Source organism: Rhodoligotrophos appendicifer (assembly GCF_007474605.1).
Taxonomy (GTDB): domain Bacteria; phylum Pseudomonadota; class Alphaproteobacteria; order Rhizobiales; family Im1; genus Rhodoligotrophos; species Rhodoligotrophos appendicifer.
Map to the genome: position 1 here is coordinate 1 of NZ_VHKL01000005.1, position 57,039 is coordinate 57,039.

Here is a 57,039-nt window from a genome sequence, read left to right on the forward strand (position 1 = left end):
ACCAGCCTAGCCAATGGACGGCTTTTACTCCGCCCGCACCGCCATCACGTCGGCGCTCCATGGCCTAATTTGTCACCGCCCTGCACACTCGGCGTTTCGCTTTGACCCCTCGATGCGTGGTTTGGGATCTGGACGAGGTTCAGGCGTGGCTCGCAGCCCGTCGCTCAAAACCGATTCTCCGTGCGCCCGGCCCCGACGTGAAGCAACGCCGAGCCCGTCCGGTCAAAGAGCAGGATCGAGCTCCAAGATCGGAATCGACGGCGCGATGAGCGTTGGCACGTACTTCTTGCCATTGACCCAGGCGTCCAGGATGTCCGACCACTCCTGCATCATATGCCGACGCTGCACCTCATATTCGGCTTTGTTATAGACGCCACGCGACGAGCGCCCGTCCTCATGCGCTAGGCACTTTTCGATCCAGTCGCTGTTGAAGCCGAGTTCGTTCAGCAGAGTCGAACCTGTCCGCCGCATGTCGTGAACCGTAAACGGCTCCAGGGGCAATCCTTCCGCCTTCGCGCGCTCAACGACTGCGTAGGTAACCCGATTGAAGGTTGCGCGCGACATCGGAGCATCGGCGTCGTACCGCGACGGCAGAAGGTATCTTGAATTTCCTGCACAGGTCTTCAGGGCGATCATGATGTCGAGCACCTGACGCGACAGGTAGACGTTGTGCGCCTTCGAGCGCTTCATCCGCTCCTTCGGGATCGTCCAGACCGCATTCTCGAAGTCGACTTCGTCCCACACTGCGTCCTGCAGTTCGCTCTTGCGCACCATCGTGAGCAGGTAGAGCCGCATTCCCAGACGGATCGTGGGAAGCGTGGCGATGTGCTCGAGCTGCTTCAGCATCACCCGAATTTCGGAAGGCGAGAGCGCGCGGTCCTTCGGCACGAAGGTGGCGATCGATGCCGGCCCAACTTCGTTGGCCGGGTTGGCGACCTTCTCACCGTGCAGGATCGCAAATCCGTAAATCTGCTTCAGGATATCTCGCACATGGATCGCGGTCGCTGGGGCACCGCGTTCAACGATTTTGCCACAGTGGGTTCTGAGATCGTCGGGCGTGATTTCCGTGAGGAGGCGATTGCGCCAGACCGGCAGAAGCTCTCGCTCGAAGATGGAACGCCGCATGGCGCGCGTGCTGTCGGCCATCGGCGCGGCGGTGAGCCACTTCTCCCCGAACTCGCCAAAACTCTTCGCTTCTTTCAGGCGCCGCTTATCGCGCTGCTTCTCTATCGCCGGCGACCGTCCTTCGCCAATGGCGCGCCTCGCGTCGATGCACTTCTCTCGGGCCCGGGCGAGCGAGATTCCGTCGCGTCCGTACCTGCCCAGATAGACGGTCTCCCGACGGCCGTTGAGCCTGTAGTCTAGGCGAAACGAGATCGCGCCACTGGGCATGACGCGCACATACATGCCGTCACGGTCCGCAATCTTGTAGATTTTCTCTTTTGGCTTCAATGCCTTGATGGCGACGTCCGTCAGCATCCTTACTGCCTCCTGAAAAGTACCGTCAGCACAATTTCGAGGGTTCGTGGCAGATAATTTCTATTATCTTCAGCGACTTAAAGAAAATTAAGTACCGTCACGAGCCTCATTGACCGTGACGGTACTTTGAAAAACTCGCCCAAGCAATATACTGGAGGTCCGTCAGGCAGGCCGCCAGAGCCAAACTCTGCGTACCGATAGCTGCCGACTGTCTTAGAAAGAATTAATTTTTGTTTTCAACGGCTTGTGTCGTATCCTAGCGTAGTTCTGGATACGTCCGGATGGGCGAAAATCATTCCCACTCGATTGTTCCGGGGGGTTTGGAGGTCACGTCATAGACGACACGATTGATTCCCCTGACTTCATTGATGATTCGTGTCGCAACCCCGGCGAGGAACTGGTGATCGAAGGCAAAGGCCTCCGCGGTCATGCCATCGACCGAGGTTACAGCACGCAGGCCGCAGACATAGTCATAGGTGCGGGCGTCGCCCATCACGCCGACGGTCTGCACCGGGAGAAGAACTGCGAATGCCTGCCAGATGTCGTCATAGAGGCCGGCTTTGCGGATTTCGTCGAGATAGATCGTATCCGCCTGACGGAGGATCTTGAGCTTTTCGCGGGTAATCTCGCCTGGAATGCGGATCGCCAAGCCGGGGCCGGGGAAGGGGTGCCGGCGGATGAAATGCTCGGGTAGGCCAAGCTCGCGGCCAAGCGCACGGACTTCGTCCTTGAACAACTCCCGCAGCGGCTCCACCAATTGCATGTTCATGCGCTCTGGAAGGCCGCCTACATTGTGGTGTGATTTGATGGTAACCGATGGACCGCCGGAATAGGAGACACTCTCGATGACATCAGGGTAAAGCGTGCCCTGGGCAAGAAAGGCGGCTCCACCTAGGGTCTTGGCCTCGGCCTCAAAAACCTCGATGAATAGTCGGCCGATAGTTTTCCGCTTCTGTTCAGGATCGCTGACGCCTGCGAGCCCACTTAGAAACATGTCGGAGGCCTCCACATGCACCAAGGGAACATTGTAGGCCCCTCGAAACAAGCTGACGACCTCCTCGGCCTCGCCCTCCCGCATCAGCCCGTGGTCGACGAAGATGCAGGTGAGTTGGTCACCGATGGCCTCATGGATCAAAACGGCAGCAACAGAACTGTCGACCCCACCGGATAATCCGCAGATGACGCGCTCTTTGCCCACCTTCGCACGGATTCGCTCGATCGCAGCCTCTTTGAACGCTGCCATGCTCCAATCACCAGGGCAACCTGCGATTCGATGAACGAAATTCGAGATCAGCTTTGCACCGTCGGGCGTATGGGCGACCTCCAGGTGGAACTGCGTCCCATAAATCTTGCGCGTTTCGTCGGCGATCACGGAAATGGGCGAACCGGGCGCTCTGGCGATCGTCTCAAAGCCTTCTGGCGGTACTGTTACGCGGTCACCATGGCTCATCCAGACGGGATAACGACCGCCGACCTCCCAAACGCCCTCGAAGAGGGGCGAGGACTTCAACACTTCCACGTCGGAGCGACCAAATTCACGATGATGTCCGCCTTCGACTTGGCCTCCCAACATCTGAGCCATCGCCTGCTCGCCATAGCAGATGCCGAGAATAGGGACCCCCTTGCTGAAAATCGCCGCTGGCGGCAGAGCGGCATTTTCCTCGAACACGGAGCCCGGGCCGCCGGAAAGGATAATTGCCTTCAAATTCGGTTTGTTGAGCGCGTCCTCTGCCTTCTCATAGGGCACGATCTCGGAATACACGCCGGCCTCTCGCACCCGGCGCGCGATCAGCTGAGTCACCTGAGAGCCAAAGTCGACAATGAGAATGCGGTCGGTCATGGGGTGGGGGCCTTTTGGTCTGGCGACTGAAGGCGACACCGCATAACCGAGATCGACGCCAGTTGCAATTGTCCCATGGACCCACCCTCCGGCCTGGGGGCGAGAGGAGGATGCGTTCAATCGACTGAGGAAGGGAGTAAACCATTCAAATCAGCAAAATCAACGCAGATGGAAGGGCGCCACCGAACGTTGCCCGATTATAGTCAAGGCCCGGCAATAGCGTTGAGACTGTTCTCAAGCTGAGAAAGCAGCGCGAAGAGAGACCATTATGGCCCTGCAACTTCTCAGTGATCAAGGCTATCCGACTGATCCTTATGATCGGCGTGCACAAATTTATCCAAGATTGACCGATGACATGGCAGAACGGGCCACAAGCTACGGAACGATCGAACAGGTCGCGAGGGGGACCCACCTTTACATTCGTGGTCAGCGCCACGCGGACTTCTTCATCGTATTGGGCGGTTCTATTGAGATCTTGGAAGCGGAGGAGGACGGAACCCTCAGGTTGCTGACGACGCATACGCTACATGAGTTTACCGGCGAGTTGGACTTGCTCAGTGAACGGGCAAACCTCGTGACAGCCACGACCGGCGAAGACAGCGCGCTGATCCGCATGGAGCGCACTGCGTTTCACAGATTTCTTTCCGCAGAGCCCGATATCGGCGAGATCATCATGCGGGCCTTTATCCTTCGTCGCATGGGCTTCGTAGCGCATAACCAGGCCGGAGTGGTTCTGGTCGGCTCCAGCAGAGAAGGCGACACGCTTCGGCTGCAGCGATTTCTCGTGCGGAACAATTATCCGCATCGGCTTGTGGATCCCGAGCTGGATGAGGATACGCGCCACATGCTTTCGGTCTTAGATGTCGCGGTGGCCGAACTTCCTGTGGTTCTAGCGCCTGGCTCCCCAGTTTTAAGGAACCCGACCACGTCAGCCTTGGCTGACGCTCTGGGCCTGACGGAGATCGTTGAACCCTCGGAAGTTTTTGATGTCGTCGTCGCGGGCGCGGGACCTGCGGGCTTGGCAGCGGCAGTCTATGCGGCGTCCGAAGGCCTCAAGACGCTCGTCATAGAAGAACTGGCCCCCGGGGGGCAGGCGGGAACGAGCTCACGGATTGAGAACTACTTGGGATTTCCCACGGGGATATCCGGTCAGGCCCTGGCTGGGCGCGCCCAGGTTCAGGCGCAGAAATTCGGTGCGAGACTGATGATATCGCGCCAAGTGACGTCGATAAAATGTGATCAACGCCCCTATCAGATTGGCTTGGATGACGGACAGGAAGTCAACGCACTCGCAGTCGTTGTCGCGACAGGCGCCCGGTATCGGAAACTCGATCTTGACAATTATGCGAGGTTCGAAGGCCAAGGGATCCACTACGCGGCAACTGCCATGGAGGCGTTGCTGTGTCAGCAGCAGGAAGTCATCGTTGTCGGAGGGGGGAACTCTGCAGGGCAAGCGGCTGTGTTTTTGTCTCGCACGGTGAAGCATGTCCACATCTTGGTTCGTGGCGCCGGTCTTTCCGAGACCATGTCTGACTACTTGATCCAAAGAATTGATTCATCTTCCAAGATAACGTTGCACCCGAGAACTGAGATCAGCGCTCTGGGAGGCGAAAAATATCTGGACAGAGTGACCTGGACCAATGTGGACACGGGAAGAAGCGAGGTCCACGCAATTAGCAACATCTTTGTCATGATCGGCGCCGTCCCCAATACGGAATGGCTGCGCGGTTGCCTCAAGATGGATGATAAAGGCTTTGTTCAGACTGGGAGCGATACCGGCTCTTCGGCTTCTCCGCTGTTTGCGACCACGACCCCGGGAGTGTTTGCAGTTGGCGATGTGCGCTCTGGGTCCGTGAAGCGGGTCGCCTCTGGAGTAGGCGAAGGATCGGTCGTTGTTCAGGCGATCCATCGTTTCCTGTCCGAGCCGACCTAGGCAATTCACCTTTGTTTTCGGACGATGAGATGGCATGAACACAGGTGTCTGGAGGACGTCAGGGGATGAGCTTGGGCGAGGAGCGGAAAGGCGGGCTGGATGCTCAAGGGGCATGAGGTGACGAGGTGAGCCGTCCTTTGGACGGCATTCTGGTGGTCTCGTTGGAACAAGCTATTGCTGCACCTTATTGCAGCCGGCAGCTGGCTGACTTGGGCGCCCGAGTCATTAAAGTTGAGCGACCTGATGGCGGCGATTTTGCACGCGCCTATGATACACGCGTCCACGGCCTATCGAGCCATTTTGTCTGGACCAATCGCTCCAAGGAGAGCTTGGCCATAGACGTAAAGCAACCTCGAGCAATCGCTGCTCTAAGGACATTGATCGACCGCGCCGATATATTCATTCAGAATCTCGCTCCGGGAGCCGCGAACCGTTTGGGTTTGGGTAGCGGGGACCTTCGTGCCGAGAACTCGCGCCTGATCACCTGCTCAATCTCTGGGTATGGGCCAGATGGTCCATGGGAAAATCGCAAAGCCTATGATCTGCTTGTCCAAGCAGAAGGGGGATTCCTGTCCGTTACCGGGACCCCTGAACAGATGGCCAAAGCGGGCATCTCCATTGCCGACATAGCCGCGGGTACCATGGCGCTTCAGGGAATTCTCGGTGCACTGTTGCACCGCGAGCGGACGGGTAGGGGAGACCATATCGAGGTTTCCATGCTTGAGGCGATGGCAGAGTGGATGGGCTTCCCTCTCAATTACTCCCTTGATGGAGCACCACCCCCTCCGCGGGCGGGTGCCGGCCATGCCACCATATTTCCCTATGGACCCTACCAAACCTCCGATGGCGCCGTGCTCTTTGGTCTGCAGAACGACAGGGAATGGGCGTCCTTCGCGCATATTGTGCTGGAACGACACGACTGGGCCGAAGACGAGCGATTTCGGGGCAATTCGGGGCGCGTGTCCCATCGCGATGAGATCGATACGGTGATCCGCAGCGTGTTTGAGGGGCTGAGCACCAGCACTGCCATCGCCAGGCTCGACCAAGCCGGCATAGGAACGGCAAGGGTCAACGACATGGCGGCCCTTTGGGCTCACCCTCAATTGAAAGCCCGGGACCGCTGGGGCTGTGTTGAGACGCCCGGCGGGTCTATTCAAGCGTTGAAGCCGATTTCCGGCGATAGCTGGACGCCGCGCCTGGACGCCGTGCCGGCTCTCGGCCAGCACAGTGAAAAAATTCTTCAGGAAATCGGGGTCTCGCCAGCTGATATCCAGGCCCTGACGGCTGGCCCTTCCTAACATCTGAGAAGCTCAGGAATGCAAAATTCAGTCGAAGGCTACGGCGATATGCGCGAGGCGCTGCGTGAGCTGTGTGGTCGATTCCCAGCGGAATATCATCGGCGTCATGATGAGAAAGCTACCTATCCAAAGGAATTCATCGACGCCCTAACGTCGGCAGGCTGGCTGGCCGCAATGATACCCGAGGAATTTGGCGGCTCGGGATTGGGGCTCACCGAAGCGACGATCGTCATGGAGGAGATCAATCGTTCAGGCGCCAATGCCGGTCACTGTCACGGGCAGATGTATAATATGAGCACGCTGCTCCGGCACGGTTCCGATGAGCAAAAGAAGCGCTACTTACCCGAAATCGCCACCGGTGCGTTACGTCTGCAGTCCATGGGAGTTACTGAGCCCAGCACGGGAACGGATACCACGAAGCTGAAGACGACAGCAGTGCGCACGGGCGATCGCTATGTCGTCAATGGCCAGAAGGTCTGGATATCCAGGATACAGCATTCTGATTTGATGATCCTTCTGGCGCGAACGACGCCCCTGGATCAAGTGAAGCGTAAATCGGATGGCCTGTCGATTTTTCTGGTGAATCTTCACGATGCCATCGGCCATGGCCTAACGGTTAAGCCAATCCGAAACATGGTCAATCACGAGACCAACGAACTCTTTTTCGATAATCTTGAGATTCCGGCAGAGAATTTGATCGGTGAGGAGGGAAGGGGATTTCGTTACATCCTCGATGGCCTCAATGCCGAGCGCACGCTGATCGCTGCGGAGTGCATCGGTGACGGATACTGGTTCATAGAAAAGGTCACGAACTACTCCAAGGAGCGGATTGTCTTTGATCGCCCTATTGGTCAGAACCAAGGGGTGCAGTTTCCCATCGCTCGGGCCTATGTGAACGTCGAGGCGGCAAATCTGATGCGGTACGAAGCGTGCCGGCGTTTCGATGCGCATCAGGACTGTGGTGCGCAGGCGAACATGGCCAAGTTGTTGGCTGCCGATGCCTCATGGGAGGCCGCCAACGCTTGTATCCAGTTTCATGGGGGCTTCGGCTTCGCGGCGGAATATGACGTGGAACGCAAGTTCCGTGAGACCCGCCTCTATCAGGTGGCTCCGATATCGACCAATCTCATCTTGTCCTACGTTGCTGAGCATATCCTAGGACTACCCAGGTCGTTCTAAGGATGTCGCCTGGACCTAGAAGTTCGATGCCTCAGTTGAAGCCGTCGTTCGGAATGGCCAGAACTCTCCCGCAATGCTTGCAATGAACCGCATCTCTGTCGTGGATCTGAAGGGCGCAATCGGGGCACTCAAATCTGACTTTGTTCGGGCGAAACAAGGCTTGCAGTAATCTGAGAAACAAGGCGACCCCGACGACCATGATGATGACGGCGAGAAGACGCCCCGCAGGGCCTATCAAGGTGATATCGCCAAAGCCGGTTGTGGTGAGGGTTGTAATTGTGAAATATAAAGCATCAATATAGGTCGATACCTGAGTATTTATGTTGTGTTGCGTTACGTATACGAATGAAGTGACGATAAAAATAAATACCCATAAATTAATTGTTCTTTGAATAACGTCTTCGTAGCGTCTGAACCATACGGAATCACTTCTTAGATCCCGCAGCAAATGGTATGACCGAAGCAGACGAAGGGCGCGAATAATCCGCAGGAAGCCGAGATTGTCAATAAAGGCAGGGAGGAAGAGGGACACGATAACAGCAACATCCGTTACTGTCGCGACGCTGAACAGGTGGCGGCGCCAATTCGTCTCTGCGTAGAGCCGAGCCGCAAATTCAATGGCAAGCAGGGTTCCGACGATGAAATCAAGAGGAATGAGCCACCACTGATTTTGCGTGGATGCGGCGATCAGGAACACGATGATGGTCACGATATCGAAGACGACCAGCCCATAGCGGAAGCGCCGAGCAGAAGTGCTGTGCCCGAAATAGAGGTCCCTTAACTTTGCACGCAAGCCTGTATCGGTGGGCAAATCTCGTCCCTTCGTCGTCTCTCGGGCCAGCGCGTCGCGGGGAAACTCGGGCAGAGACGTGGTTCACTGAGAGTCCTAGCAGCCACATCCTTGATGGCGGTCTCCAAAAGAGGCAAGACCTCATTGGAAATCCACCACCCGCGCTCTCATAGATTTTCCAAAAGGAGTTTCTAGCTTGGCGTCCGGGAAAGACGAGGTCATCATGTCTGAGATCTCTGGCGGCTGCGCGTGCAGAGCCGTGCACTACATGGCCAAGGGCAATCCGCTCTTTATGGTTAATTGTCACTGCCGCGATTGCCAAAAATCAACCGGCGCGGCCTATGCACCACTCCTTGCCTTTTCATTGCCTTTGGTTTGGTGGAGCGGACATCTGCACTTCTACGAGACGGTGGGCGGAAGCGGGAGGGTCGTTCGTAGGGGCTTCTGCCCGAACTGCGGCAATCCTGTAGCAATTGAACCAGCAGTCGGGAAATCCATCCTGGCGATCTATGCTGCGACCCTAGATGATCCGTCGCTCCATCAGCCGACCCAGGATATTTTTACCGACAGTGCCCAACCCTGGGACCATATGGACCCGGCGACGCTGAAGGCGCCAGGCCGCATGGTGCGGGAGCCTAAAATGGTTCAGCCGGAAAGCACGAATTGCGCCGAACCTTAACATTGACTCGTCGGTGGGGCTTGTTATTCTGACTAAACGGTCAGAAAAATAGTCTCATCAGATGGTGTTGGTATGCTGCGCAGGATCGACTTCATCAATCCCTTTGGCACCCGGGCCTATGACGAGATCATCCATCGGACTCTGTCCCACTATGCAGGAGATGGCACCGAGCTGACGATCACACACCTTGAGGGCTGCCCTCCCGACATCGATTATTTTTATTCCAAGCACCTCATGGAGTCGGTTCTTTTCGAGCGGATAATGAAGTCCGAGGAGGAGGGGTTTGACGCCGTGATCGTGGGGTGTTGCTATGATCCTGGCGTTCGCACCGCACGTGAACTTGTGGACATCCCTGTCGTTGGGCCCATGGAGGCTTCACTCCAAATGGCTGCATATCACGGCCATACCTACACCATCGTGACCGACCACCATAAGGCCGCACCCTACATCGAGGATGTAGTGCGCTTATCAGGACTGGGCGGCAATTGTCGCGGATTGCGGACCATCGAATGGTTCGTTCGGGACATGATCACCAATCCCGATGCTGTAGCACTCGATACGATCACCCGCTGTCGCGAGGTGACCGCGGAGACCCATGCCGATGCCATACTGATGGGCTGCACGATAGTCGCCGCCTGTTACCAGCAATACATCATGAAGGGCGGCCAACCACCCGAGATGGCGATCGTCAATCCTAATCTCATGGCGTTGAAGGTTGCGGAAACCTTGGCCGACCTAAAGCAAAAGGGCGGTTATCATATCTCCCGCTCGGGGTATTACGAAAAGCCACAGGGCCATTATGCGGAAGAATTCACGAAGGCGAGGTCCAAATTCATCAAAGCGATGGACCTCTGACTAGGCTGCGCCTGCGCCTCGTCAGTAAGTCATACGGTCTGGACGCATGCAAACGTGAAAATTCGTTTCTGAGCCGGAAAGATCGTCAAAAGTAAAAAGAGCAAAGTCCTCCAAAGCTCAGCTGGAGGATATTGCCTGTGCTCACGACTCCAGACCGCAACGATGCAAGGTTTCTCCCTAGCCCATCTTCGGATACGGCCGCCATCCCCGCTGTGGCACCGGTCGTTGCACGCGGTTTCAGCCGCCGCCTCCTGCTGGCGACCACGGCAGGCGTCATTCTTCTCGCCGCAGTCATCTGGGGTATATGGACTTATTTGACCATATGGCAGTTCGAGGTCTCGACCAACGACGCTTATGTACAGGCCGACGTCGTCAGCATCGCTCCGCAGGTCACTGGCTATATCAGCCGCGTAGCGGTGGAAGACAATCAGCATGTGAAAGCTGGCCAACTTCTGGCGATGATCGATCAGGGGCCTTACCTGGCAGCCGTTGACCAGGCCAAGGCCGGTATAGCCAGTGCTCAGGCCGACATTGCCGCCGCAAACGCCCAGCTCAAGCAGCAGTCAACCGCGATCGACCAAGCCCGTGCCGCCATTGGGGTGGACCAAGCCACTGAGGTCTATGCTCAGCAGAACAATGTTCGCTTCGGCACCTTGGCGAAACAGGGCTTTGGAACCCTACAGGATGCCCAAAGAGCCAGGTCACAGACGGAGAGTGCCCAGGCATCAGTTGCGCGAGACAAGGCTGAGCTGGACAACGCTCAGCAGCAGGTCGCGGTGCTTCGCGCGCAACTTCAAAAGTCGCAAGCAAATCTACTTCTCAACACTGCTCAGCTAAAAGCGGCGGAACTAAACCTCAATTATACCACCATCACCTCTCCTGTAGATGGTGTGGTCGGCGATAGGACGTTGAGGCTCGGGGAGTATGTTCAGGCCGGCACTCAGCTCATGGCCATTGTCCCTTTGCAGGATGCCTATATCGTAGCCAATTTCGAGGAGACACAGCTCACAAATATTCGAACCGGGCAACTGGTCGAAGTGGTGGCAGATGCATTCCCCGATGTGATCGTTCACGGCGTCGTCAACAGCATTGCGCCAGCGAGTGGCCAGGAGTTTGCTCTTCTGCCACCGGACAATGCGACCGGAAACTTCACCAAGATCGTCCAGCGGGTCCCCGTTAAGATAACCTTGGATCCGAAAAACTCCCTCAGGGGACTGCTGAGTCCGGGGATGTCGGTCACCCCCACCATAACGATCGTTCCAACTAGCACCAGAACGCTGGAAGTCGGCCAATGAGCGTGGCAGGGGTAGGCGACAGGCAACAGGCGGAAGCCGCCAATCTTCGCACCTGGGTTGCGGTGATGGGCTGCATATTGGGAGCTCTTGTCGCTGTTCTGGACATCCAGATAACCAATTCATCCCTGCCCGACATCGAGGGCGGCATCGGAACGGGGCGGGACAATGGCACCTGGATTTCTACCTCATATTTGATTGGCGAGATCATCATGATCCCGATGACGGATTATCTTGCTCGCGTCTTCTCCTTTCGGCGCGTCCTGCTCACAAACTCAGTGTTGTTCCTGATTTTCTCGGTAGGCTGCGCCTTTGCGAGCGATCTGACCGAGATGATCATCATGCGTGGCCTGCAGGGATTCAGCAGTGGTGTGATGATTCCCATGGCATTCACATTCATTCTGACGAATCTGCCCCAACGGCAGCAACCCGTCGGAATTGCCATGTTTGCCCTGACGGCTACATTCGGTCCGGCGATCGGTCCTACCATTGGAGGCTATCTCACCGATAATTTCGGCTGGCAGTATATTTTCTTCGTGAACCTCGTGCCTGGCTTGCTCATGTTGGCACTGTTGTTTCCCACTCTGGAGTCAGATCCCCTGAAGCTGTCGCTGCTGCGAGAGGGCGACTGGTTGGGGATTGCCACGATAGCTATAGGACTAGCCAGCCTTCAGACGGTACTCGACGAAGGGAACAAGGACGGATGGTTTGACTCGCCGTTGATCCTCCATCTAACCATCATCTCAGCCGTGTTCCTGGTCGCCTTCATTCTCATCGAATTGAACGTGAAGAGCCCTTTGATAAGGCTCAGACTGCTTACGCGGCGAAACTTTGGTCTGGGAACCGTGGCAAACGTCATGGTGGGTTTTGCGCTATTCGGGTCGGTCTATGTGCTTCCGACTTATCTTGGCGAGGTCCAAGGCTACGACGCTGAGCAGGTGGGTCTGGTTCTGGCTTGGGTGGGGCTGCCTCAACTTCTGATCATCCCCTTCGTGCCACTCCTCGTGAAGCGCCTGGACCCGAGAATTCTCGTCTGCATCGGCTTGGGTGTCTTCTCGGCAAGCTGCTTTATGAACACACACCTTAGCCTGGACGTTTCCGGCCCTCAGCTGATCACCTCCAATTTGGTCAGAGCCCTCGGGCAGGCAATTGTGCTCTCGCCCTTGACTGGCATAGCGATGTCGGGGATCGGCAAAGACGGTTCTGCGGCGGCCTCCGGAATCTTCAACATGATGCGAAGCCTCGGGGGAGCAGTGGGGACGGCAATACTGGCGACGATCATCACGCGTCGTGAGCAGTTTCACTCCAACATCATTGGTCAGTCTGTCACTGCTTCTGCACCTGCGGTGAAGGAGGAGCTTCACTCCATGCAGCAATACTTCATGTCGCGAGGTGTTACAGATCCGGCTCTCGCATTTCACCAGGCGGAAGTGATGCTTGGCAATCTCGTGCATCAGCAATCGCTGATTATCGCGTTCTCGGAAACGTTTGCCGTGTTGGGGATGGTTTTGTTGATTGCCGCACTGGCCGTCATGTTTACGCGCCGTGCGGCTTGATTATTTTTCGTAACTCCGGGACGGCGACGAAAGACCGCTCATGCTTCTGAACGTGATAGAATAGTGCAGGCGCTCCACGCCCGGAATACTATGCTCCCACGAGCTGCGTGCGGAGTTTCTCAAGAGATAGACCGATCGGGGCTCAAGCATCACTGATCGCCTTATCCAGCCGCTTCCTTCCCGCTGCCTAAAGCGAAACTGACAGGAAGATGCGAGCGACACCCCGATGATGTCTTTGAAATAACCTTTGTCGCGCTGCCAGCTTATTCCTGCACCGGGCCGATATTCGGTGATGAGGACATGCTTGAGCGCGAATGGTGACAGCCCTGCAAAATGCGCGGCCTTCTCGCGTAGGGGGAGGAGGAAACTGGGCAGGTCTCCCGCCTGGAGAGGTTCCCCCGGGCTCTTCACCCTGAAGGTGACGATGCGGCGGTGACCCCGGAAGCCACGAAGCTCAAAATCATGGAAACTCAAGGTTTGAAGATTGTTGAGAAGATCAGTTTCCGCTGACGGTGTAATGAGGTTTGGGGAGTAACGAAATCCTTCGGGCAGGTCTGGCAGGTCATCGAAGAGGCCCATCTGGTTTGCGTTCATCTGCAGACCCCTGACATCCGAACTGTTTATGAGAGCCTCAAACTCCTACGTGCCGCAGAAAGTGCGGTAAGCGATTGTGCTGGGTTGAGGAGGCCGAGCATAAGCTTCGAACTCAGAAAAGCTTTCATATGGTCTCGCGAGTACGTCCAGTAGCATTCGAAATGGCTTGAGGTCGTTCTCTTGTACTGCGGCTTTCAACGCAGCTTCTACAAGATGATTTCGTGGGATATAGGCTGGATTCACGCGCCGCATCGCAGTCTGACGCTCCGATATGCCTCGGGCCTCCCGCCTTAACCTTACAAGCCAGCGGCCATACCAGCTGTCGAAGGCAGAGGGTTCGTCGAAGAGCGTGCGGGTAGTTTCGTCAGTCTCTACCTCGTCGTCGACATCGCACAACGACCGGAAGGTCGCTGTGAAGTCTGCTTTCCCATCGGCCATGATGTTCAGCAGATCTTGAGCGAGCGCGAGGTCCCCTTCCTGTTCTGTGAAGAGCCCAAGTTTACGCCGCAATCCACTGAGATAGGCCGTGTTGAACTGTTCAACGAACTGCTGGAGTGTCTCTTGGGCGTGAGCAAGGGCGAGTTCCTTGTTGGCATCGAGCGGCAGGAGGCACTCTGCAAGCCGGGTGAGGTTCCACTGTGCAATCGCCGGCTGGTTCGCATAGGCGTATCGCCCATATTCATCTATCGAACTGAAGACGGTGCCAGGATTATAGATGTCCATAAAGGCACAAGGACCGTAGTCGATAGTCTCGCCCGATATCGACATATTGTCGGTATTCATGACTCCATGAACGAAACCGAGAAGCAGCCACTTTGCGACGAGCTCTGCCTGATGGCTGACAACAGCTTCAAGAAAGAGCCGATACTTGTAAGCCTCGTCTTTCAGCTCCGGATAATGTCGAGCAATAGCATAATCGGCGAGGCGCTGAACGCCTTCAAAATCGTGACGAGCTGCGAAGAACTGAAAAGTACCGACCCTTATGTGGCTCTTGGCCACTCTGACCAGAACAGCGCCGGGAAGCGCCTCTTCACGATAGACGGTCTCTCCCGTTCTCACAGCAGCGAGCGCCCGCGTCGTGGGCACCCCCAGGGCAGCCATGGCCTCACTGACGATATACTCCCGAAGGACAGGTCCCAAAGCCGCCTTTCCATCGCCTCGGCGAGAGAAGGGCGTGGGGCCCGATCCTTTGAGTTGAATGTCCCGCCGCTCGCCGGCAAGGTTGATGACCTCGCCAAGCAGGATGGCGCGTCCATCGCCGAGTTGTGGAACAAAATGGCCGAATTGATGCCCTGCATAGGCCATCGCGATCGGCTCGGCTCCCGACGGTAACGGGTTTCCTGCGAGAGCTTTCACACCCTCTCGGGTGCTCAACCAGACGGGATCCAATCCCAGTTCGACGGCAAGGTCCTGGTTCAGCTGGACAAGTCCGGGCTCCGTGGACTGCGGCGGTTCTACCTGCGCAAAGAACCGGTCCGGTAGCTGCCTATACGTATTGTCAAAGGGAAAATGCCCCGTCATGTGAGCTCTCTGCTTCGTTTACGGTAGGTCAACGCTGAGCCTCCGGAACGGTTCAGAGCGAGGTGCGCTGACAAGCTCAAGAGTGTCTAACCTTCTCCCGAGATGGGGTTTCCAGCGAAGCTTTACAGCCGCAGAGCCAAGCTGAAGGCTGTCGAAGAGACCAAGCAGAGGACGGTGCGGAGATGATTCCAGCGTGTCCATGGCTGTCGATAACCTATCCAGTCCGTAATGCTGACATTTACTCCACCAGGAAGCGAAGCGAGACGCCGGTTTAAAGGAACGTTGCAGATCATGGTGATGCCGATAGATCCTACCCAGTAGGCCACCACTCCGATAGCAACGCAAAGGAAACTCGCGAACGATATTTGGGAGAAACTCAGAGGAACAAGGGCCAGGCCGACAATTCCGGTGCCGAAGAAAGCAAAGAAGAACAGGGGATGCAATATGGTGGTGTTCACCATCTTCATTGCATCGATGGCGGCCGCGGGCGGCAATCGATCAAGAGCAGACATCACGCAGACCGAGAATACGAAGAAAAGCCCTGCCATCATCCCTGCGCCAAGCGCTGAGGAAAGCAAAAGGAGAGTTATTGTTGCGGCCATCAGAGGCGTTCAATGAGAGCCATTGCGGCAGCTGGATTGCTGACTTTGTGTCCGCTGATCACATAAAGAAAGACGTCGCGAGGACTTGAGGGCTGATCCGAGGTGACCATTTCCAATCCGGATGGCAAATCTCCAGCGGCAATGGCTTTCGCACGACGGCTCCAGCGATCGAGGGCCTCGGTGGAATACCCGGTCTCTTCTTGCTCGCTGGTGCCCATGATCCTCAGATAGGCAAATGATGCCGTTCTGTCGGCGATTTGCGGGAAGTCAGAATCCCCTGCGGTCACGATCGCGACGTTATGGTGGCGGGTGAGCTCTATGAAGGCGGCACATTTGAAACTGGGATTGCGGACCTCCACCGCATGGGAGATGGCTTGGCCTTGAACCACCTTCGGCAGCAACTTCAGGAAAGCTTCAAAGTCGTCTGCATCGAAAATTTTAGTCGCCATGAACTGCCAGTTGATCGGCCCGAGCTTCGGGCCCAGTTCCATGACCCCGCTGGAGAAGAATCTTTCGATCGAATCCGCCGCCTCACTCAGGACCCGGCGATTTGTGGCGAACCGTGGTCCTTTCACCGCAAAGACGAAACTGTCCGGCGTTTCGGCCCGCCATTTGGCGAAGCTGGCAGCCTTTTGTGATCCGTAATAGGTGCTGTTGATCTCGATAGAGGTGAGCTTGCGGCTGGCATATTCTAGCTCGCGCTTTTGCGGCAATTTTGGAGGGTAGAATGTCTCGCGCCAGGGCTCATAGCTCCACCCGCCGATGCCGACCCGGATTTCTGGGCTTTTGTCGATCGTCACTGAAACCACTCCCATCAAATCTGCGACGGCATGGCGAGAGGTGCCACTAAACGTAAGGGTTCTCTCCCTTGCGAAGATGCAGACGAATAGGAACACCCCACATGTCGAACGCTTCGCGCAAGCCGTTGATCAAGTAGCGAGAATAGGAGTCCGGTAGATCTTCCGGCGTAGAACAGAAAACCACGAAAGTGGGCGGCCGTCCTTTTACCTGAGTCATATATCGCAACCGTATCCGCCGACCGCCCGGCGCTGGCGGGGGATGCTTGTCCACAGCCTCGATGAGCCAGCGATTGAGCTTTGCAGTCGAGATCCGCTTTTGCCAAGTCTCATAGGCATTGAAGACGGCAGGCATAAGCTGGTCGAGCCCTTCGCCGGTCAGGCCCGAGAGGGGGACGACAGCAAGGCCGGCCAACTGTGGCAGGAAACGCTCTATGCCTTCGTCGAACTTCGCGAGGGTGGCTTTGCGGTTGGTAATTTCGTCCCATTTGTTAAGGGCGATGACGATCGCGCGCCCCTCCCTCCCCACGAGGTCAATGATATGCAGGTCCTGCTTGTCAAAGGGCTGGGTCGCATCGACGACGGCAACGACGGCTTCGGCAAACTTGATGGCGCGCAAAGCATCCGCTACGGAGAGCTTCTCCAACTTTTCCTCGATGCGAGCCTTTCTACGGAGGCCCGCCGTGTCGAATAGGCGAACGGGTCTCCCTTGCCATTCCCATTCGACAGAGATCGAATCCCTGGTGATCCCTGCCTCCGGTCCTGTCAGCAGACGCTGGTGCCCAAGGAGCCTGTTGATCAGGGTCGATTTGCCGGTGTTGGGGCGGCCGGTTAGCGCGAGCCTGAGGGGGCCGTGAGAAGCATCCTCGGCATCGTCGAACGTGTCCGAAGTTGGTGCGATCGCGGAAATCGCTTCATAGAGGTCGGAGGTACCAAGTCCATGCTCCGCAGAAAGCGCAAGCGGGTCGCCGAGGCCCAGTGAGAAGGCGTCATAAAGGCCGGCATCTCCGGCAGTGCCCTCCGACTTGTTGGCAATTGGAATCACTGGCTTTCCGGATCGTCTGAGAAGATCGGCAAAATGCAGATCATGAGGCGTGATTCCCGCCCGAGCATCGATTAAGAACAGGCAAATATCTGCCTCCGCGATGGCAGCTTCGGTTTGGGCCTGCATGCGGGCTTCGAGGGACTCCGCGGCAACCTCGTCCAGCCCCGCAGTGTCGATGACGGTAAAACTCAGATCGCCAAGATGTGCTTCACCCGAGCGCCGGTCTCGCGTGACTCCCGGTTGATCATCAACTAGGGCGAGCCGCTTCCCAACGAGGCGATTGAACAGTGTTGACTTGCCAACATTGGGTCGGCCGATGATGGCAACCGTAAAGGTCATGAAGAATCCTGCGCTTAGCGCATCGCTATCAGAGTGCCGTCATCTGCCAGGAGATAGATCGTGTTGTTTGCAATGACCGGAGAGATGAAGAATTTCTTCTCGAGGCTGGACTGATTGAGAATTTGCCCGTTCTGCGGATTGATGAACGCAAGCACTCCAGTCGACGAGATCGCGATCAATCGGCCTCCTCCGAGCACAGGGCCTGCCCAACGCTGTCCAGCTGGCAATGTTGATGTCCAGCGGACGGAGCCGTCCGAGCGTGACAATGCAACAATGTTGTTACGGCCGGAAATGACGAACACAGTGTCCCCGGCCACCCAAGGTGTCTCGATCCCGGAAATATCTTGGACCCAGAGACGCTTCCCATCCTTGAGTGAGAAGGAGGCCATCCGGCCGGAATGCGCCACGGCCAGGACCTGATTTCCGTCGATGACGGGGCGCCCACCGATATTGTTCAGGCTTGCGACGGAGCTGAGCCCGCCAGGCGTGGTAAGCGCGTCGCCCCACATCGGAATACCGTCATCCTCGCGAAATGCGATGAGTTCGCCAGAGGTGTAGGGCGCGATGACTGTCCCACCCCCGACGGCTGGGCTCGTGTTTGAAATGATGGCAGCCTGTTCACCGACACCTTCGAACTTCCACTGTTCTGCACCGCTCTCGGCGGAGTAGGCATAAAGCTGATTATTGACATTGATGGCAAAAACTCGGCCATTCGCTACGGTTGGTGCAGCGCGGATCGGCACGTCAACCTTCTTCCGCCAGGCAATGCTTCCATTCGATATGTCCACAGCGACCACTTCGCCAAGGCCGGTCGCCGCAAAGATGCGTCTGCCGTTGGATGCGATGCCACCGCCATACGCTCCCTCTGGATCGGCGCCCTGTGGAACGAGCGAGGTCGTCCAGACCTTTGCCCCCGACGAAGTATCGAAGGCGCTCAGCGTGGCATAGGTGTCGAGAGCATAGACGCGGCTACCGACAACGATTGGGGGGGCGCTGAGCTGTCCGTCAGTATCGGACCCTTCGCCGATAGAGGCCGACCAGATAGTCTGTGGATTACCGCCCAGCGACAGGTTGTGAAACGCGTTCGTAGCAACGCCACCAGGTTGCGCCCAGTCCGTATTTGTCTGAGCCGCTGGGAGAACCAATGGCGCAGAGGCCAGCGCTGGATTTGGGGTCAGCACGGTGTTATCCGGAACGACGGCCTCGCGTTTACCAGGGAGCACCGTGTCATCATTGCCGCCGCCCAGCATGTCCTTGACCGATGAGCAACCGGACAGAATTAGCAATGGCAGCAAAGCTCCGACCAGCAGTGAATTTCTTCTTTTCCAGCGCGAATCAGACGGTCGCCGGCCAGACGGGATTGCTTGCATGGGAAGATCCATCACTGTGTGCTCTGCTTCGGTGCTGCGGGCGTCGGTTCAGCTTCTCCGGCGCTTGTCTCGGCGGGTGCCGCCGCAGCAGGCGCTGCAGCAGCCGGCGCCCCCGCCGCGGGTATAGCTGGGTTTTGTGAGCCTGCCGACTTTCCAGCAAGCGTCGCTTCCACCAGGGATAACACGATTTGAGCCCTCTGGCGCGAACCCATTGGGGCCTGCGGGTCGGAAATGATTGCGCTGAACAGCTGCTTCGCCCTGTCGAGGTCTCCGGTCCGATAGGCTGTAAGAGCCATCATTTCGCGCGCCGAATTACGCCACGGATTTTCGTCCGTATCGAGCTCACCCACCCGAGCCTGCATCTCGGCGAGCGGCGCGCTGTCAACAAGCAGGAAAGCGGCACGGACACGTGCGAGGTCTCGAAGGACCGGCGGGGCGCTGTTGTCCGCGGTGACGGCGTCATAGGTCGAGACCGCACCTGGGATGTCATTCTGGGCGATCTTGGTTGCAGCTTCTTGAAGTTGCGCCAGGGTGCGTGGTCCTATCTTTGATTCAGCTGCAATTTTATTGAACGCGCTCTGTGCCTGCTGGTGTTCGCCGTCGTCAGCAAGTTGCATGGCTTCAATATATTGTTGCCCGGCATTGAGAGCTTGGCGACCCTCATAGTAATTCCACAGCTTTACGCCGCCCACCCCAACGATGACTAACACGCAAATTCCAAGGACGTAGACGCCAAAACGGTCCCAAAGTCGTCCGAGTTGCTCTCGGCGAACCTCGTCCTCGACTTCGCGAATAAGCGAGTCTTCACTCAAAGTCTTCCCCTTCACGGCTGTAAGCGCATACGCAAGGATGCGCCAATTCGTCGGCGCTGCTTGTACAGCCCGCGAGCGCCGTAAACTACATGGGTGACCGAATGAAGGCAATGCGGCCGACAATGACTCCTATGCAGCCAAAGGTGCCGATCTGCTTGGCGCTGCATCGGATGTCCCTGATGATCGACCGTTTACAATTTCAAACTTAAAAATTGAAGAATTGCTTAGTTGATGCGACTTCCCAACGGAACCCATTTTGAGCCCTGAGGCACTTGCGTCCGGACGGCACGGATTGTTTGCATCCCGGGTCCCGATCAAGGCAGATAGGGAAGATGAGGGCAAACGGACGGCCTAAACAGGGGATAGTGATGTTGAAATTACCCGTCATGGCTGTAACGAAGGAGGTCTATGGATTTGTCTTTCGGGAGTTCATAAATCTACTGAGGGTCGCTTGGGCACCTGTCATATTTGTGATTGTCCTCACGGCATTTTCACATCAGCAGGGCACGGGGCCTACCGAGAGCGCGGTGGGTGCTCTGTTGATCATAGCGGCTAGCCTCATCAATATTTTGGCGTTCGTCCGGTGGATACGTTTCGTGGTGTTAGGCGAGGATGAGACTTCCCGCTCAATTTTTGCTGTCGGGCGTTATGAGGGGCAGGTTCTGCTCGCCTATTTGATCGTTTTCGGCCTGTTTTTTGCCGTAGTGATGTTCTTCGGTTTGATTGCTCTTGGGCTGCATTTGGCTTCGACGCAGCCCTCCGGTCAGCCCACTTCCGCCTCGCTCGCCTCCTTGGCGATTTTAGCATTGCTGGCTCTCTTCTGTGTTTTTTACGTCTCCATTAGAATGTCACTGGCCTTTCCATCGAGTGCAGTCTCTGGCCAAATGCAGCTGAAACAGACGATTGCCGCAACGAAAGGCAACGTAACCCGGTTGTTTTCGGTGATGATACTGACGGCATTCCCGCTGATTGCGATCCTGGCCTTTGTGATATTTCTTCTGTCGGGCGACGCTGAAGTGCAAACTGCCATGTCGCCCTTGCAAGCATGGATTGCCTCAGCCTTTGGAATGGTAATTCAGATTTTTGGAGCGGTGGCGCTTGGAATTTCTTACATCAAGCTTGTGGACCTGCCCGCGGCGCGACATCAGTCCTTGACCTCATAAGTGTGCTCCGGCCCAGGAAAACTTCGACCGCGGACGGCGTCTGCATAGTCGCTAATGGCGCTCTCGATGGCATCGCCGACGGTCCCAAATTTTTTCACGAACTTCGGGACGCGAGGGGACAGGCCGAGCATGTCTTCCATGACCAATACCTGACCATCGCATTGGGCAGATGCGCCGATGCCGATCGTAGGAATGGCGACGGCCTGGGTGATCTTGGCGGCCAAGGGCTCAGCCATCGCCTCCAGAACAATGGCAAAAGCGCCGGCCTCCGCGACCAGACGCGCATCCTCTTCGATGGCTGCCCAAGCGTCCCGCGTGCGCCCCTGTGTCTTGAAGCCGCCGAGAACATTGATGGACTGTGGCGTTAGCCCGATATGCGCCATGACCGGTATCCCTCGATCCGTCAGGAATCGGATGGTCTCTGCCATTCGACGTCCACCTTCCAGCTTGATGGCGCCGCAGCCGGTTTCCTTCATGATCTGAGCAGCATTGCGGAAAGCAATCGATGGGCTCTCCTCATAGGAACCGAAAGGCATGTCGATGACAATAAGGGCTCTTTTCGAGCCTCGCACAACGGCGCGCCCATGCATGATCATGAGTTCGAGCGGCACGGGCAGGGTGGTCTCGTAACCATGCATCACCATCCCGAGCGAATCACCGACCAGCAGAAAATCGACGAACGGATCCGCAAGTGCCGCTGTATGGGCGTGGTAGCAGGTAAGGGAGACGATGGGGGCGGTCCCTTTGCGGGCGGTGATTTCTGGTGCGGACAGCCGCTTTACGGGACGATGGACAGACATGGATAGCGATGCCTCCTTACATGGAGAGGACGGGGACGCCGATCACATAAGGGTGCAGGAACAGCATGGCTACATACATGATGACCCCGGCCACCGGCGCGATGATATCGTGTTTCGGCTTCGGCACAAATCTGGGGCGCGTGCCACGAGCCGTCTCGACGACGATGTCGAGCAGGGCGTAAATCAGAAACGACCCGAAGACAAGGAAACCTGGCAGGTCTCCATTTGAAATCAAGTGCCCGATGCTCCAAAGGGCGATAGCGATGGACATGGGGTGCCGTAGCCAAGCCTTCAGCCGACCCTTATGTAAATAGATAGCAAAGCAGATGAACGCCACCAGCATCAGCGTCATGTTGAGATGCCGCCCCCATGCGGGCGGAGTATAAAGCGTATCGGCGGCGACCGGTGTTCCGCGGGTGGAAGCAAAACCCCAGATGATGAGGATCAGGCCGATTAAGGAGACGATCGAGAAGATACCCTTATAGGCTCCCTCGCCGAACTTTATCTGAAACGGCGCCTTGAGTGGCGTTAGGGGGACCAGGTGAATGCCGAAGAACAGGATTAGACCGATTGTCAGGAGAGTCATATGGTGCATGCTTTCGGCGGTACGGCGACGACGGTAGCGGTACAGGTGCAACAGTATTAGAATAGTTCTGGCTTGATGGCCACCATGACGCTTGCCCGACGACCGAAGGTGTTGATTACCGGCTTCCCCGCCTTTCCAGGGGCACCGGTTAACACCACGGAATGGCTCGTCTCAACATTGAACCATGAGGATGTGGAGACGGCGGTCATCCCTTGCGTCTATGCCGAAGTGGGCTCAGTCTTGGAGGGTCTGGGCCGGAAGTTTGATCCCGATATTGTGATTCACTTCGGTCTCAGTCGACAGGCTGAGGGATTTGTCCTTGAGGCAAGGGCGCGCAATGCGTGCCGAGCAGATCTATTGGACAATAGTGGCTTGAGCTTCGGAACCGGTCCGATCAGCGCGTTTAGTCCGGAGTTCGTTCCGGCCAGCCTACCGAACGCTGAGATCTGTCTGCAGCTGAAGAAAGCAGGTTATCCTGCTGACATCTCTGATGATGCCGGTGGTTACCTGTGCAATTTTGCTTTTTATCATTCGGCAGGCAGATTGATCCCTGTCCTCAGATCGAAAATGATCGGGTTTGTCCATGTGCCGCCATTCACCCGCATGCCGAAGATCGATTTGCTGAACGGGACAGGAGTGATCATCAAGGTCTGCTGTGACGTCTGGGGAGAAACCGGGTTGCAGCAACCTTGTGATCCAAGCTGTGAAAGTCCACATTTGGATCCTCTGTTGCGTTGAAACGTTCTAATAATTATGTCAATATTGCTTACCTAATGACCCCGGTATCGGAGCAAAGATGAGCTTGAGAACTGTATCTCTCGACGACCGCTACGATCTATCAAAGTCTCTCGTTCTGTTGTCGGGCGTGCAGGCGCTCGTGCGATTGACATTGATGCAGAGGGCGCGAGATGAACAGGCTGGCCATAATGTGGCCGGTTACGTCACGGGTTATCGTGGCTCTCCGCTCGGGGGACTCGACCAGGAGTTTGGGCGGCGGGAGAAGCTACTGAAGAAGAACCACGTGGTATTCCAGCCAGGTCTCAACGAGGATCTTGCCGCAACTGCCGTTTGGGGCGCCCAGCAAGCGGAGATGCGCCAAGAGGGAGCCTATGACGGCGTCTTTGGGATCTGGTACGGCAAGGGTCCCGGTGTCGACAGATGTGGCGATGTTTTCCGGCATGCCAATGCGGCTGGAACGTCAAAGCTCGGCGGTGTCTTGGTTCTCATGGGTGATGATCACACTGCAGAGTCATCAACCGTAGCGCATCAAAGTGAGTTCGCTCTGGTAGACGCCATGATGCCCGTCCTTAATCCGGCCGGTGCTCAGGAGATCCTTGATTATGGTCTCTACGGAATTGCAATGTCCCGCTTCTCGGGACTTTGGGTTGGACTGAAATGCGTAAAGGATAATGTGGAATCGACTTCCGTTGTCGACGGAAGCCTGAACCGTGTTGTGATCAATGTCCCCGATGACGTGGACATGCCGGACGGTGGACTGAACATCCGGCCCCGTGACGACAGGCTTGAGCAAGAAAAGCGGCTGCATCTCTACAAACGGTATGCGGCAACCGCATTCGCGCGGGCCAACAAGCTGGACAAGATCGTCTTCAATGGTGGACGTGCCCCCCGCATAGGAATTGTCACGGCCGGCAAGAGCTACTCCGACGTCCGCCAAGCCCTCGATGAGCTGGGGATAGACGAGGTTCGCGCGGCGGAATTGGGGATACGGCTTCTGAAGGTTGCCATGGTGTGGCCGCTGGATCCCCAGATTATCGAGACCTTTGCCCAGGGTCTCGACCTGATCATGGTGGTCGAGGAAAAGCGCTCGCTCCTCGAAACTCAGATCCGCGAGCAGCTTTATGCGGGGGCCTTGCGGCCAACAGTAATCGGCAAAAAGGACGAGACGGGAGCGCCGCTCTTTCCCGCATACGGGGCCCTGGATCCGAACCATATCGCTCTTGAAGTGGGCAAGCGGCTCAATCTGCGCACCCCCGATCACAGTATTTCCGACCATATGGCTTTGCTGAACGCAGCTCAGCAAAGCGTGCGCAACTCGCCCGACCTCGTGTCTCGCATCCCGTATTTCTGCGCTGGCTGTCCTCACAACTCGTCGACGACTGTTCCCGAGGGGGGACGCGCCTATGCAGGGATTGGTTGTCACTGGATGGTGCAAGTGATCCCCGAGCGCCGTACCGAGGGGTATACCCACATGGGCGGCGAGGGCGCGAACTGGATTGGGGAAGCGCCGTTTTCGAAGCGGGGCCACGTTTTTCAGAACCTGGGGGACGGCACCTATAACCATTCCGGCTACCTGGCGATCCGTGCAGCGGTAGCTGCCAAGGTCAATATGACCTACAAAATCTTGTATAATGATGCGGTGGCAATGACCGGCGGACAGCATCATGAAGGGGGACTGACGGTCTCCATGATCGCCAACCAGGTCGCCTCCGAAGGGGTGAAACGGGTCGTCATAGTGTCTGATGAACCCGATAAGTATCCTTCCAACGTCGGCTTTCCGCCCTTCACCACCATTCATCATCGTTCGGAGCTTGATGCAGTTCAGAAAGAACTGATGGACGTCGAGGGGGTAACGGTCCTGATCTACGATCAGACCTGCGCCGCCGAAAAGCGGCGCAGACGCAAGCGCGGCACCTACCCCGATCCCCAGAAGCGGGTCTTCATAAACGAACTCGTCTGTGAGGGATGTGGCGACTGCGGGGTCAAATCCAATTGCGTGGCAGTGGCACCCGTCGAAACGGATTTCGGCCGCAAACGTCAGATTGACCAGTCCTCCTGCAATAAGGATTATTCTTGTGTGAATGGCTTCTGCCCGAGCTTCGTGACAATCGAAGGCGGCCAGTTGATACGCGGGCAGAAGCGCAAGGCAGGTGAGGGTGCCCTGTTCGAGGCACTTCCCGAACCCCCGCAGCCTTCGCTGGATAAGCCTTGGGGCATTCTGATTACTGGGATCGGCGGCACTGGCGTCGTGACCATCGGTCAGATCCTGGGGATGGCGGCCTACCTGGAAGGCAAAGGGGCCGGCATCATTGACATGGCGGGTCTTGCACAGAAGAACGGTGCAGTGGTCACGCATATGAAGATCGCTCGGAACCCTGATGAGATCGCGTCGATCAGGCTGGCTGCAGGCGGGGCTGACCTTCTCTTGGGATGCGATCTGGTGACCTCCGCCTCAGAGAAGAACTTGGCGGCCTTGGCGAAGGGTAAGTCGAACGCGGTCGTGAACAATCACGAAACCATGCCGGCCCAGTTCACGCGCAATCCTGATTTCCGTTTGCCCGGCGAAGATCTGGAGATCGCCATTGCTGCCCGAACTGGCCGCGACCTCTGCCACTTCGTCGATGCGACGTCCATTGCCACTGAGCTGCTTGGCGACTCGATTGCCAGCAACATGTTCACCTTGGGATATGCCTATCAGAAAGGCTTGATACCCTTGGGTGCAGACGCCATTGAAAGGGCGATCGATCTTAACGGAGCAGCTGTTGCCATGAACACTCAAGCCTTCCTTTGGGGGAGGCGCGCGGCGCATAACTTGCCGGCCGTGGAGCGGATAACGCAGGCTGAAGACAAGATGGCTCCCCCGCCGGCGAGAGGCGTCGATGAGATTATGGGGCGTCGAGCTCAATTCTTGGTCGCCTATCAAGATGCGGCTTATGCTGAGCGATACAAGGCGCTGGTAACCAAAGTGCGTCGCGCAGAAGCCAGAGTCATGCCCGGCTCCGAAGCACTATCGGAAGCTGTCGCCCGGTATTTCTTTAAGCTCATGGCCTACAAGGATGAGTATGAAGTTGCCCGTCTTTATACCGACGGCACCTTTGAGCATGAAGTGAAGAAAAGGTTCGAGGGCGACTTCTCTATCCATTTCCATATGGCGCCGCCGCTGCTTGCCAAACGCGATCCCTCTACGGGGCATCTGAAGAAGCAGCAACTGGGACCCTGGATGATGCATGCCTTTCGCCTCTTGGCCAAGTTTAAGAGGCTGCGCGGAACACCTTTGGACATCTTCGGCTACTCCTCGGAGCGGAAGATGGAGCGCGGCTTGATCGCACAATATGAGGGGCTGGTTCAGGAGCTCTTGGATGGCTTAACACCCGAACTATATGGTTTAGCCGTCGAAATCGCTTCGATTCCAGAGCATATTCGCGGTTACGGCCATGTTAAGGAGCAACACTTGGATACCGCAAAAGCCAACGAGGCTATGCTTCTTGCTCAGTTCCGTTCAGGCAAGCCATCCATTATTAGACAGGCGGCTGAATAGGCTTGATCGCTGCAATCAGCAGTCCGTGGTCCGCGGCAGCTTGCGAGGAGAGACAGAGGTCCTGCTTCGTCGGCAGGGGATGATCTTGCTGGGCTAACGTGCCTCGAGCCTAAAGCCCGTTTATCTCACGGCTTGGCCGAAGGACAAGCCGCCCATCGACAAAATCCCATATCGCTCCATTCTCGACCGCTTGGTTGAGCAGAATGGGCAGTTGCTCTGCCACGTCGCTGGGACTTGCCAGGTTTTCTTTGTTCTCTCCGGGCATTGCTTGCGCTCGCATGGCGGTACGCACTGGCCCTGGATTCAACAAGCTTACCCTTAGAGAGGTGCTCGCCACCTCGTGGGCGTATGTCTTGACCAAGGCTTCAAGGGCTGCCTTGGTCGTTGAGTAGACACCCCAATAGGGGTGCAAATTACGCGCTGCTCCCGAAGTCATGAAAACGGCGCGTCCCGCATCGGACTGACGCAAAAGGACGTCGAGCGAACGAATGAGGCGCCAATTCGCCGTCACGTTGACAGCAAAGGTGTCGTCCCATTCCTTGGGCTTCAAATGACCCAGTGGGGTGAGCCGCCCGAGTGCTCCCGCATTGCCGATCAGGATATCGAGTTTTCCCCATCGCTCGTATATGGATGCACCGAGCCTATCCAGCGCGTCGAAGTCTGTGATGTTCACTGGAACTAAGGTCGCTTGGCCGCCCATCGCCTGAATTTCGTCGTCGAGTTCTTCCAGGCCACCGACGGTGCGGGCCAGTGCGATGACATGCGCCCCCTCTCGCGCCAGGACCTTTGCCATGGCATAGCCAATACCGCGGGAGGCACCTGTCACCAGCGCGACGCGATTTTCGTATGGAAGGCCCATAAAATGCGTCGTTAGTGTCAGGAGGCTTCGGCAAGAAGCGACAGCTGACGGGCGGCACCGCCAATTCCGAGATCAGTGAGGGGAGTGGGATAGTCGCCGGTAAAGCAATGATCCGTAAATTGCGGGCGATGCTTATCCCGCCCTTTTTCACCGAGCGCCCGGTAGATGCCGTCAACGGAGAGAAACGCAAGGCTATCCACGCCGATGAAGGTCCGCATCTCCTCGAGCGTATGAGTGGCAGCCAGCAGAGCATCCTGTTCTGGTGTATCGATGCCATAGAAGTCTGGATACTTGATCGGCGGACTGGCCACGCGCATGTGAACCTCCCGCGCTCCGGCCTCGTACATCATCTGTACGATTTTGACCGAAGTTGTTCCTCTGACGATCGAATCGTCCACCAGGACAATGCGCTTTCCTTCGATCACCGACCGATTTGCATTGTGCTTGAGCTTGACACCCAGAGAGCGGATTTGTTGCGTCGGCTCAATGAAGGTGCGTCCGACATAATGATTTCGGATGATTCCAAGTTCGAAGGGTATGCCAGATTGTTCGGAGAAACCGAGTGCGGCCGGAACCCCCGAGTCCGGAACAGGAATAACGACATCAGCATCGACCATCGACTCGATGGCCAGTTCATGGCCGAGAGATTTGCGGACTTTGTAGACGGAACGCCCTCCCAAGACACTGTCCGGCCTTGAGAAATAAATATACTCGAAGATGCAGGGCCGAGCCTGCATGCGAGGGAAGGGGCGCAGGCTTTCAATGCCGTCTTTGGTAATGACGACCACCTCGCCGTTCTCGATCTCCCGGATGAAGCGGGCGCCGATAATGTCAAAAGCGCACGTTTCCGAAGCAAGAATAGGAGCGCCATTGAGTTCGCCGAGGACCAAAGGACGAATGCCCAGTGGGTCGCGAGCGCCGATCAGCTTCTTATTGGTCATCGCAACAAGGGAGTAAGCGCCCTCTATGGCCCGCAGCGAATCGATGAAGCGCTCAATGAATCTCGGCTTTCTCGACTGCGCCACCAGATGAAGAATGACCTCGGTATCAGATGTCGATTGGCAAATGGCTCCGTTTCGGATCAATTCCTCTCGCAAGGTCAGGGCGTTGGTCAGATTGCCGTTATGGCAGACCGCAAAGCCGCCCGCTGCCAGATCGGCAAAGAGCGGCTGTACGTTTCGGAGGACGGTGTCCCCGAATGTCGCATAGCGGACATGCCCTACGGCGGAATCTCCCTGGAGACGCTGCATCATGGCGGGAGACGAAAAATGGTCTCCAACCAGTCCCATTCGCCTTTCGGAATGAAAGCGAACGCCGTCGAAGGAGACGATCCCGGCAGCCTCTTGGCCACGATGTTGAAGCGCGTGCAGTCCGAGAGCCGTGAGCGCTGCAGCATCTGGATGACCGAGGATGCCGAAAACCCCACACTCCTCCCTCAAGGTATCACCGTCGAAATCGGTGTCGTCCTGGACGCCAGTTGCGTTCGCGCCGGCCTCGCCGCCCATGTGATTCGCCACCATACCCATCTCCTGCACTGGACTTGAGGACTAATTGTTGCCGCTGCTTGTAGAGTTTCCGTCATTTAGCAACTGATCAATGCCCTGCCGTTCTGGATTTTCGTAGCCGTCCTCTTCGTCTCCATCCGCTCCCGGAGTGGTCGGCTCATCCTCTCCCGTCGTTCCAGCCCCTGGGGCCTCGCCGGGCTTTGCATTAATATAGGTCTTCCCGAGCAGAGTTTCAGCGACGTCGGGGGGTAAAAACGAAATAACAAAGGTGCTGGTCTGTTCGATGACGGGGAGGGTCGCCGCGTTGCGGACCCAATCAGGTCGCCGCTCGACGGGGACGAGCCAGATGAAAAAGATATAGGCGACCACCACGAGCAACAAGCCTCGTGCCATGCCGAAGACGAAGCCAAGAGTTCGATCGAGCGCCCCCACACCCGAATCAAGAATCCAGTCTGAAATTTTGATGGTGATGATCGAGATGATGATCAGCACGATGACGAAGGTGCCCGCAACCAGGGCGATGTCGGCGACGTAGTCAGGTTGGATATAAGACCGGGCGGTTTCTCGAAAGCCGGTATATGCCAGGAAGGCTGCGAGTGCGGCGCCGGCCCATGAAAGGATCGACAAGACCTCGCGCGTGAATCCGCGCATTAGCGCCAACAGTCCCGAGATGAGCATAATGCCTATCAGGATGACGTCCAACATCGAGAACGGCATTTAGATCGAGCTCCACAGCAGACTGTCGCGAGGCGCGCGGACTATAAATTGGTTTTGCGGTGCTGTCACATCATTGACACCGACACCATCCGTCATGAGGTCGCGGCCACAGTGGCTCTGACCAGTTTATTCCGTTCGAAGGACTGGACCCAACGGACGAGTTCGATGAGACTCTTCGGAGTATGGATCGACATGGAACTGTTCTTCTTAACCTCACTGATGGCTCCAGGAGGAACGACGGCAGTTTTAAAGCCGAGTTTCGCTGCTTCCTTCAATCGCGCTTCTCCTTGTGCCACGGAGCGGAGCGATCCGGAGAGGGAAATCTCACCAAACAAAACACATTCGGGTGGAAGAGGGCAGCCTGTGAACGATGAAACCAATGCGGCGGCCACTGCAATGTCAGCGGCAGGTTCACGAACACGCAGGCCGCCTGCCACATTGAGATAGACATCGTACCCACCCAAGCTGACGCCGCAATGTGTATCCAGCACGGCCAGGGTCATGGCAAGCCTGCTGCCGTCCCATCCGACCACGGCCCGGCGCGCCGTCCCAAGCGTCGAGGGAGAGACCAGCGTCTGAACCTCGACCAAAAGCGGCCTGGTGCCCTCGATCCCGGCGAAAACCGCGGCACCCGGTGTGGCGGTATCCCGATCGCCCAGGAACAGCCCCGAGGGATTCTCGACCTCCGCGAGACCGCTATCGGCCATTTCGAAGACACCGATTTCGTCCGTGGGACCGAACCGATTTTTGACGGCCCGCAGAATGCGAAATCGGTGGCCTCTGTCGCCCTCAAAATACAGAACCGCATCCACCATGTGCTCGATAAGCCTGGGTCCGGCGATCTGGCCATCTTTTGTTACATGGCCGATCATCAGGATTGTCGTCCCTTTGGTTTTGGCAAAACGCACTAAAGCTTCAGCTCCGGCGCGCAGCTGGGACACGCTGCCGGGGGCGGACTCGATTTCCGGGGACCAGATTGTCTGGACGGAATCAATGGCGACGATTGCTGGCGGCGGTCCCTCGCTCAGGGTCGCAAGGATGTCGTTTAAGTTGGTTTCAGCCGCGAGGAGAACGGGAGCATCACTGAGTCCAAGCCGCTCCGCTCGCAACCGGACCTGGGCCACAGCCTCCTCTCCCGAGACATACACAACCCGTTCACCCTTCAATGCGTGACGCGCGAGCGCCTGCAAGATGAGGGTGGATTTTCCGATGCCTGGATCGCCTCCGATCAAAACCGCTGAACCTGGGACCAACCCGCCTCCGGTCACTCTGTCCAATTCAGCGATGCCGGAGAGGAGGCGGGGTGGGGTAGGGGTGGTGCCCTTCAGCCCGACAAGTTCGATGCTGCGCCCTCTGGCGCGCGGCCGGACACCGCTGCCGAGAGGTGCTGCTGTGCCCTCCTCAACAATGGTATTCCAGCCACCACAATTGTCACATCGCCCCACCCAGCGTGGCGTGACCGCTCCGCAGGCTTGACAGACGAATGTGGAACTTGGCTTGGCCAAACCGGCTGCTCCAATGCAAAAATCCAGACAGGTGGATGAGCGCGCTCACTGGACGCGCGAACTCCGGTGGCAAAATGAGTTCAACCCTCAAAGCCTTCCACGACGACCTTTCCGATCATGCGGCCACCTTCGACAAGTTCATGAGCTTTCCGCAGATTGGCGGCGTTGATCGGGCCGAGAGTGGTTGTCAGGGTGGTCCTGACCTCCCCTTGATCTATGGCTTTGGCCAGATCCGTTAAAATGCGGTTCTGCTCAGCGATGTCGGGAGTGCTGAACTGCGCGCGAGTGAACATGTACTCCCAAGCGAGGGTCACGCTCTTGGATTGATAGAGCGCCGCATTGATAGGTTTTTCGTTCGCCACAATGAAGCAAACGACGCCTTGAGGTGTCGCAAGCTCTGCGGTGATCGGAAAATAATCATCCGTCGATGAGGCACACAGAATGCTGTCCACACAATCGAAGCCAAGGGCTCTGACTGAGACGGCAAGATCCTTGTGATTTGCTATAAAATCGGCTCCGAGATCCTGGCACCATTGGCGGGTCTCAGGCCTGGATGCCGTGGCGATGACGGTCAATCCCGCCTGCTTGGCAAGTTGTATGGCGATCGATCCGACGCCACCTGCGCCGCCAATGATGAGCAGGCTGCGTCCCGAATTATCCTCGGGCTGCCGGGAAAGACCCATGCGATCGTGCAACGCCTCTGCAGCCGTCAGAGCGGTCAGCGGCAAAGCTGCGGCCTCAGCGAAACTGAGACGGGTCGGGCACGGCCCAACGATACGCTCATCAACGGGCACATACTGCGCGTTACTGCCGTTTCGTGTTATGTCACCGGCAAAAAAGACCCTGTCTCCCACCTTGAATAGAGTGGTCTCGGCTCCGACTCGCTCTACGGTCCCCGCACCGTCGAAGCCCAGGATGCGAGGCTGCTCCAGGCGCTCTTGAACTCGAAAACGCCGGACCTTCGTATCGACGGGATTGACGGAAATGGCTTCCACCCTGACGAGCAGGTCCCGAGCTCGTAACGCCGGTATCGGAAGTTCAACATCGACTAGACAATTTAGATCTGTGATCGGCGCAGATTGGAATACGCCGACAGCCTTCATCGTTCTCATGGTCTCAGAACATCCATTTTGATTGGCCCCTCGGCACGGCCGTGGATAAACTGTTCCACATATGGGTTTCCGCTCCTGTCGATATCAGCCGCGATCCCATGCCAGATGATCCGGCCTTTGTAGATCATGGCAATATCGTCTGCGATTTTGCGGGCTGAAGCCATGTCATGCGTAATAGAGATGGCCGTGGCACCTAATCTTTTGACACAGTCTCGAATGAGATCGTTGATGACGTCCGCCATGATGGGATCCAGCCCCGTCGTTGGCTCGTCGAAGAAGATGACCTCGGGATCGGCAGCAATGGCACGGGCAAGCCCGACGCGCTTCTGCATGCCTCCTGAAAGTTCCGCGGGCGACAATTCCCCGACTTCAGCCCCGAGCCCGACTTGCGCGAGTTTTTCGAACGCGATCTCTCGTGCCTTCGCCCGCTGCACCTGTTTGCCTTGAATGAGACCGAAAGCGACGTTCTCCCAGACGGTTAAACTATCGAAAAGAGCCGCACCTTGGAACAGCATGCCGAACTTTCGCAGCATCTCCTCTCGGTCAGCTCCACTGTTCCCGATGATCTCTTTGCCGTTGACGTGGATCGATCCCTCATCTGGCCGGATGAGCCCCAGAATGCACTTCAGGGTGACGGATTTTCCGCTGCCGGATCCGCCGATAACCACGAGGGATTTACCGCGGTAAACCGACAGATCGACGCCATCGAGCACGGTCTTCCGCCCGAAGCTCTTTCGCACGCCCGAGAGTGCGATGTGAGGAATTGAGGTCATGGGTTCTTTAAAATCACGAGAAGATCAGCGATGTCATGATGTAGTTAACCGCAAGGATAAGGATGGAGGCCGACACCACGGCGTTTGTTGTGGCCCGACCCACGCCCTGAGCACCACCTTTGCTGTAGTAACCGTGGTAGCATCCCATGAGTGCGATGACGAACCCAAAAACTGCAGCTTTAGCGAGCCCGGATGCCACGTCGCCAAATTCGAGAAAGTCGATCGTGCTCTTCACATAGGACGCCGAATTGAAGCCAAGGCTGCGAGTGCCCACCACGTAGCCGCCTAGGATTCCTATCGTGTCCGCGATGGCCACCAGGATCGGCAGTGTGATGACGCCGGCAATGATCCGTGGCGCCACGAGGTATTTGAAGGGATTGGTAGAGAGTGTCGTCAGGGCGTCGATTTGCTCGGTAACGCGCATGGTCCCGAGCTCGGCAGCGATGGCCGCGCTGACGCGGCCCGCAACAATGAGTCCCGCCAGGACGGGTCCAAGCTCTCGAACAATGCCCAGGGCCACGATCTGGGCCACAATGCTCTCAGCGTTGAAGCGACTGCCGCCGACATAGATCTGCAGGGCAAGGGCGGCGCCGGTGAAGAATGCCGTGAGCCCGACCACGAAAAGTGAATTGTAGCCGATACGGAGCATCTGCTCCAGATCCTGGCGAAGGAAGTATGGCGGCGTGAAAACGTGAAATAACGAGTTCCACAGGAAGATTGAAAGACGGCCCACTTCCTCGCAGAAGTGTAGGGCAATCCGACCGATACTGGCGAGGAAGTTCAAAGGCGGGCCTTTCCGTCAGCAGTCCCTCGGCATGGTCACCCTGCGAATGCAGTTTGGAACAGCCGTGGTCCCTTAGCTCGAATCGTGCGGTGAATATATGCGAGCAAACCGTGAACCTAAAGCGGTGAGAATCTCATAAGGAATAGTTCCGGCCCACCGAGCCAGATCATCAATCGTTATGTGGGACCCTATCAGTTCGGCCCTTCCCCCGCGACGAGCAAATTCTGGCGGCACATCTGTGACATCCACGGTGATCATGTCCATGGAAATCCGGCCGATCACAGGAGCGAACTGACCGCCGACGAACACATGTGCCCGCTCGGCACGACTCGTTCCGCCGAGCGAACGAAAAAAACCATCAGCATACCCGACGCTGATAACTGCGATGTTTGAGTTCCGTTCCGCCTTCCACGTCGCGCTGTAGCCGATTGTCTCACCCGCCGGCACTTCGCGGACGCCTAATATAGTTCCATAGAGGCTGATGACTGGCTTCATGGGGTTTGCACGTTCAGCGAGCGGATTTCCCCCGTAAAGGGCGATGCCGGGTCTCACCAGATCGTAATGAAAATCTGAAACATTCAAGGTTCCGGCCGAGTTTGCCAGGCTGCACTGCGCTTGCGGCAAAAGGGCTCGAAGGCGATCAAAAGTCTCGATTTGCGCCCGATTCATGGCGGCGTTCGGCGTGTCGCCACAGGCAAGATGGCTGATGATCAGCGTGATGCGAAACGCGCAAAGCTCCTTACGGCTGGCGGCTAGGCACTCAACCTGCTTCTCATTGAGACCCAGTCGATTAATACCGGTGTCCACGTGAATACCCGCGGGAAGCCGGCGATCCTCCGAATGGCAAAACTTGGCCCATTCCGAAATTTCGTCGATCGACGAAAGCACGGGACGCAACGAATAGGCAGCCAAAAAGCTGGATGTTCCAGGCAGCAGACCATTGAGTACATAGATGGTAGCGTCCGGAAGTACCTGCCGCAGCCGCGCTCCCTCCACTGGCAGGGCAACGAAGAATGTCTTGCACCCTGCAGACCACAGGGCGGTTCCGGCCTCGACTAACCCGATCCCATAGGCCTCTGCCTTGACGGCGGCGGCGCATTCCACAGGTTTGGCCAGCGCTGCAAGATATCGGTAGTTGGACTGTAGGGCGCGGAGATCAACCATCATGGTTGCCCCGGCGAGTTCCGGCGTCAGGTCAACACTGGCGCAGCTTGGCACTTGGGAAATCGTATCAATGTCGCTCATATGCGCGATCAATCACTCAAATCGTTCAGGGAGATAGTCTTCGGCGATCAAATTCTGAAATCTTGTCAAGCTCGCGTCGAAATGAAGCTGAATTGTGCCAGTAGGCCCGTGACGTTGTTTTCCAATAATGACCTCCGCCCGGCCGGTTATTCTGTTCATCTCATCCTGCCACTCAAAATGCTCGGGAGTGTTGGGCTTAGGTTCCTTTCGCTGAAGATAATATTCCTCGCGGAACACGAACGCGACCACGTCGGCGTCTTGCTCGATTGACCCAGATTCGCGGAGATCTGCAAGCTGTGGGCGCTTGTCGTCACGTTGCTCCACCTGTCTCGAGAGCTGTGATAGCGCCATAACGGGGACGTCCAGCTCCTTCGCGAGCGCCTTCAGTCCTGTCGTTATCTCCGAGACTTCCTGAACGCGACCCTCGCTGGAGCGCTTTGCCGAACCAGTCAGCAATTGCAGGTAATCTACGACGATGAGCCCGAGCCCACGCTGTCGCTTCAGTCGCCTTGCTCGGGCTGCGAGCTGCGCGATCGTCAGTCCACCCGTATCGTCAATATAAAGCGGGAGCGACTGCATCTCCTGGCTAACGATACTTAAGCGGCGGAATTCATCCTCGGTAATCTTGCCCCGTCTAATCCGCTCCGACGAAATACCGGCTTGCTCGGAGAGAATACGAGTTGCGAGCTGTTCAGCCGACATTTCCAGGGAGAAGAACGCGACCAGTCCCCCATCCTGAACCTTCAAGGATCCATCCGGGCTCTGCTCGGCGCGATAGTTTCGCGCGACGTGATAAGCAATATTCGTTGCTAGAGCAGTCTTTCCCATAGCGGGTCGCCCAGCCAGAATGATGAGGTCGGACCGCTGCAATCCACCCATCTTGGCGTCAATGTCCGTGAGCCCACAGGAAACTCCCGAAAGCCCGCCATCACGAGCATAGGCGGCTGCAGCCATGTCAATCGCTTGGGTGAGCGCTTCGCTAAAGCCTCGGAAGCCCTTGCCATAGCGTCCCGTCTCCGCCAGGGCATAAAGGCCTTGCTCAGCCTCTTCGATAAGCGTGCGTGGGGCGACATCGACGGGTGCGTCATAGGCATTGCCTACGATATCGGTGCCGATCTCGATGAGCCGACGACGCACGGCCAGATCGAAAATCGTTCGCCCATATTCCTGTGCATTGATGACAGTGGTCGCTGATCCCGCAAGACGGGCCAAATAGGCCGGGCCGCCAATTTCCGAAAGAGCCTGATCGCGGTCGAAAAACGTCTTCAGAGTGACAGGGGACGCGAGCTTACCCGCACGGACCAGACGAAAGGCAGCCTCGAAAATGCGCGCATGAACCGGCTCGAAAAAATGCTCAGGCTTCAGAAAATCGGAAATCCGTTCACAGGCTTCGTTGTTGACCAGGATTGCCCCCAGCAAAGCCTGTTCCGCCTCCAGATTAAAAGGGACTGAACGATAATCAGGCGTTGCCTTGACGGCCTGATGCTCAAATTTCACGAAGTTTGCTGCTGTCTCCATGGCCAGTTGTTACCCTGTCGCGGTCGGGCTTTGTCTACCAAACGTTAAAGCCTGACCTCCCATGCACGCTATCCACAGCAGCAGGTGGCAGGACCGCAACAATCCTCTTTTAATCACCCGACAGATGATTTCACGCGAGCAATCGCTCCGAATCCGGTGACGATATCACTGCTCAGCTGATTCGTCCCTGGACGCCTGTGATCACTCTGCCGGCACTGAAACCAGTTGCGGCGAACGGCTTTCGAGCCGGCGGAGCCGGTCTTCCTCCTGAACGATATAGTCCCGCGTTATGGGCAGCGCGTGCTGACTTTTCGTGAACTGGATTTGGAAATTGTTCATGCCCTGAAAGCGAAAGGCAGTCTCGGATGCGGCAAGGTAAAACTCCCACATTCTACAAAAACGCTCGTCATAAATAGCTTTGGCCCGATCCCAGTTCGTAATGAACCGATGCCGCCATTCCCGCAGCGTATCGGCATAGTGAAGCCTCAGGATCTCGATATCGGTGATGTAGAGGAGCGACTTCTCAATTACGGGAGTGACTTCCGAGAGGGCGGGGATCGCGCCTCCGGGAAAGATGTGCTTGGCGATCCAAGGGTTTGTGGCGCCTGGCCCGTCCGACCTGTTTATGGAATGAAGCACGGCGACACCATCATCGGTCAGGAGATTTCTCACGGTAGTGAAAAATTCACTGTAATGGCCAGCGCCTACATGCTCGAACATTCCAACCGAAACGATTCGATCGAACTTGCCATTGAGGGTGCGGTAGTCTCGCAGCAGAAACTGGACACGTTCGCCCAAGCCGCGACACGCGGCTCGCTCATTTGAGATCTTGTGCTGTTCTTCGGAGAGCGTGACCCCTGTCACATTTACATTGGCCACTTCGGCCAGGTAGATTCCGAGGCCACCCCAACCCGAGCCAATATCCAGCACGCGTTGCCCCGGTTGGAGGTCCAACTTAGCGGCCAGATGTCTTTTCTTGGCGAGTTGAGCATCCTCTAATGTGCTGTCTGCGTGTTCAAAATACGCACAGGAGTATTGGCGGTCGCGATCGAGGAACAGGTCGTACATTGCACCATCGAGGTCGTAATGGTGAGCGATGTTCTTCCGAGCACGCCAAATGGGATTGTGTTGGTGCCACTTTCGCAATCGATAGCGAAGATTCCCCCAAACCTTCAGCCACCTTGGATAGGGCATGCGCTCCATGTTGGACAGCAAGACTTCTAGAAAGTCATAGATGGTCCCCTGTTCAAAGCTCAGGGAACCATCCATGTACACTTCGCCGAGATGGAGTTCGGGATTGAAGGCGAGCTTCCGGTATACGGAGGGGTCGGAAATCCGGGCGACGATCGGAACTCCTGTTGCGTCTCCGAACCGATGCGTGTTCCCCGAGGCGTCGATCACAGTCAGTGTCCCGTGACGGACAATGTGACTAAAAATTCGCTTCAGTACCGACAGCACTTCAAGCTCCTTCTCCAACAGTACTGATGATCTCAGATCATCAGTAAGTCGGACCCGCTATGTGCTCACCCTTTCATGAATTTAACTACCCAAATGATCAGTGGCAATGGTCTGGAAGAGGAACAGTTAAGTGCTTTGAGCAACGCTCCTCATTCTTCTCCGACGTCACCTCTGTTGAGGATCTCCAGAACCTCGTCATCGAGCTCACCGTCGAACTGCGCCGCCTCGAGAGCCGCCTCACGCTCGTCCATGGGAATAGACAAATCTTCTCCCCTTGCTTGGGATTCCGCCTCATCTGTCGAACGGGCAATATTGAGCGTGATCGTGACCGGAACTTCAGGATGCAACGCGATCCTAACTTGTGTGAGGCCGATGCTTTTGATGGGCTGCTCAAGGACAACTTGGTTGCGGACGACCTCGGTACCCGTTTCTTCGCTCACCACCTGCGCAATGTCACGAGTGCTGACCGATCCATAGAGCTGGCCCGATTCACCAGCCTGGCGGATAATCACAAAGCTTTGGCCGTTGACCTTTTCAGCCTGTGCCTCGGCACTGGCTTTCCGCTCGTCATTGCGCTTCAGAAGGGCTTCCCGCTGACTTTCGAACCGAACCTTGTTGGACTCGCTGGCACGCAGGGCTTTTCCGCTGGGAAGAAGGAAGTTGCGTGCATAACCATCTTTGACTCTGACGACATCGCCCATGGCACCGAGCTTTTCGACGCGTTCTAGAAGAATGACATGCATGTGAGGGGACTCCTTTGATGTTTATCGACGAATGATGGGACCGTTGGATGGGCCTGGACGACCGGCAAGCGTATTGGCCAGTCCGACGCCGGACAGCGCGAGCAAAACAATCCAATTGAAGATCAGCAAGGCTGCGTAAAGCGCGCCGAGCAACAGGGGGCGGCTCGTGAAGCCGAGGGTTTTCGAATGGATCACCGCGAGCCCCAGCACAGCAAATGCCGCAAGCGAGACTGCGAGGAAAATATTGCCAAGCAAGCCGACTGTCCCGGGGACAAAGGAAGCCGCCATTGCTGCAAAGGGAGCGATGGCCATACTCCGAGGGAAGGCCAAGCTGCTGAACGGCGCCCAGGGCCGTAGCGCACGTCCCGACAAGGCGACGATCCTCACGGCGAGAAACAGATTGATGAGGGATGAGAGCATCCAAAGCAGCGCTGAGACAGCCGGCAGCATCCAGACGAACATTTCGATGAACCCATCAAGGTTCAGATCGCCGGTAGTCTTGAGCTGTTCTTGCAGACCGGGTTGCGTAGAGAACATCCGTGTGACGGCCTCGCGCAGGACGGCTCTAAAGCTCTCTGCATCGGGTCCGAGCAGGATGACGGCCGTGGTGGCGATAAGTCCTGCCAGAGCGGCGGTCCACAGGACGAGGCGGCCCTCTGGATAGAATTGCCGTCCGGCGACAAGAGGCGCCCCCTCGGAATCGGAAGCCTCCGACGTATCTCGTGAAAGAAGAGCGAGATAGCTCAGGATGGCCGGCGCCAACGCCACGGTGACGACGAAGAGGAGGGCCGAACGATAGTCAGTCGTAAGCCATATGACTGCAGTTCCGGCGATGGCGCCCACGAGGGCGGCAGCAGAGCCCCATCCGAAACCCACGATGAACAGGGGCAGGGGCGCCATATACAAGAGGATCACCGCCAGCAGCGAGTAGCTGATGACGGTGAAGTAAAGAGCCGCGGCAGCAAGCCCGGCTCCGACGCCAATAATGAGACTGCGTTGCATTGTGGCTGTCCCGCTTCCTGCGGTTAGAGGTGACCGAGATCACCCCAACCCTCCGACCGGCATGAACCGGCAAGAGTTACTTGATGACGTAAGGGAGCAATCCGAGAAAGCGTGATCGCTTGATCGCCTTCGAGAGCTCGCGCTGCTTCTTCGCGGAAACGGCGGTGATGCGGCTCGGCACGATCTTGCCGCGCTCGGACACGAAGCGCTGTAAGAGGCGCGTGTCCTTATAGTCGATCACCGGTGCATTGGTGCCGGAAAACGGGCAGGTCTTGCGGCGACGGAAGAAAGGCCGGCGCGCTTGGGATTGTGGCATAGACATCAGATCGTCTCCTCACGGCCGCCGCCCATGGGACCGTCGTCCGAGCGCGGGCCCCGCCCTCGGAACCCTCCATCCCGGTCGCCGCCACGGAAGCCGCCACCATCACGAAAACCGCCACCTTCGCGGAAACCGCCACCTTCACGGGGACCGCGAGGCCCACGGGGCCCCCGATCATCGCGATCTTCGCGGCCGGGCCGCGCGCGCATCATCACGGACGGCCCACTTTCATGCTCGTCGACTCGCAGCGTCAGGAACCGAACCACGTCTTCGTTGAGCTTCATCTGCCGCTCCATCTCGGTCACAGCAGCGTGGGGCGCATCGATGTTCACCAGGGAATAGTGGGCCTTGCGGTTCTTCCTGATCCGGTAGGACAGCGGCCGCAGGCCCCAATATTCCGACTTAGTGACGCTGCCGCCATGCTCCTGCAGGACGGTTTTGAATTGTTCAGTCAGGGCCTCGACCTGTGCATTCGAGGCATCCTGACGAACCATGAAAATATGCTCATACAACGCCATGGGCGTCGGTCCTTTCCTTCGTTCGCTGTTGCGGTTCAGCTCCGGCGCCGAGCCTCCAGTGAGCCCAATAGGAAAGGCTCAAAAAACGGATCCTCAAAGAAGCGGAGACACCGGAAGCATGGATCTGTAAGATCCACCCATTCTTCACAAGGAAGCATGGTCTTCCATTCAGCCTCCAACCGGAGCTGCTACGAGGCACGCATATAGAGAAAACAGCGGAATGAAGCAAGCACCATGGACGGTATTGAGAGATCCGGCCAGACGGCGCTTCTTGACAGCCTTGGCTTCGCATGATTGCTGGCGCGCCAATCGTCACGATTGCGGATCATCATGTCCATAGCGCTCACCTTTCCAGGTCAAGGCAGCCAGCAAGTCGGCATGGGCCGTCTCCTGGCCGAAAACTTTCCCGCCAGCAGGGCTGTCTTCGCAGAGATCGACGAAGCGTTGGGGTCCCCGCTTTCGACCCTCATTTGGGAAGGTCCCGAGGACCAGCTGACATTGACCGAGAATGCCCAACCCGCACTTATGGCGGTCTCCATGGCAGCTCTTCGCGCGATGGAGACCGAGGCGGGCTTCGAAATTGGCACTGAGGTTGCGTTCGTCGCGGGCCATTCCCTCGGAGAGTACTCCGCGTTGACGGCCGCGGGAAGCTTCACCCTGGCCGATGCCGCCCGATTGTTGCGCCTGCGTGGGCAAGCCATGCAACGTGCCGTTCCGGTGGGCGTCGGAGCCATGGCGGCTCTCTTGGGTCTCGACATCGGCGCGGTGAAAGATGTGGTGGCCGCTGTCGGCGGTACCGACGTGCAGATCGCGAATGACAATGGATCGGGTCAGGTGGTGGTCAGCGGCACCCGGGCCGCCGTTGAGGCGGCCGTCGAGACTGCCAAGGCGAAGGGCGCCAAGCGGGCGATCCTTTTGCCGGTAAGTGCGCCATTCCATTGTCGGTTGATGCAGCCTGCTGCCGACGAGATGCGGAGTGCGCTTGAGCAGGTGTCGATCGCCGACCCGGTGGTACCGCTCATTGCTAACGTCACGGCATCGCCCCTGCGGTCGGCTCAGGATATTCGTCAACGGCTGGCTGAGCAGGTGACGGGCACGGTGCGATGGCGGGAATCGGTGGCCTACATGGCTGCAGAGGGCGTGGATGCCTTCTATGAAATTGGTGCCGGCAAGGTATTGACCGGCCTGTCCAAGCGTCTCGTACCTGAGGCGGTGACCCAGACCATGAGCACGCCTGAGGAAATTCGGACATTCGCCGCCGCAAGGCGCTGACGGGATCGGTGAGAGGACGACATCATGTTTGATTTGAGCGGCAAAACCGCGCTGGTCACAGGAGCAACGGGTGGCATCGGCGCCGCCATCGCCAGGGTTCTCCACAATCAAGGCGCAGTCGTGGTTCTCTCCGGAACGCGTCAGGACCGATTGGACGCCCTGCAGGCCGAGCTTGGAGAACGCAGCTTCACGGTCGCCTGCGATCTTGGAGATTCCGCGGCCGTTGAGGCGCTGGTGCCGCGGGCCGAGGAGCAGGCGAAGCAGGTCGACATTCTCGTGAACAATGCCGGCCTCACCCGCGATGGTCTCGCGATTCGGATGAAGGATGATGACTGGTCGCGGGTCATTGAGGTGAACCTCACCGCAGCCTTTCGCCTGTCGCGGGCGGCCTTGAAGGGCATGATGAAGCGTCGCACGGGCCGAATCATATCCGTTACTTCGGTGGTCGGAACCACGGGAAATCCGGGGCAGGCCAACTATGCGGCTTCGAAAGCCGGCCTGGTCGGCATGACAAAAGCTCTGGCACAGGAGGTGGCCAGTCGGGGAATTACCGTCAACTGTGTTGCGCCCGGCTTCATCGAGACGCCCATGACCGCTGCTTTGAACGAGAAGCAGCGAGAGGCCATTCTCGGGAATATTCCTACAGGTAGAATGGGTTCCGCCGAGGAGATTGCAGCTGCGATCCTTTACCTCGCGAGTCCCGAAGCAGCCTACGTGACGGGGCAGACTTTGCACGTCAATGGCGGGATGGCGATGATCTGAAGCCTGGCTGTCTCGGCGGGGCGAATGCGGCGCAGGATTGTGCTTCAGCAGCGTCCGTCTTGGCTCTTGGTGAAGCGCTGAACTATGTGTTAGGAAACCGACGGCCCATGCGCGGGCTACGGTGGTCACATAATCCCATACTGAGACTTGGCCTTCCGGTCGGCTCGAGGTTGGGTTCCTTCTACCGATCGCCGCATCGGGGTGACCGATAGAGGATTTTGCGGGTGCCAACGACACCACCCGAGAAACTAAGGAAACTGAAATATGAGTGATGTCGCTGAACGGGTTAAGAAGATCGTCGTGGAGCACCTGGGCGTGGAAGCGGACAAAGTGACGGAGGAGGCCAGCTTTATCGACGACCTCGGCGCCGACAGCCTTGATACCGTTGAACTGGTCATGGCCTTTGAAGAAGAGTTCGGCATCGAAATCCCCGATGACGCGGCCGAAACGATTCAGACGGTAGGTGATGCCGTCAGCTTCATCAAGAAGAGCGCGGCCTAGAGCCGTCTTTCTCGCGCTCGGCGGGTTGGCTATGCTCACCCGCCCGCGCAGTGGCTGCCACGATCTTGGGTACCCTGAGGTCGAGGGACGGGTCGGGTTTCGATCCTCACTGGGGTGGCAGTTGACCAAAGGGCGATCAAGGAAAGCATGCGCAGAGTCGTCGTTACTGGAATCGGAATGGTCACGCCGCTGGCGTCGGGCGCGGAGCCATCCTGGGCACGCTTGATTGCCGGTGAATCGGGTGCGGGGCCGATTACGAAATTTGATGCAAGCGACATGTCCTGTCGCATTGCCTGCCAGGTTCCGACCGGCGACGGGCAGAATCACACATTCAATGCCGATGTCTGGATGGAGCCGAAGGACCAGCGCAGATATGACGAGTTCATCATCTTCGCTGTAGCGGCTGCAAAGCAGGCTGTTGAAGATTCTGGCTGGAAGCCGACCGACTACGAAGATCAGATTGTGACCGGCGTTCTCATCGGATCGGGGATCGGCGGACTGCCGGGTATCGAGGAAACGTCTTTGTTGCTGGCCGAGAAGGGCCCGCGGCGGGTCAGCCCGTTCTTTATTCCTGGACGACTGATCAACCTCGCCTCTGGTGTGGTCTCCATCGAATACGGCTTCCGCGGTCCGAATCATTCCGTTGTGACGGCGTGTTCGACCGGCGCTCATGCCATTGGCGATGCCTCTCGCTTGATCGCATTGGGCGATGCCGATGTGATGGTGGCCGGCGGCACTGAGGCGGCCATTTCGCGCCTCGGGATAGCGGGATTTGTCGCCTGCAAGGCCTTGTCGTCTCATTTCAATGATACGCCCGAGCGGGCCTCGAGGCCTTATGATAAGGACCGCGATGGTTTTGTGATGGGCGAGGGCGCAGGTGTGGTGGTTCTCGAGGAATTGGAGCACGCAAAGGCGCGCGGCGCCAAGATCTACGCCGAGGTGATCGGCTACGGCATGTCGGGCGACGCTTACCATATCACCGCGCCAGCTATGGACGGAGACGGCGCCTTCCGCTCCATGCGGGCCGCGGTGAAGCGTGCGGGTCTGCAACCCTCCGACATCGATTACGTCAATGCCCACGGAACTTCGACGCCCCTGGGCGATGAGATCGAACTGAAAGCGGTTGAACGGTTGTTCGGCGATGCGGCGGAGGGACTGACCATGTCGTCCACCAAATCGTCGATTGGTCATTTGCTGGGCGCCGCCGGTGCTGTAGAATCCATTTTCTCGATCCTGGCCATGCGGGATGGAGTGGCGCCGCCGACTATTAATCTCGACTCGCCGTCGGTGGACACAAAGATCGATCTCGTGGCCAATAAAGCCAAGGAAATGAAGATCGACACCGTATTGTCTAATTCCTTTGGTTTTGGTGGTACCAACGCATCGTTGATTTTCAGGCGTTACGTCGACTAGCCTGCTTGCGTCGCCGACATCATTCGAGATGCCCATCAGGGGCCAGACGAGGTGGCTGTGTCCAAACGCGACAATGCCGCGCTGAAATCCGTGAAGCCAATGCGGCTGCGCCGGCAGCGCTCTGTTTTGAGCAGCGTCCTGCTGAGCATGGCGTCCTTTGTTTTCTTTGCCGCGATTGTTGCAGGCGGACTGCTCCTTTACGGCAAATATCGGTTCGAGGCGCCTGGCCCCTTGGAGCGTGCCAAGCTCGTCGAGGTCGAACGCGGCATGGGCACCCGGGCCATCGCCGATGCCCTTCAGGAGCGGGGGGTCATCGACGACGCGCGCATCTTCTTGGCGGCCATTCTGGCGACCCGCAACATGGGCAAGTTGAAGGCCGGCGACTACCGGTTCCAGGCTGCCGCCAGCATGCGCGAGGTTCTGGACGACCTGGTGACCGGCAAGGCGCTCGTCTACAAATTGACGATTCCCGAGGGCCTGACGTCGACGCAGATCGTCGAGCGGGTGAGGGCCAACGACTCCCTGGTCGGCGACATCGAGACAATACCGGCGGAAGGATCGCTTCTGCCGGAGACCTATATCTTCGAGCGGGGCCGCACCCGTCAGGCGATCATCGAGGAGATGGCCCAGGCGCAACGCAAGGTCATGGCGGAGCTTTGGGCCTCCAAGGCCGACACTATACCGGTAAAGACGCCCGAGGAGGCGATCATCCTGGCGTCCATCGTCGAGAAGGAGACCGGCGTTGCCAGTGAAAGGCCGCAGGTCGCCGCCGTCTTCGCCAATCGCCTGGAGAAGGGGATGCGGCTGCAATCCGATCCCACCATCATCTATGGGATCGTCGGCGGTGCCGGCAGTCTCGGGCGGCCGTTGACGCGCAAGGATATCTCCGAGAAGACGCCGTATAATACCTATACCATCAACGGTTTGCCGCCGACCCCCATCGCCAATCCCGGCAAGGCGGCGATTGCCGCGGTGCTGAATCCGGCCACATCCACCGACCTGTATTTCGTCGCCGACGGCACCGGCGGTCATGTCTTCGCGCCCACGCTGCAGCAGCACCAGGCCAATGTCCGCAAATGGCGCGCCATCGAGCGTGAGCGTCGCGTGGCGGCCGGCACGCCGGCTCAGGATCCCGCAGACGAAGGGATGGACGATCTCGGTGACGCCCTCGATGATCCCGCCGATCCCGCCGATCCCGCGGCAGCAGCCACCGATGCTGCACCCGCACCGGGCGCGGCCCCGGCCGCCCAGACCGCGACGGGTGGAGCTTCGCAAGTGGCATCGGAGGGCGTCCCGCCGTCTGCCGTCGGAACACCCGCGAAAGCCCCCGCCGCTGCGAGAGGTCCGGTTCCCACGCCCGTGCCCAAGCCGCCGGTCCCGAAAAGCTGATCCTGTTCGCATCTGCGTAAAGCGCCTGCAAAAAGCTTGTATTGCGCCCGGCCTCTTGCTCTAACGTCGCCGGATAGGGGGCGAGTCCCGCAGATGCGGGGGAGGGGCGGGAGAAGATGGCGCTGACCAGCATGACCGGTTTCGGCCGCGCCGACGGCACTGAGGGGGATCTGGCCTGGGCCTGGGAGATCCGTTCGGTGAACGGCAAGGGCCTCGACATCCGCAGCCGTCTGCCGGCGGGTTTCGAGGCGCTGGAGGCGATCGTGCGCGAACAGTCCAGCGCCAGGCTGCGCCGTGGCAATTGTCAGGTGAGCCTCGCCGTCGAACGATCGGGGAGCGCCGCCGAGATCCGCATCAATGAACAGGCTCTGGACGGCATCCTGGCCGCCATCGCGCGACTGAATGGCCGCGTCAGCCCGGAGCCGCCGCGCATCGAAGCCCTTCTCGGACTGCGCGGCATCCTCGAACTGGTCGAACCCACCGCCGACAGCGATTTCGTCGAACGTCGCCTGGCCCTGCTGACCCGCAGCTTCGCTGAGGCCCTCGACCGCTTGGTAGCGGCCCGCCGGGCGGAAGGCGCCAAGCTCGGCGCCGTGCTGAGCGCCCAGGTCGACCGCATTCAGGCCTTGGCGGAGCAGGCCCGCGACTGCCCGGCCCGCGAGCCCCAGGCGATCCGGGAGCGCTTGAAGGAGCAGATCGACCGCCTCTTCGAGCTGGGCAATTTCGATGAACAGCGGCTGCACCAGGAGGCCATGCTGATCGCAGCCCGGGCCGACATTCGCGAGGAGCTCGACCGGCTGTTCGCGCATGTGGACAGCGCCCGCAGTCTTTTGGCCGAGGGCGATGCCGTGGGCCGCAGGCTCGACTTCCTGGCCCAGGAGTTCAACCGCGAGGCCAACACCATCTGCTCGAAATCCAACGACCGGGCCTTGACGGCCATCGGCCTGGAGCTCAAGGCGGTGATCGACCAGCTGCGCGAGCAGGTGCAGAACATTGAGTGAGTCCGAGTCCATGACCGCCGGACAGCCCGCCGAACCGCCTCCGGCCAGGCGCGGGCTGATGCTGGTCCTGTCGTCGCCGTCGGGCGCCGGAAAATCGACCTTGACCCGCCGCCTCAACGAGGAGGAACAGAGCCTCGGCCGGGCCTTCCATCTCTCGGTCTCGGTGACCACCCGCGCCCGGAGGCCCAGCGAGATCGACCATCGCGACTATCACTTCATCACCCGCCCGCGCTTCGAATCCATGCGCGAGCGTGGTGAGTTGCTGGAATGGGCCGAGGTCCACGGCAATTTCTACGGCACCCCGCGCGAGCCGGTGGAGCAGGCGCTCGCCCGCGGCCAGGACGTGCTCTTCGACATCGACTGGCAGGGCACGCTGCAGCTGTATGAGTCCATGCGCGCCGACGTGGTCTCGGTCTTCGTCCTCCCGCCCTCCATCGCCGAACTAAAGGCGAGGCTGGAGCGCCGCGCCGAGGACGCCCCCGACATCATCGCCCGAAGGCTCGCCAATTCCGCCGTCGAGCTCAGGCACTGGGCGGAATATGACTACGTCATCATCAATCGCGACGTGGCGGACGCCTTCGACAGCCTGAAGGCGATCCTGAATGCCGAGCGCGTCCGGCGCCAGCGCCAACCCGGCCTCGAGGCCTTCGTTGCGGGGTTGCTTGCAGAGCTGGGGGCCGAGCGGCAAACCTAGCGTCCCAGCCGCGCCCGTGTCTCGGCCGTGATCGGGCAGAGGGAGGGCTCGCCGACGCAGTGTCGCTCCTGGCGGCACGGGGCGTGGCGGCAGCGGTGGGCCTGGGCGCTCGCATTGGCGTAGCGGAGACCCTCGCACATCTTCTCGAATCGATCGACCGCGCTGTGCCACTCGGCCTCCTCCGCGGGTGACGGGGGCGGCAGAGCCGGGCGCAGCGAGCTGTATAGCGGCCGGTCGAGCCCCAGCCGTTGGATCTCCATGTCGGCCAGGATCTCCGTGCCCAGCAGGCGGTCGCGACAGATCTCGTTGTCTCTGCAGCCGGCTTCGTCTCCGGCCGGCAGCCCTCGATAGAAGGCGTGCATCTCGTCGAGCTTGGCGAGCCAGCGATGGCTCTTGGGGGGTGTGCGGCGGCGGTCGGTCATGGGGGACTCCGGAAGGGGCCAGGGGCGGCGACAAACTCGTGCAGACCCCGCCCGGGTTGTCGGGAGAAGGTGAGGGCCGTGAAGCGCCGAGAGGACGCTGGATGAGTGAGAGGTGCGGCCTCTCGGCGCTTCACGCGGCGATTTTGGGCGGACCCTGCGGCGATCGTGCCTGCCCGGGCCGGGCACCTGCCGAGCGCTGGCGCGGCATATGGGCCGGATGGAGCAGCAGCCCGGCCCTGTGGGGGCTGGACCGGTGCCATGGAATAGCCCACGGCACATCACGGGCGTCGCGGATCGCCTCTCACCGGAGCCGTCCGTTACCCGGGCCCCGGCAAGCGCCGCATCTCCACACTGAGCCGGCCGGTCCGGAACCGTCCCTCACATGGCGAAGACAGGGCGAGTATGGCACGGGTGGCAGGGGGTGGGGATAAGTTGGGGGGGATGTAGCAGTTTCGGGAGGGTAGGGTGGAGGCGGATCGTGGGAGAGCCCTTTGAGCAGGCACCGATCTTTCTTGTTCCGTCATGCTCGGGCTCGACCCGAGCATCCAGGGGCAGCGGATGACCGGCTTGTCCCGAGGATCCAGGGGCCTAGGGGTATGCGCTTTCCCCTGCCGTCCTGGATCCTCGGGTCAAGCCCGAGGATGACAGGTGGGAGGGGCCGAGCGCGAGGATGACGAGTGGGGGGCCGCGCGCTCTGGGCGACCGAGGACGACGGAAACGGGTGGGCCTTACAGGTTCAGCTGTTCGTAGAGATCCAGCCACTGCGGATTGTCTCGCTCGATCAAGGCGATCTTCCAGGAGCGCAGCCGGTGTTTCAGGGTCTTCTCCCGCTGGATGGCCTCGCGGATATCCTCGTATCGCTCATAATGGACGAGCCGCGCGACCCCATGTCGAGACGTGAAGCCGGGTGTGAGCCTCTCGCGGTGCTGATGGACCCGCGCCGCGAGATCGGCGGTGACGCCCACATACAAAGTCCCATTGCGACCGCTCGCGAGAATGTAGACGAAGCCCCCCAGCATGAAGGGACGATGGCGCGAGCGCGGCGCAAGTCAAGGGGCACTGCCGTTGCGAGCGGGATCGATCGTGCCCCTAAGCCGTCATGCTCGGGCTTGACCCGAGCATCCAGGGGCCAAGGGGGTACACGCTTTCCCCTGCCATCCTGGATCCTCGGGTCAAGCCCGAGGATGACGGTGGGGAGGGGCCGAGCGCGCGAGGATGACGAGTGGAGGGGCCGCACCTCTCTTGCGCTGAAGCCCTCATGCGGCTCTAAGCCCCCAAGAGTTCCCGCATCGTCTTGCCCAGGCTCCGCTCGATCGTCGTTGCCGTATCGAACACTTCGCGGAACTCGACCACCTTTCCGTCCTTGAAGCGGATGAAATCGGCGAGGTCGACCTTGATGATTTGCTGGGTCGCCCGGTCCTTGAGTTCGGTATCGATCCAGGCGACCACCCAGTCGCCTTCGGCGACCATGACTTCCGGTGTGTAGGTGAGGGTGTCGAACTGGTCCTGGATCATTTTCATGGCCTCCGTCATCGCCGCCTTGCCGATGAAGGTGCCGCAATAGGGAAACAGGTCGGGACCCTGCAGCAGCAGGGTGGCATCCTCCGCCACATGGGCGAAGAAGGTGGGGCGGTCTTCGCGGATGCGGGCGTCATAGAGGATGCGGGCGATGGTCTTGTTGGCTTCTGTAGCGGACATGGTCTGCCCTTCCTGTATTGCGCCAGCCGGGGCTGGGGGACGGTCCTCAGCCGGTGCCGGTGATCCTGGACGCAAGCACCGGCGAGGCTCCCATCAGGCTGGCGATCTTGAGGCCTGAGGCTTGCTCGATGATGCCGGCGCTGTCGAAGACCTCCCTGGCCTCGACGATGAGGTCGCCGTCGAAGCGGAGGAAGTCGATGAGGTCGACGGAGACGTCGGCCCCGCTGCGCCGGTCGGTGAACTGGGCGTTCACCCACACCGCGGCCCAGTCGCCATCGGCGAGGATCAGCTCCGGCGTATAGCGTTTGGCAGCGAAGGTCGCGTTGATCAGCGCCAAGGCCGAGAGGATGGCCTTGCGGCCCAAATGCTTGCCGGAAAAGGGAAAGATTTCGTCCGGACCCTGAATGGTGAAACAGGCGTCAGGGGCGATAAGGGCAAGAAGAGGTGCGGGATTTCCCTGGCCATAGGCTGAATAGGCCTCGGTGACGAGCGCCTTTTTGCTTGGTTGCACGGACATGATGCTTGATCCCCGTCCTGCCTATACGGGGAGGAGGGTGCGCCTGGGCGGGCGCGGCGTCAAGGGTGACGTTGCGGAACGCGATGAAACCGACGGATCCTTCGAGACGGACCTGCGGGCCTCCTCAGGATGAGGGTTTCCCTTGGGCTCGGGGAGCCCTGGCCCAGGGGCGCGATGCGGCAGGGGCGCGGCACGCCGCAGAGCGGGGTGTCGTCAGCGGGGACAAAGTCTACCGCTTCGGCCCGCGCTTGGTGTGGGTGCCGGGGCGGCCACCGGTGGAGCGGCCGCTCGCGCGGCGGCCACCGGGGCGGGTGACGGCGGTGGAGGAATCCGGCTTTTCCGGCGCGCTCCAATGCTCGGCGCGCGGCGTCGCCCGGTCGGAGCCGAGACCGATCTCGTCCAGATTGGGCAGCACCTTGCCCGAGGGAAGAACCGGCCGGCCCTTGCCGTCGCGCGGCAGCGACGCGGCCTCGTCGCCATATTCGCGGACCTGTTTGTAGGGCAGAGCCGACCGCCCGGGGGAGGGGGCCTGGCCACGCTTGCCGCGGGCCGAACCGAGTTTTTCCGGCGCATGGCGTCCGGCCTCGGCCTCGACCGTGGATTGCCGCACCGTGGGATCGTCGAGGACCGCGAGTTCGGTGGCGCGCAGCCGCTTGACCTCGTCTCGCAGCCGGGCGGCCTCCTCGAATTCGAGATTGGCGGCAGCCTCCCGCATGCGCTTTTCCATGTCCGCCAGCACGGTTTCGAGATTGTGGCCGTAGGTGGCGGCGGTCTCGGCGAAGCCTGAGCCGACGGTGACGTGATCCTGCTCATAGACCGAGGACAGGATGTCGGAGATCCTGGAGCGGATCGAGGCCGGCGTGATACCGTTGGCTTCGTTATAGGCGAGCTGCTTCTCGCGGCGTCGGTTGGTTTCCGCGAGCGCCCGCTCCATGGAGCCGGTGACGTGATCGGCATAGAGGATGACGCGGCCGTCGATATTGCGGGCGGCGCGGCCGATGGTCTGCACCAGCGAGGTCTCCGAGCGCAGGAAGCCTTCCTTGTCGGCATCCAATATGGCGACGAGGGCGCATTCCGGGATGTCGAGGCCTTCGCGCAGCAGATTGATGCCGATGAGGGCGTCGAAGGCGCCCAGGCGCAGGTCGCGGATGATCTCGATGCGCTCCAGCGTGTCGATGTCCGAATGCATGTAGCGGACGCGGATCCCCTGTTCATGCATGTATTCGGTGAGGTCCTCGGCCATGCGCTTGGTGAGCACGGTGACCAGCGAGCGGTAGCCGGCCTGGGCGACCTCGCGCACTTCGGCGATGAGATCGTCGACCTGGGTCGCCACCGGGCGGATCTCGACCGGCGGGTCGATGAGGCCGGTGGGACGGATCACCTGCTCGACGAAGACGCCGCCGGTGCGGTTCATCTCCCACTGGCCGGGCGTCGCCGAGACGTTCACCGTCTGCGGCCGCATGGCGTCCCATTCTTCGAAGCGCAGGGGTCGGTTGTCGATGGCCGAGGGCAGCCGGAAGCCGAATTCGGCCAAGGTCGCCTTGCGGTTGAAGTCGCCGCGGAACATGCCGCCGATCTGCGGGATGGTGACATGGCTTTCATCCACGAAGACCAGCGCGTTGTCGGGCAGATATTCGAACAGGGTCGGGGGCGGCTCGCCGGGCTTGCGGCCGGTGAGATAGCGCGAATAATTCTCGATGCCGGCGCAGGAGCCGGTCGCCTGCATCATCTCGATGTCGAACAAGGTGCGCTGCTCGAGCCGCTGCGATTCGAGGATGCGGCCGGCCGCATCGAACTCGGCCAGCCGCTGGCGCAGCTCCTCTTTGATCTTCTTCGTGGCCTGGTCGAGCGTCGGCTTCGGCGTCACATAGTGGGAATTCGCATAGACCTTGACCTGGTCGAGTTCGCCGGTCTTCTGCCCGGTGAGCGGGTCGAATTCGGTGATGGTCTCGATCTCGTCGCCGAACAGGGTGATGCGCCAGGCGCGGTCTTCGTAGTGGGCGGGGAAGAGCTCGATCGTATCGCCGCGGACGCGGAAGGTGCCGCGCTGGAAGCCGGCGTCGTTGCGCTTGTATTGTAGCGCCACGAGGTCGGCCAGCAGGCGCCGCTGGTCGATGCGCTCGCCCTTGGAGATGGCGAAGGTCATGGCCGAATAGGTCTCGACCGAACCGATGCCGTAGATGCAGGAGACCGAGGCGACGATGATCACGTCGTCGCGCTCGAGCAGCGCCCGGGTGGCGGCATGCCGCATCCGGTCGATCTGCTCGTTGATGGAGGATTCCTTCTCGATATAGGTGTCCGTGCGCGGAACATAGGCTTCCGGCATGTAGTAGTCGTAATAGGACACGAAATATTCGACGGCATTGTCCGGGAAGAAGCTCTTGAACTCCCCGTAGAGCTGCGCGGCGAGTGTCTTGTTGGGGGCGAGCACCAGCGCCGGGCGCTGGGTGGCCTCGATGATCTTGGCCATGGTGAAGGTTTTGCCCGATCCAGTGACCCCGAGCAGCACCTGGTCGCGTTCGCGCGCGTTGACGCCCTTGACCAGCTCGGCGATGGCGGTGGGTTGGTCCCCCGCCGGCTGGTAGTCCGAGGCCAGCGTGAAGCGGATGCCGCCTTCGGATTTCTCCGGCCGCTCCGGCCGATGCGGCATGAACATGGCGAGATGCGGCGGCATCTCCGGACGCATGGCCGACAATGTATCGGCGACGGAGCCGACGATCGGTTTGGAATGGGCTTCGGAGAATCCGCGAGGTCTTGCCATGGGGGCAATATAGGTCGCTGGCGGAGCCGCGGAAAGGGGTCTGCATGCGTCACTCAACAGCGACACTTCTCGCAAAAGTTGCAGAGACGTCCATCGCTCTCTGGCCTTGTCCCGCCTCTGCCGCGCATAGTCAGGACTCACCGGGAATCAGAGCATCTATGCCATGTCCGAAGATCTGACCGAGCACAACAGGGGCGGCAAAGAGATGGACGATCGAAAGAAAGCGGAGAAGGATCTTGCCTATGAGCGCAAGAAGAGCTTCCAGGAAAGTCTCAAATACGAGGAGGACTGGTATCGCCGCCAGGGCCGCAAATATTCGCGGCGCTGGGCCTTGCTGACCCTCTCGATCCTCATCCTCACCACGGCGACGTCGGTGCTCGCGGCCCTTGATCTCAACCAGTTCGGCATCTGGGAGCGTGTGGTGCTCTCGGTGCTGCCGGCGATGGCCGGGCTGTTCACGGCGATCCTGAGTTCGTTCCAGATCGCCGGCTATTGGGAGCTGCGGGAGAAGGGGCGCATCGACATCATCGAGCTGCGCGACCGGGTCCGGCTGTTGACGGCTGCCAATGATGAAGAGATGCGCCGCAAGCTGGCCCCGTTTCGCCAGGAATTGCTGGAGATCACCCGTGAGCAGGCCACCGGCTTCTTCTCGGCTCTGTCGCGGCGCGATCTTCTGGCCGAGAGAGGCGAGGCCGCCCTCAGCAGTGGCCAAGGGAATGGCAACGGCAAGCCAGCGCGCATTCAGAGGGAGAGCGCGGACCGATCGGCGCGTGATGCCGCCTGAGCGTCGAGGCCGAAGCCGGGATCTCAGTCGTCGGCTCCGCCCGGGTCACCGCGCATCGCCTTCACGACACCGCGCCGCGACTTGGCGGTGAGTCGACGCGTTTTCGACGCCAGTGTCGGTCGCGTCGCCCGGCGGATGACGGGGCGGATGGAGGCCTCCTGCAGCAGCGCCACGAGGCGGGCGAGAGCGTCGGCCCGATTCTGCTCCTGGGTCCGGAAGCGGGCGGCCGTGATGACGATGACCCCTTCTTTGGTGAGCCGCCGCCCGGCGAGTTTGGCGGCGCGGTCCCGCAGGTCCTCCGGCAGCGAAGGCGATCCCAAGAGGTCGAAGCGCAGCTGCACGGCCGAGGAGACCTTGTTGACATTCTGGCCACCCGGTCCCGAGGCGCGGATGAAGCTCTCCTCGATCTCCCGCTCGTCGATGCTGATATGAGGCGTGATGGGGATCATGACTGGCCCGTCTGCGAACACATCCCGCATCCCTAGGCCCGGTGGAGGCTCCCAGCAAGACTTTAGCCGGATCACTTCGACAGGCATTCCTCCGGCGGCTCACCGGTCATCCCCAAGTCGCAGGCGATGTTGAACCACGAGGGCTGTTGGTCCCAGAGCTCCTGGGGCAGATTAGGATGTTTCGTCAGTAGCGACGACGCAGATACGCAACAGACTCCTGGAGGCCCCCCGGCAAACCGATCCAGGATGCTTGTCACGGCGCTTCTCGCTTGGCAATGGGACTTGCAAACCTGTTCGACTGAGGTTCATGAAGTCCAGGGGCGATCCTACGGTCGTCCCGAGGGTGCTCTCTCAGACTGATCAGCATACGGGTGCTTGGTGGATTCTTTTCGGGTCCCGGCATTCCGCAGATTGACTTGAGAAACTGCTAGCTCCGACAGATGGGATCCGAGCCGATGTGGCTTCTCGATAAATTCCTGCGCCGCCTCGTGCAGACCGGGCCCCTCGTCATCATCGAGGCGAAGGGGACCCGCCACGAATATGGTGTGCCCGATCCCAAGCGGCGGCCGGTGGTGGTGCGGTTTCTCGATGCGTCTGCTCCCAATGCCATCGCCCGCAACCCGCGTCTGGGACTGGGCGAGGCCTATATGGAAGGGCGCTTCGTCATCGAAGAGGGAGATATCAGGGCATTGCTCGATCTGGCGCGTGCCAACCGCCCTTGGGAGCGCGGCGGCGGCACCCGCGCCAAGGGATTGGTCCGGCGCGGAGCCGCTCAGCTGGTCGGCGGGCTCGACCGGTTGAATTGGCAACGGCGTTCACGTCGCAACGTCGCCCATCACTATGACCTGTCGGACCGGCTCTACGATCTCTTCCTGGACTCGGACCGGCAATATAGCTGCGCCTATTTCAATGATCCGGCCAACGGTCTGGAACAGGCCCAGGCCGACAAGAAGGCCCATATTGCCGCGAAGCTTTATCTGAGCCCTGGGCAGCGTGTGCTCGACATCGGCTGTGGTTGGGGCGGCACGGCGCTCTATCTCAACCGCGTCGCCGATGTCGACGTGCTCGGCATCACCTTGAGCGAGGAGCAGCTGAAAGTCGCGCGGACGCGGGCGGCCGAGGCCGGCGTGGCGGAGCGGGTGAAGTTCGAGCTGATCGATTATCGCCAGGTCGAGGGCCGCTTCGACCGGATCGTCTCGATCGGCATGTTCGAGCATGTGGGCCCGCGTCATTACCGGACCTTCTTCCGCAAATGCCGGTCGCTGCTCACTCCTGAAGGCGTCATGCTGCTGCACACGATCGGTCGCCTGGGCAAGCCGGGCGTGACCGATCCGTGGACGGCGAAATACATTTTTCCCGGCGGCTACAATCCGGCTCTTTCGGAAATCGTCGAGGCCAGTCAATCGGTGAAGCTGATTGCCGCCGATGTCGAGACCCTGCGGTTACATTACGCTCATACTCTGGATCTCTGGTACGACCGTGCGGTCGCTGCACGAACCGAGATCGAGACGCTGTATGACGCCCGCTTCTATCGGATGTGGCTGTTCTATCTTGCCGGTGCCAGCAGCGCGTTCCGCTATGGCGGCCTGTGCAACTACCAGATCCAGTATATCCGCGACCGCAGCGTGCTGCCCATCACCCGCGATTATCTTCAGAGCGAGGAGGCAAGGCTGCGATCTCTGTCCGCCCCGTGACGCCGGTGCCCTCCAGAGGATCCCTGGATCTTCTTGCGGCGGCCGCCTTGCGTCCATACATGCCCACGACAGTCCCAAGGCTGCCACAGGAGCCACTTCATGCATATTTCACTTGCCGGCAAGACGGCCCTCGTGACCGGTTCGACGTCCGGAATCGGCAGAGGCATCGCGAAAGGGCTTGCCGAGGCCGGTGCGCGCGTCATCCTCAATGGTCGCAGTCAGAGTTCCCTCGATGCGGCAGCCGAGACGTTGCGGCAGGAGGTTGCGGGCGCCCAGATCATAGCCGTCGCCGCCGATGTTGGCACAGCCGAGGGCTGCGAAAGCTTGGTGGATGCGGTGGGTTCGGTCGACATTCTCGTCAATAATGCGGGCATCTTCGCATTGCAGGACTTCTTCGAGATCCCGGATAGCGAGTGGCAGCGCTTCTTTGAGGTGAATGTTATGTCCGGCATACGCCTCGCGCGAGCGCTGACCCCGGGCATGATCGAGCGGAACTGGGGCCGCGTGGTGTTCATCTCCTCCGAGAGCGCCCTCAACATCCCCGACGAGATGATCCATTACGGTTTCACCAAGACGGCCAACCTCGCCGTCTCTCGCGGCCTCGCCAAGCGGCTGCGGGGGACCAAGGTGACGGTCAATGCGGTCCTTCCAGGACCGACACTCACAGAGGGCGTCGAGGAGCTGATTGCCAGCATCGCCCGCGAACAGGGGCGCTCTGAGGACGAGGTGAAGGCGGGCTTCGTGCCTGAGCACCGCCCATCGTCCATCCTCCAGCGCCTGGCCAGCGTCGAGGAGGTCGCGAACATGGTGGTCTATGT

The 57,039-nt window shown here is 59.0% G+C and carries 53 protein-coding genes (1 of these 53 only partly in view); 21 read left to right on the top strand and 32 right to left on the bottom strand.

Annotated elements, in window-relative coordinates; all coding sequences use genetic code 11:
• Positions 1 to 222: 222 nt before the first annotated feature.
• Together FKM97_RS11820 and guaA are read right to left on the bottom strand one after the other, a co-directional pair.
• The gene (locus FKM97_RS11820) at positions 223 to 1,479 is read right to left on the bottom strand and encodes a tyrosine-type recombinase/integrase (RefSeq protein ID WP_144292629.1); all 1,257 of its coding nucleotides are present in this window, start codon (positions 1,477 to 1,479) and stop codon (positions 223 to 225) included.
• A gap of 292 nt (positions 1,480 to 1,771) precedes the next feature.
• The gene (gene guaA / locus FKM97_RS11825; RefSeq protein ID WP_144292630.1) at positions 1,772 to 3,319 is read right to left on the bottom strand and encodes a glutamine-hydrolyzing GMP synthase; all 1,548 of its coding nucleotides are present in this window, start codon (positions 3,317 to 3,319) and stop codon (positions 1,772 to 1,774) included.
• 355 nt (positions 3,320 to 3,674) lie between these two features.
• Here guaA and FKM97_RS11830 point away from each other — a divergent pair, with 355 nt between their 5' ends.
• The 3 genes from FKM97_RS11830 (at position 3,675) to FKM97_RS11840 (ending at position 7,729) form a co-directional block, all read left to right on the top strand.
• Positions 3,675 to 5,252, top strand: coding sequence for an FAD-dependent oxidoreductase (locus FKM97_RS11830; protein ID WP_246105052.1), 1,578 nt, complete (start codon positions 3,675 to 3,677; stop codon positions 5,250 to 5,252).
• 125 nt (positions 5,253 to 5,377) lie between these two features.
• A complete protein-coding gene (locus tag FKM97_RS11835) occupies positions 5,378 to 6,550 on the top strand; it encodes a CaiB/BaiF CoA transferase family protein (protein ID WP_144292632.1) in 1,173 nt (390 codons plus the stop codon).
• 18 nt (positions 6,551 to 6,568) lie between these two features.
• On the top strand, positions 6,569 to 7,729 hold the full coding sequence (locus FKM97_RS11840) for an acyl-CoA dehydrogenase family protein (protein ID WP_144292633.1): 1,161 nt from the start codon (positions 6,569 to 6,571) through the stop codon (positions 7,727 to 7,729).
• A 31-nt stretch (positions 7,730 to 7,760) separates the two neighbouring features.
• On the opposite strand, the gene FKM97_RS11845 is transcribed toward FKM97_RS11840, so the two are convergent.
• Positions 7,761 to 8,540, bottom strand: coding sequence for a potassium channel family protein (locus tag FKM97_RS11845; RefSeq protein ID WP_144292634.1), 780 nt, complete (start codon positions 8,538 to 8,540; stop codon positions 7,761 to 7,763).
• Positions 8,541 to 8,742: 202 nt separating this feature from the next.
• On the opposite strand from FKM97_RS11845, the gene FKM97_RS11850 reads away from it, so the two are divergent.
• From FKM97_RS11850 to FKM97_RS11865, 4 genes are all read left to right on the top strand, one after another.
• Positions 8,743 to 9,198, top strand: coding sequence for a GFA family protein (locus FKM97_RS11850; protein WP_144292635.1), 456 nt, complete (start codon positions 8,743 to 8,745; stop codon positions 9,196 to 9,198).
• 72 nt (positions 9,199 to 9,270) lie between these two features.
• Complete coding sequence (locus FKM97_RS11855; protein ID WP_144292636.1) at positions 9,271 to 10,053, top strand: aspartate/glutamate racemase family protein; 783 nt, start codon at positions 9,271 to 9,273, stop codon at positions 10,051 to 10,053.
• Positions 10,054 to 10,265: 212 nt separating this feature from the next.
• Positions 10,266 to 11,348, top strand: coding sequence for an HlyD family secretion protein (locus tag FKM97_RS11860; protein ID WP_170240880.1), 1,083 nt, complete (start codon positions 10,266 to 10,268; stop codon positions 11,346 to 11,348).
• Positions 11,345 to 12,901, top strand: a complete 1,557-nt coding sequence (locus FKM97_RS11865) for a DHA2 family efflux MFS transporter permease subunit (protein WP_144292638.1) — start codon at positions 11,345 to 11,347, stop codon at positions 12,899 to 12,901. Before FKM97_RS11860 ends, FKM97_RS11865 begins: the two co-directional genes overlap by 4 nt.
• On the opposite strand, the gene FKM97_RS11870 is transcribed toward FKM97_RS11865, so the two are convergent.
• The 7 genes from FKM97_RS11870 to FKM97_RS11900 all read right to left on the bottom strand — a co-directional run bounded on the left by FKM97_RS11870 (position 12,902) and on the right by FKM97_RS11900 (position 19,996).
• Positions 12,902 to 13,495 (bottom strand): alpha-ketoglutarate-dependent dioxygenase AlkB, encoded by a 594-nt coding sequence (locus FKM97_RS11870; RefSeq protein WP_246105053.1) that lies wholly within the window; start codon positions 13,493 to 13,495, stop codon positions 12,902 to 12,904.
• Positions 13,496 to 13,540: 45 nt separating this feature from the next.
• Positions 13,541 to 15,016, bottom strand: coding sequence for a protein adenylyltransferase SelO (locus FKM97_RS11875; RefSeq protein ID WP_144292639.1), 1,476 nt, complete (start codon positions 15,014 to 15,016; stop codon positions 13,541 to 13,543).
• Between the two features lie 122 nt (positions 15,017 to 15,138).
• Entirely contained in the window at positions 15,139 to 15,618 is a 480-nt protein-coding gene (locus tag FKM97_RS11880) for an anthrone oxygenase family protein (RefSeq protein ID WP_144292640.1), read from the bottom strand.
• Complete coding sequence (locus tag FKM97_RS11885) at positions 15,618 to 16,418, bottom strand: DUF72 domain-containing protein (RefSeq protein WP_428977908.1); 801 nt, start codon at positions 16,416 to 16,418, stop codon at positions 15,618 to 15,620. Before FKM97_RS11885 ends, FKM97_RS11880 begins: the two co-directional genes overlap by 1 nt.
• Positions 16,419 to 16,464: 46 nt before the next feature.
• Positions 16,465 to 17,799: a ribosome biogenesis GTPase Der gene (gene der, locus FKM97_RS11890; RefSeq protein WP_144292642.1), complete on the bottom strand. Its 1,335-nt coding sequence runs from the start codon at positions 17,797 to 17,799 to the stop codon at positions 16,465 to 16,467.
• A 14-nt stretch (positions 17,800 to 17,813) separates the two neighbouring features.
• Positions 17,814 to 19,085: an outer membrane protein assembly factor BamB family protein gene (locus tag FKM97_RS11895; protein WP_170240881.1), complete on the bottom strand. Its 1,272-nt coding sequence runs from the start codon at positions 19,083 to 19,085 to the stop codon at positions 17,814 to 17,816.
• 95 nt (positions 19,086 to 19,180) lie between these two features.
• Complete coding sequence (locus FKM97_RS11900; RefSeq protein WP_170240882.1) at positions 19,181 to 19,996, bottom strand: tetratricopeptide repeat protein; 816 nt, start codon at positions 19,994 to 19,996, stop codon at positions 19,181 to 19,183.
• 353 nt (positions 19,997 to 20,349) lie between these two features.
• Between FKM97_RS11900 and FKM97_RS11905 the strand changes: the two genes are divergently transcribed.
• Positions 20,350 to 21,144 carry a hypothetical protein gene (locus FKM97_RS11905; protein ID WP_144292645.1) on the top strand — a complete coding sequence of 265 codons (795 nt, stop codon included), beginning with the start codon at positions 20,350 to 20,352 and terminating at the stop codon, positions 21,142 to 21,144.
• On the opposite strand, the gene panB is transcribed toward FKM97_RS11905, so the two are convergent.
• Complete coding sequence (gene panB / locus FKM97_RS11910) at positions 21,126 to 21,944, bottom strand: 3-methyl-2-oxobutanoate hydroxymethyltransferase (protein WP_144292646.1); 819 nt, start codon at positions 21,942 to 21,944, stop codon at positions 21,126 to 21,128. The genes FKM97_RS11905 and panB overlap by 19 nt on opposite strands.
• A 16-nt stretch (positions 21,945 to 21,960) precedes the next feature.
• Positions 21,961 to 22,530 (bottom strand): NnrU family protein, encoded by a 570-nt coding sequence (locus tag FKM97_RS11915; RefSeq protein ID WP_170240883.1) that lies wholly within the window; start codon positions 22,528 to 22,530, stop codon positions 21,961 to 21,963.
• Positions 22,531 to 22,605: 75 nt separating this feature from the next.
• Here FKM97_RS11915 and FKM97_RS11920 point away from each other — a divergent pair, with 75 nt between their 5' ends.
• Together FKM97_RS11920 and FKM97_RS11925 are read left to right on the top strand one after the other, a co-directional pair.
• Positions 22,606 to 23,268, top strand: a complete 663-nt coding sequence (locus tag FKM97_RS11920) for a pyroglutamyl-peptidase I (RefSeq protein WP_144292648.1) — start codon at positions 22,606 to 22,608, stop codon at positions 23,266 to 23,268.
• Positions 23,269 to 23,326: 58 nt separating this feature from the next.
• The gene (locus FKM97_RS11925; protein ID WP_144292649.1) at positions 23,327 to 26,806 is read left to right on the top strand and encodes an indolepyruvate ferredoxin oxidoreductase family protein; all 3,480 of its coding nucleotides are present in this window, start codon (positions 23,327 to 23,329) and stop codon (positions 26,804 to 26,806) included.
• A gap of 109 nt (positions 26,807 to 26,915) precedes the next feature.
• Here FKM97_RS11925 and FKM97_RS11930 read toward each other — a convergent pair whose 3' ends face one another.
• The 14 genes from FKM97_RS11930 to rpsF all read right to left on the bottom strand — a co-directional run bounded on the left by FKM97_RS11930 (position 26,916) and on the right by rpsF (position 40,864).
• The gene (locus tag FKM97_RS11930; protein ID WP_144292650.1) at positions 26,916 to 27,665 is read right to left on the bottom strand and encodes an SDR family NAD(P)-dependent oxidoreductase; all 750 of its coding nucleotides are present in this window, start codon (positions 27,663 to 27,665) and stop codon (positions 26,916 to 26,918) included.
• A gap of 17 nt (positions 27,666 to 27,682) precedes the next feature.
• The gene (gene purF, locus FKM97_RS11935; protein ID WP_144293030.1) at positions 27,683 to 29,170 is read right to left on the bottom strand and encodes an amidophosphoribosyltransferase; all 1,488 of its coding nucleotides are present in this window, start codon (positions 29,168 to 29,170) and stop codon (positions 27,683 to 27,685) included.
• A 42-nt stretch (positions 29,171 to 29,212) separates the two neighbouring features.
• The gene (locus tag FKM97_RS11940) at positions 29,213 to 29,887 is read right to left on the bottom strand and encodes a CvpA family protein (RefSeq protein WP_144292651.1); all 675 of its coding nucleotides are present in this window, start codon (positions 29,885 to 29,887) and stop codon (positions 29,213 to 29,215) included.
• Positions 29,888 to 29,979: 92 nt separating this feature from the next.
• Entirely contained in the window at positions 29,980 to 31,392 is a 1,413-nt protein-coding gene (gene radA / locus FKM97_RS11945) for a DNA repair protein RadA (RefSeq protein WP_144292652.1), read from the bottom strand.
• A gap of 80 nt (positions 31,393 to 31,472) precedes the next feature.
• A complete protein-coding gene (locus FKM97_RS11950) occupies positions 31,473 to 32,495 on the bottom strand; it encodes a zinc-binding alcohol dehydrogenase family protein (RefSeq protein WP_144293031.1) in 1,023 nt (340 codons plus the stop codon).
• 5 nt (positions 32,496 to 32,500) lie between these two features.
• Positions 32,501 to 33,277 (bottom strand): ABC transporter ATP-binding protein, encoded by a 777-nt coding sequence (locus FKM97_RS11955; protein ID WP_144292653.1) that lies wholly within the window; start codon positions 33,275 to 33,277, stop codon positions 32,501 to 32,503.
• 13 nt (positions 33,278 to 33,290) lie between these two features.
• Entirely contained in the window at positions 33,291 to 34,010 is a 720-nt protein-coding gene (locus FKM97_RS11960) for an MlaE family ABC transporter permease (RefSeq protein WP_246105054.1), read from the bottom strand.
• A gap of 123 nt (positions 34,011 to 34,133) precedes the next feature.
• Positions 34,134 to 35,306 (bottom strand): alanine racemase, encoded by a 1,173-nt coding sequence (gene alr / locus FKM97_RS11965; protein ID WP_144292655.1) that lies wholly within the window; start codon positions 35,304 to 35,306, stop codon positions 34,134 to 34,136.
• A gap of 12 nt (positions 35,307 to 35,318) precedes the next feature.
• On the bottom strand, positions 35,319 to 36,824 hold the full coding sequence (locus FKM97_RS11970; protein WP_144292656.1) for a replicative DNA helicase: 1,506 nt from the start codon (positions 36,822 to 36,824) through the stop codon (positions 35,319 to 35,321).
• Between the two features lie 201 nt (positions 36,825 to 37,025).
• A complete protein-coding gene (locus FKM97_RS11975; protein WP_144292657.1) occupies positions 37,026 to 38,282 on the bottom strand; it encodes a cyclopropane fatty acid synthase in 1,257 nt (418 codons plus the stop codon).
• A gap of 149 nt (positions 38,283 to 38,431) precedes the next feature.
• Positions 38,432 to 39,025: a 50S ribosomal protein L9 gene (gene rplI, locus FKM97_RS11980; RefSeq protein ID WP_144292658.1), complete on the bottom strand. Its 594-nt coding sequence runs from the start codon at positions 39,023 to 39,025 to the stop codon at positions 38,432 to 38,434.
• Between the two features lie 21 nt (positions 39,026 to 39,046).
• Positions 39,047 to 40,027, bottom strand: a complete 981-nt coding sequence (locus tag FKM97_RS11985) for a DUF2232 domain-containing protein (RefSeq protein ID WP_144292659.1) — start codon at positions 40,025 to 40,027, stop codon at positions 39,047 to 39,049.
• A 76-nt stretch (positions 40,028 to 40,103) separates the two neighbouring features.
• Positions 40,104 to 40,343: a 30S ribosomal protein S18 gene (rpsR, locus tag FKM97_RS11990; protein ID WP_144293032.1), complete on the bottom strand. Its 240-nt coding sequence runs from the start codon at positions 40,341 to 40,343 to the stop codon at positions 40,104 to 40,106.
• A gap of 5 nt (positions 40,344 to 40,348) precedes the next feature.
• On the bottom strand, positions 40,349 to 40,864 hold the full coding sequence (rpsF, locus tag FKM97_RS11995) for a 30S ribosomal protein S6 (protein WP_144292660.1): 516 nt from the start codon (positions 40,862 to 40,864) through the stop codon (positions 40,349 to 40,351).
• 330 nt (positions 40,865 to 41,194) lie between these two features.
• Between rpsF and fabD the strand changes: the two genes are divergently transcribed.
• The 7 genes from fabD to gmk all read left to right on the top strand — a co-directional run bounded on the left by fabD (position 41,195) and on the right by gmk (position 47,896).
• On the top strand, positions 41,195 to 42,136 hold the full coding sequence (gene fabD, locus FKM97_RS12000) for an ACP S-malonyltransferase (protein ID WP_144292661.1): 942 nt from the start codon (positions 41,195 to 41,197) through the stop codon (positions 42,134 to 42,136).
• A 24-nt stretch (positions 42,137 to 42,160) separates the two neighbouring features.
• Entirely contained in the window at positions 42,161 to 42,898 is a 738-nt protein-coding gene (fabG, locus tag FKM97_RS12005) for a 3-oxoacyl-[acyl-carrier-protein] reductase (RefSeq protein ID WP_144292662.1), read from the top strand.
• 264 nt (positions 42,899 to 43,162) lie between these two features.
• Complete coding sequence (locus FKM97_RS12010; protein WP_144292663.1) at positions 43,163 to 43,399, top strand: acyl carrier protein; 237 nt, start codon at positions 43,163 to 43,165, stop codon at positions 43,397 to 43,399.
• Between the two features lie 147 nt (positions 43,400 to 43,546).
• Positions 43,547 to 44,812 (top strand): beta-ketoacyl-ACP synthase II, encoded by a 1,266-nt coding sequence (gene fabF / locus FKM97_RS12015; RefSeq protein WP_144292664.1) that lies wholly within the window; start codon positions 43,547 to 43,549, stop codon positions 44,810 to 44,812.
• A 51-nt stretch (positions 44,813 to 44,863) separates the two neighbouring features.
• Entirely contained in the window at positions 44,864 to 46,201 is a 1,338-nt protein-coding gene (gene mltG / locus FKM97_RS12020; protein WP_205014943.1) for an endolytic transglycosylase MltG, read from the top strand.
• A 116-nt stretch (positions 46,202 to 46,317) separates the two neighbouring features.
• Positions 46,318 to 47,202, top strand: a complete 885-nt coding sequence (locus FKM97_RS12025) for a YicC/YloC family endoribonuclease (RefSeq protein WP_144292666.1) — start codon at positions 46,318 to 46,320, stop codon at positions 47,200 to 47,202.
• Between the two features lie 10 nt (positions 47,203 to 47,212).
• The gene (gmk, locus tag FKM97_RS12030; protein WP_144293033.1) at positions 47,213 to 47,896 is read left to right on the top strand and encodes a guanylate kinase; all 684 of its coding nucleotides are present in this window, start codon (positions 47,213 to 47,215) and stop codon (positions 47,894 to 47,896) included.
• On the opposite strand, the gene FKM97_RS12035 is transcribed toward gmk, so the two are convergent.
• From FKM97_RS12035 to FKM97_RS12050, 4 genes are all read right to left on the bottom strand, one after another.
• Entirely contained in the window at positions 47,893 to 48,318 is a 426-nt protein-coding gene (locus FKM97_RS12035) for a hypothetical protein (protein ID WP_144292667.1), read from the bottom strand. The two genes, gmk and FKM97_RS12035, sit on opposite strands and share 4 nt — an antisense overlap.
• Positions 48,319 to 49,046: 728 nt before the next feature.
• Complete coding sequence (locus FKM97_RS12040) at positions 49,047 to 49,337, bottom strand: GIY-YIG nuclease family protein (protein ID WP_144292668.1); 291 nt, start codon at positions 49,335 to 49,337, stop codon at positions 49,047 to 49,049.
• 247 nt (positions 49,338 to 49,584) lie between these two features.
• Positions 49,585 to 50,016: a nuclear transport factor 2 family protein gene (locus FKM97_RS12045; protein ID WP_144292669.1), complete on the bottom strand. Its 432-nt coding sequence runs from the start codon at positions 50,014 to 50,016 to the stop codon at positions 49,585 to 49,587.
• Positions 50,017 to 50,062: 46 nt separating this feature from the next.
• Positions 50,063 to 50,533: a nuclear transport factor 2 family protein gene (locus FKM97_RS12050; RefSeq protein WP_144292670.1), complete on the bottom strand. Its 471-nt coding sequence runs from the start codon at positions 50,531 to 50,533 to the stop codon at positions 50,063 to 50,065.
• On the opposite strand from FKM97_RS12050, the gene FKM97_RS26925 reads away from it, so the two are divergent.
• Positions 50,532 to 50,666, top strand: a complete 135-nt coding sequence (locus tag FKM97_RS26925) for a hypothetical protein (RefSeq protein WP_281290096.1) — start codon at positions 50,532 to 50,534, stop codon at positions 50,664 to 50,666. The genes FKM97_RS12050 and FKM97_RS26925 overlap by 2 nt on opposite strands.
• Positions 50,667 to 50,762: 96 nt before the next feature.
• On the opposite strand, the gene uvrB is transcribed toward FKM97_RS26925, so the two are convergent.
• Positions 50,763 to 53,294 (bottom strand): excinuclease ABC subunit UvrB, encoded by a 2,532-nt coding sequence (gene uvrB, locus FKM97_RS12055; protein ID WP_144292671.1) that lies wholly within the window; start codon positions 53,292 to 53,294, stop codon positions 50,763 to 50,765.
• Between the two features lie 163 nt (positions 53,295 to 53,457).
• Between uvrB and FKM97_RS12060 the strand changes: the two genes are divergently transcribed.
• Positions 53,458 to 54,078, top strand: coding sequence for an SLATT domain-containing protein (locus FKM97_RS12060; protein ID WP_144292672.1), 621 nt, complete (start codon positions 53,458 to 53,460; stop codon positions 54,076 to 54,078).
• Between the two features lie 23 nt (positions 54,079 to 54,101).
• Here FKM97_RS12060 and arfB read toward each other — a convergent pair whose 3' ends face one another.
• Positions 54,102 to 54,527 carry an alternative ribosome rescue aminoacyl-tRNA hydrolase ArfB gene (gene arfB, locus FKM97_RS12065; RefSeq protein ID WP_144292673.1) on the bottom strand — a complete coding sequence of 142 codons (426 nt, stop codon included), beginning with the start codon at positions 54,525 to 54,527 and terminating at the stop codon, positions 54,102 to 54,104.
• A gap of 455 nt (positions 54,528 to 54,982) precedes the next feature.
• On the opposite strand from arfB, the gene FKM97_RS12070 reads away from it, so the two are divergent.
• Positions 54,983 to 56,221: an SAM-dependent methyltransferase gene (locus FKM97_RS12070; RefSeq protein ID WP_144292674.1), complete on the top strand. Its 1,239-nt coding sequence runs from the start codon at positions 54,983 to 54,985 to the stop codon at positions 56,219 to 56,221.
• Positions 56,222 to 56,320: 99 nt separating this feature from the next.
• Positions 56,321 to 57,039, top strand: partial view of an SDR family NAD(P)-dependent oxidoreductase gene (locus tag FKM97_RS12075; RefSeq protein WP_144292675.1) — the 5' portion only. It continues 76 nt past the right edge of the window; 719 of the gene's 795 nt are visible here — the first part of the coding sequence; its start codon is at positions 56,321 to 56,323; its stop codon lies off the right edge, out of view.

Bases quoted from the DNA above. Each gene is read 5' to 3' on its own strand.
- FKM97_RS11820 (WP_144292629.1), bottom strand. From the start codon at position 1,479: ATGCTGACGGACGTCGCCATCAAGGCATTGAAGCCAAAAGAGAAAATC.
- guaA (WP_144292630.1), bottom strand. From the start codon at position 3,319: ATGACCGACCGCATTCTCATTGTCGACTTTGGCTCTCAGGTGACTCAG.
- FKM97_RS11830 (WP_246105052.1), top strand. From the start codon at position 3,675: ATGGCAGAACGGGCCACAAGCTACGGAACGATCGAACAGGTCGCGAGG.
- FKM97_RS11840 (WP_144292633.1), top strand. From the start codon at position 6,569: ATGCAAAATTCAGTCGAAGGCTACGGCGATATGCGCGAGGCGCTGCGT.
- FKM97_RS11850 (WP_144292635.1), top strand. From the start codon at position 8,743: ATGTCTGAGATCTCTGGCGGCTGCGCGTGCAGAGCCGTGCACTACATG.
- FKM97_RS11855 (WP_144292636.1), top strand. From the start codon at position 9,271: ATGCTGCGCAGGATCGACTTCATCAATCCCTTTGGCACCCGGGCCTAT.
- FKM97_RS11865 (WP_144292638.1), top strand. From the start codon at position 11,345: ATGAGCGTGGCAGGGGTAGGCGACAGGCAACAGGCGGAAGCCGCCAAT.
- FKM97_RS11870 (WP_246105053.1), bottom strand. From the start codon at position 13,495: ATGAACGCAAACCAGATGGGCCTCTTCGATGACCTGCCAGACCTGCCC.
- FKM97_RS11875 (WP_144292639.1), bottom strand. From the start codon at position 15,016: ATGACGGGGCATTTTCCCTTTGACAATACGTATAGGCAGCTACCGGAC.
- FKM97_RS11880 (WP_144292640.1), bottom strand. From the start codon at position 15,618: ATGGCCGCAACAATAACTCTCCTTTTGCTTTCCTCAGCGCTTGGCGCA.
- der (WP_144292642.1), bottom strand. From the start codon at position 17,799: ATGACCTTTACGGTTGCCATCATCGGCCGACCCAATGTTGGCAAGTCA.
- FKM97_RS11905 (WP_144292645.1), top strand. From the start codon at position 20,350: ATGTTGAAATTACCCGTCATGGCTGTAACGAAGGAGGTCTATGGATTT.
- panB (WP_144292646.1), bottom strand. From the start codon at position 21,944: ATGTCTGTCCATCGTCCCGTAAAGCGGCTGTCCGCACCAGAAATCACC.
- FKM97_RS11915 (WP_170240883.1), bottom strand. From the start codon at position 22,530: ATGACTCTCCTGACAATCGGTCTAATCCTGTTCTTCGGCATTCACCTG.
- FKM97_RS11920 (WP_144292648.1), top strand. From the start codon at position 22,606: ATGGCCACCATGACGCTTGCCCGACGACCGAAGGTGTTGATTACCGGC.
- FKM97_RS11925 (WP_144292649.1), top strand. From the start codon at position 23,327: ATGAGCTTGAGAACTGTATCTCTCGACGACCGCTACGATCTATCAAAG.
- FKM97_RS11930 (WP_144292650.1), bottom strand. From the start codon at position 27,665: ATGGGCCTTCCATACGAAAATCGCGTCGCGCTGGTGACAGGTGCCTCC.
- purF (WP_144293030.1), bottom strand. From the start codon at position 29,170: ATGGGCGGCGAGGCCGGCGCGAACGCAACTGGCGTCCAGGACGACACC.
- FKM97_RS11940 (WP_144292651.1), bottom strand. From the start codon at position 29,887: ATGCCGTTCTCGATGTTGGACGTCATCCTGATAGGCATTATGCTCATC.
- FKM97_RS11950 (WP_144293031.1), bottom strand. From the start codon at position 32,495: ATGAAGGCTGTCGGCGTATTCCAATCTGCGCCGATCACAGATCTAAAT.
- FKM97_RS11955 (WP_144292653.1), bottom strand. From the start codon at position 33,277: ATGACCTCAATTCCTCACATCGCACTCTCGGGCGTGCGAAAGAGCTTC.
- alr (WP_144292655.1), bottom strand. From the start codon at position 35,306: ATGAGCGACATTGATACGATTTCCCAAGTGCCAAGCTGCGCCAGTGTT.
- FKM97_RS11970 (WP_144292656.1), bottom strand. From the start codon at position 36,824: ATGGAGACAGCAGCAAACTTCGTGAAATTTGAGCATCAGGCCGTCAAG.
- rplI (WP_144292658.1), bottom strand. From the start codon at position 39,025: ATGCATGTCATTCTTCTAGAACGCGTCGAAAAGCTCGGTGCCATGGGC.
- FKM97_RS11985 (WP_144292659.1), bottom strand. From the start codon at position 40,027: ATGCAACGCAGTCTCATTATTGGCGTCGGAGCCGGGCTTGCTGCCGCG.
- rpsR (WP_144293032.1), bottom strand. From the start codon at position 40,343: ATGCCACAATCCCAAGCGCGCCGGCCTTTCTTCCGTCGCCGCAAGACC.
- rpsF (WP_144292660.1), bottom strand. From the start codon at position 40,864: ATGGCGTTGTATGAGCATATTTTCATGGTTCGTCAGGATGCCTCGAAT.
- fabD (WP_144292661.1), top strand. From the start codon at position 41,195: ATGTCCATAGCGCTCACCTTTCCAGGTCAAGGCAGCCAGCAAGTCGGC.
- fabG (WP_144292662.1), top strand. From the start codon at position 42,161: ATGTTTGATTTGAGCGGCAAAACCGCGCTGGTCACAGGAGCAACGGGT.
- FKM97_RS12010 (WP_144292663.1), top strand. From the start codon at position 43,163: ATGAGTGATGTCGCTGAACGGGTTAAGAAGATCGTCGTGGAGCACCTG.
- fabF (WP_144292664.1), top strand. From the start codon at position 43,547: ATGCGCAGAGTCGTCGTTACTGGAATCGGAATGGTCACGCCGCTGGCG.
- FKM97_RS12025 (WP_144292666.1), top strand. From the start codon at position 46,318: ATGGCGCTGACCAGCATGACCGGTTTCGGCCGCGCCGACGGCACTGAG.
- gmk (WP_144293033.1), top strand. From the start codon at position 47,213: ATGACCGCCGGACAGCCCGCCGAACCGCCTCCGGCCAGGCGCGGGCTG.
- FKM97_RS12035 (WP_144292667.1), bottom strand. From the start codon at position 48,318: ATGACCGACCGCCGCCGCACACCCCCCAAGAGCCATCGCTGGCTCGCC.
- FKM97_RS12040 (WP_144292668.1), bottom strand. From the start codon at position 49,337: ATGCTGGGGGGCTTCGTCTACATTCTCGCGAGCGGTCGCAATGGGACT.
- FKM97_RS12045 (WP_144292669.1), bottom strand. From the start codon at position 50,016: ATGTCCGCTACAGAAGCCAACAAGACCATCGCCCGCATCCTCTATGAC.
- FKM97_RS26925 (WP_281290096.1), top strand. From the start codon at position 50,532: ATGATGCTTGATCCCCGTCCTGCCTATACGGGGAGGAGGGTGCGCCTG.
- FKM97_RS12050 (WP_144292670.1), bottom strand. From the start codon at position 50,533: ATGTCCGTGCAACCAAGCAAAAAGGCGCTCGTCACCGAGGCCTATTCA.
- uvrB (WP_144292671.1), bottom strand. From the start codon at position 53,294: ATGGCAAGACCTCGCGGATTCTCCGAAGCCCATTCCAAACCGATCGTC.
- FKM97_RS12060 (WP_144292672.1), top strand. From the start codon at position 53,458: ATGTCCGAAGATCTGACCGAGCACAACAGGGGCGGCAAAGAGATGGAC.
- arfB (WP_144292673.1), bottom strand. From the start codon at position 54,527: ATGATCCCCATCACGCCTCATATCAGCATCGACGAGCGGGAGATCGAG.
- FKM97_RS12070 (WP_144292674.1), top strand. From the start codon at position 54,983: ATGTGGCTTCTCGATAAATTCCTGCGCCGCCTCGTGCAGACCGGGCCC.